Annotated in this window: 48 protein-coding genes (1 of these 48 only partly in view); 22 read left to right on the top strand and 26 right to left on the bottom strand. The window is 65.9% G+C overall.

Annotation, left to right across the window (positions count from 1 at the left end; all coding sequences use genetic code 11):
• Positions 1-10: 10 nt before the first annotated feature.
• Complete coding sequence (locus tag M1M07_RS10445) at positions 11-589, top strand: RES family NAD+ phosphorylase (RefSeq protein WP_248674088.1); 579 nt, start codon at positions 11-13, stop codon at positions 587-589.
• 401 nt (positions 590-990) lie between these two features.
• Here M1M07_RS10445 and M1M07_RS10440 read toward each other — a convergent pair whose 3' ends face one another.
• The 5 genes from M1M07_RS10440 to M1M07_RS10420 form a co-directional block, all read right to left on the bottom strand.
• Positions 991-1,305, bottom strand: coding sequence for a hypothetical protein (locus M1M07_RS10440; RefSeq protein ID WP_248674083.1), 315 nt, complete (start codon positions 1,303-1,305; stop codon positions 991-993).
• Between the two features lie 216 nt (positions 1,306-1,521).
• A complete protein-coding gene (locus M1M07_RS10435) occupies positions 1,522-2,391 on the bottom strand; it encodes a zeta toxin family protein (protein ID WP_248674082.1) in 870 nt (289 codons plus the stop codon).
• On the bottom strand, positions 2,391-2,843 hold the full coding sequence (locus tag M1M07_RS10430; protein ID WP_248674081.1) for a hypothetical protein: 453 nt from the start codon (positions 2,841-2,843) through the stop codon (positions 2,391-2,393). The genes M1M07_RS10435 and M1M07_RS10430 overlap by 1 nt, the downstream gene beginning before the upstream one ends.
• Positions 2,844-3,339: 496 nt before the next feature.
• Positions 3,340-3,609: a hypothetical protein gene (locus tag M1M07_RS10425; RefSeq protein WP_248674080.1), complete on the bottom strand. Its 270-nt coding sequence runs from the start codon at positions 3,607-3,609 to the stop codon at positions 3,340-3,342.
• A 638-nt stretch (positions 3,610-4,247) separates the two neighbouring features.
• Positions 4,248-5,438, bottom strand: a complete 1,191-nt coding sequence (locus M1M07_RS10420; protein ID WP_248674087.1) for an IS701 family transposase — start codon at positions 5,436-5,438, stop codon at positions 4,248-4,250.
• A gap of 401 nt (positions 5,439-5,839) precedes the next feature.
• Here M1M07_RS10420 and M1M07_RS10415 point away from each other — a divergent pair, with 401 nt between their 5' ends.
• From M1M07_RS10415 to M1M07_RS10390, 6 genes are all read left to right on the top strand, one after another.
• Entirely contained in the window at positions 5,840-7,228 is a 1,389-nt protein-coding gene (locus M1M07_RS10415; RefSeq protein WP_248674086.1) for an MFS transporter, read from the top strand.
• 48 nt (positions 7,229-7,276) lie between these two features.
• Positions 7,277-8,266 carry a hypothetical protein gene (locus M1M07_RS10410; RefSeq protein WP_229581023.1) on the top strand — a complete coding sequence of 330 codons (990 nt, stop codon included), beginning with the start codon at positions 7,277-7,279 and terminating at the stop codon, positions 8,264-8,266.
• 12 nt (positions 8,267-8,278) lie between these two features.
• Complete coding sequence (locus M1M07_RS10405) at positions 8,279-9,499, top strand: phosphotransferase family protein (protein ID WP_248674079.1); 1,221 nt, start codon at positions 8,279-8,281, stop codon at positions 9,497-9,499.
• On the top strand, positions 9,499-10,014 hold the full coding sequence (locus M1M07_RS10400) for a hypothetical protein (protein WP_248674078.1): 516 nt from the start codon (positions 9,499-9,501) through the stop codon (positions 10,012-10,014). The genes M1M07_RS10405 and M1M07_RS10400 overlap by 1 nt, the downstream gene beginning before the upstream one ends.
• A 322-nt stretch (positions 10,015-10,336) precedes the next feature.
• On the top strand, positions 10,337-11,251 hold the full coding sequence (locus tag M1M07_RS10395) for an LLM class flavin-dependent oxidoreductase (RefSeq protein WP_248674077.1): 915 nt from the start codon (positions 10,337-10,339) through the stop codon (positions 11,249-11,251).
• Positions 11,252-11,337: 86 nt separating this feature from the next.
• Positions 11,338-13,164, top strand: coding sequence for a CdaR family transcriptional regulator (locus M1M07_RS10390; RefSeq protein ID WP_248674076.1), 1,827 nt, complete (start codon positions 11,338-11,340; stop codon positions 13,162-13,164).
• 43 nt (positions 13,165-13,207) lie between these two features.
• Here M1M07_RS10390 and M1M07_RS10385 read toward each other — a convergent pair whose 3' ends face one another.
• Positions 13,208-13,759 carry a TetR/AcrR family transcriptional regulator gene (locus tag M1M07_RS10385; protein WP_248674075.1) on the bottom strand — a complete coding sequence of 184 codons (552 nt, stop codon included), beginning with the start codon at positions 13,757-13,759 and terminating at the stop codon, positions 13,208-13,210.
• 149 nt (positions 13,760-13,908) lie between these two features.
• Between M1M07_RS10385 and M1M07_RS10380 the strand changes: the two genes are divergently transcribed.
• Complete coding sequence (locus M1M07_RS10380) at positions 13,909-14,436, top strand: thioesterase family protein (RefSeq protein ID WP_248674074.1); 528 nt, start codon at positions 13,909-13,911, stop codon at positions 14,434-14,436.
• Between the two features lie 127 nt (positions 14,437-14,563).
• Here the strand turns inward: M1M07_RS10380 and M1M07_RS10375 are convergent, their stop codons facing one another.
• Positions 14,564-16,219 carry a class I adenylate-forming enzyme family protein gene (locus tag M1M07_RS10375; protein WP_248674073.1) on the bottom strand — a complete coding sequence of 552 codons (1,656 nt, stop codon included), beginning with the start codon at positions 16,217-16,219 and terminating at the stop codon, positions 14,564-14,566.
• Between the two features lie 362 nt (positions 16,220-16,581).
• Between M1M07_RS10375 and M1M07_RS10370 the strand changes: the two genes are divergently transcribed.
• From M1M07_RS10370 to M1M07_RS10325, 10 genes are all read left to right on the top strand, one after another.
• Positions 16,582-17,385: an enoyl-CoA hydratase-related protein gene (locus M1M07_RS10370; protein ID WP_248674072.1), complete on the top strand. Its 804-nt coding sequence runs from the start codon at positions 16,582-16,584 to the stop codon at positions 17,383-17,385.
• A gap of 105 nt (positions 17,386-17,490) precedes the next feature.
• The gene (locus M1M07_RS10365; RefSeq protein WP_248674071.1) at positions 17,491-18,627 is read left to right on the top strand and encodes an acyl-CoA dehydrogenase family protein; all 1,137 of its coding nucleotides are present in this window, start codon (positions 17,491-17,493) and stop codon (positions 18,625-18,627) included.
• A gap of 31 nt (positions 18,628-18,658) precedes the next feature.
• Positions 18,659-19,555 (top strand): SDR family oxidoreductase, encoded by an 897-nt coding sequence (locus tag M1M07_RS10360; protein WP_085470535.1) that lies wholly within the window; start codon positions 18,659-18,661, stop codon positions 19,553-19,555.
• Between the two features lie 67 nt (positions 19,556-19,622).
• Positions 19,623-20,435: a PaaI family thioesterase gene (locus M1M07_RS10355; protein ID WP_248674070.1), complete on the top strand. Its 813-nt coding sequence runs from the start codon at positions 19,623-19,625 to the stop codon at positions 20,433-20,435.
• Positions 20,436-20,512: 77 nt separating this feature from the next.
• Entirely contained in the window at positions 20,513-20,809 is a 297-nt protein-coding gene (locus M1M07_RS10350) for a WhiB family transcriptional regulator (protein WP_197250732.1), read from the top strand.
• A 149-nt stretch (positions 20,810-20,958) separates the two neighbouring features.
• The gene (locus M1M07_RS10345) at positions 20,959-21,939 is read left to right on the top strand and encodes a zinc-binding dehydrogenase (protein WP_248674069.1); all 981 of its coding nucleotides are present in this window, start codon (positions 20,959-20,961) and stop codon (positions 21,937-21,939) included.
• Positions 21,940-22,044: 105 nt separating this feature from the next.
• Positions 22,045-22,572 (top strand): MarR family transcriptional regulator, encoded by a 528-nt coding sequence (locus tag M1M07_RS10340; RefSeq protein ID WP_248674068.1) that lies wholly within the window; start codon positions 22,045-22,047, stop codon positions 22,570-22,572.
• Between the two features lie 204 nt (positions 22,573-22,776).
• Positions 22,777-23,931 carry an acyl-CoA dehydrogenase family protein gene (locus M1M07_RS10335; protein ID WP_248674067.1) on the top strand — a complete coding sequence of 385 codons (1,155 nt, stop codon included), beginning with the start codon at positions 22,777-22,779 and terminating at the stop codon, positions 23,929-23,931.
• Positions 23,932-23,956: 25 nt separating this feature from the next.
• The gene (locus M1M07_RS10330) at positions 23,957-24,754 is read left to right on the top strand and encodes an SDR family NAD(P)-dependent oxidoreductase (protein ID WP_197250729.1); all 798 of its coding nucleotides are present in this window, start codon (positions 23,957-23,959) and stop codon (positions 24,752-24,754) included.
• A gap of 184 nt (positions 24,755-24,938) precedes the next feature.
• Complete coding sequence (locus M1M07_RS10325) at positions 24,939-26,606, top strand: AMP-binding protein (protein WP_197250728.1); 1,668 nt, start codon at positions 24,939-24,941, stop codon at positions 26,604-26,606.
• Between the two features lie 51 nt (positions 26,607-26,657).
• On the opposite strand, the gene M1M07_RS32710 is transcribed toward M1M07_RS10325, so the two are convergent.
• Together M1M07_RS32710 and M1M07_RS10315 are read right to left on the bottom strand one after the other, a co-directional pair.
• On the bottom strand, positions 26,658-27,791 hold the full coding sequence (locus M1M07_RS32710; RefSeq protein ID WP_282581944.1) for a LuxR C-terminal-related transcriptional regulator: 1,134 nt from the start codon (positions 27,789-27,791) through the stop codon (positions 26,658-26,660).
• On the bottom strand, positions 27,788-28,948 hold the full coding sequence (locus M1M07_RS10315) for a LuxR C-terminal-related transcriptional regulator (protein ID WP_248674085.1): 1,161 nt from the start codon (positions 28,946-28,948) through the stop codon (positions 27,788-27,790). Before M1M07_RS10315 ends, M1M07_RS32710 begins: the two co-directional genes overlap by 4 nt.
• A gap of 456 nt (positions 28,949-29,404) precedes the next feature.
• On the opposite strand from M1M07_RS10315, the gene M1M07_RS10310 reads away from it, so the two are divergent.
• On the top strand, positions 29,405-30,706 hold the full coding sequence (locus M1M07_RS10310) for an MFS transporter (protein ID WP_248674066.1): 1,302 nt from the start codon (positions 29,405-29,407) through the stop codon (positions 30,704-30,706).
• Between the two features lie 27 nt (positions 30,707-30,733).
• Positions 30,734-31,747, top strand: coding sequence for a hypothetical protein (locus M1M07_RS10305; protein ID WP_248674065.1), 1,014 nt, complete (start codon positions 30,734-30,736; stop codon positions 31,745-31,747).
• A 151-nt stretch (positions 31,748-31,898) separates the two neighbouring features.
• Here M1M07_RS10305 and M1M07_RS10300 read toward each other — a convergent pair whose 3' ends face one another.
• The 6 genes from M1M07_RS10300 to M1M07_RS10275 form a co-directional block, all read right to left on the bottom strand.
• Positions 31,899-33,122: an acyl-CoA dehydrogenase family protein gene (locus M1M07_RS10300; RefSeq protein WP_248674064.1), complete on the bottom strand. Its 1,224-nt coding sequence runs from the start codon at positions 33,120-33,122 to the stop codon at positions 31,899-31,901.
• 55 nt (positions 33,123-33,177) lie between these two features.
• A complete protein-coding gene (locus tag M1M07_RS10295; RefSeq protein WP_248674063.1) occupies positions 33,178-34,836 on the bottom strand; it encodes an AMP-binding protein in 1,659 nt (552 codons plus the stop codon).
• Positions 34,837-35,070: 234 nt separating this feature from the next.
• Positions 35,071-35,868: an SDR family NAD(P)-dependent oxidoreductase gene (locus M1M07_RS10290; RefSeq protein WP_248674062.1), complete on the bottom strand. Its 798-nt coding sequence runs from the start codon at positions 35,866-35,868 to the stop codon at positions 35,071-35,073.
• Between the two features lie 2 nt (positions 35,869-35,870).
• Positions 35,871-36,824 (bottom strand): acyl-CoA dehydratase activase, encoded by a 954-nt coding sequence (locus M1M07_RS10285; protein WP_229581111.1) that lies wholly within the window; start codon positions 36,822-36,824, stop codon positions 35,871-35,873.
• 31 nt (positions 36,825-36,855) lie between these two features.
• A complete protein-coding gene (locus tag M1M07_RS10280) occupies positions 36,856-38,196 on the bottom strand; it encodes a 2-hydroxyacyl-CoA dehydratase subunit D (RefSeq protein WP_248674061.1) in 1,341 nt (446 codons plus the stop codon).
• A gap of 30 nt (positions 38,197-38,226) precedes the next feature.
• Positions 38,227-39,375 carry a 2-hydroxyacyl-CoA dehydratase subunit D gene (locus M1M07_RS10275; RefSeq protein WP_248674060.1) on the bottom strand — a complete coding sequence of 383 codons (1,149 nt, stop codon included), beginning with the start codon at positions 39,373-39,375 and terminating at the stop codon, positions 38,227-38,229.
• A 158-nt stretch (positions 39,376-39,533) separates the two neighbouring features.
• Between M1M07_RS10275 and M1M07_RS10270 the strand changes: the two genes are divergently transcribed.
• Both M1M07_RS10270 and M1M07_RS10265 read left to right on the top strand, forming a co-directional pair.
• Positions 39,534-40,643, top strand: a complete 1,110-nt coding sequence (locus tag M1M07_RS10270; RefSeq protein WP_248674059.1) for a CaiB/BaiF CoA-transferase family protein — start codon at positions 39,534-39,536, stop codon at positions 40,641-40,643.
• A gap of 82 nt (positions 40,644-40,725) precedes the next feature.
• Positions 40,726-41,571 carry a PaaX family transcriptional regulator C-terminal domain-containing protein gene (locus M1M07_RS10265; protein ID WP_248674058.1) on the top strand — a complete coding sequence of 282 codons (846 nt, stop codon included), beginning with the start codon at positions 40,726-40,728 and terminating at the stop codon, positions 41,569-41,571.
• 32 nt (positions 41,572-41,603) lie between these two features.
• Here the strand turns inward: M1M07_RS10265 and M1M07_RS10260 are convergent, their stop codons facing one another.
• The 11 genes from M1M07_RS10260 to M1M07_RS10210 form a co-directional block, all read right to left on the bottom strand.
• Positions 41,604-42,638: a phosphotransferase family protein gene (locus M1M07_RS10260; RefSeq protein ID WP_248674057.1), complete on the bottom strand. Its 1,035-nt coding sequence runs from the start codon at positions 42,636-42,638 to the stop codon at positions 41,604-41,606.
• Between the two features lie 82 nt (positions 42,639-42,720).
• On the bottom strand, positions 42,721-43,563 hold the full coding sequence (locus M1M07_RS10255; RefSeq protein WP_248674056.1) for an enoyl-CoA hydratase/isomerase family protein: 843 nt from the start codon (positions 43,561-43,563) through the stop codon (positions 42,721-42,723).
• A 14-nt stretch (positions 43,564-43,577) separates the two neighbouring features.
• Positions 43,578-44,387 carry an enoyl-CoA hydratase/isomerase family protein gene (locus M1M07_RS10250; protein WP_248674055.1) on the bottom strand — a complete coding sequence of 270 codons (810 nt, stop codon included), beginning with the start codon at positions 44,385-44,387 and terminating at the stop codon, positions 43,578-43,580.
• Positions 44,384-45,637, bottom strand: a complete 1,254-nt coding sequence (locus M1M07_RS10245; protein ID WP_308200792.1) for a CaiB/BaiF CoA-transferase family protein — start codon at positions 45,635-45,637, stop codon at positions 44,384-44,386. The genes M1M07_RS10250 and M1M07_RS10245 overlap by 4 nt, the downstream gene beginning before the upstream one ends.
• A gap of 86 nt (positions 45,638-45,723) precedes the next feature.
• On the bottom strand, positions 45,724-46,350 hold the full coding sequence (locus M1M07_RS10240; RefSeq protein WP_248674054.1) for an EamA family transporter: 627 nt from the start codon (positions 46,348-46,350) through the stop codon (positions 45,724-45,726).
• A gap of 79 nt (positions 46,351-46,429) precedes the next feature.
• Entirely contained in the window at positions 46,430-47,215 is a 786-nt protein-coding gene (locus M1M07_RS10235) for an enoyl-CoA hydratase/isomerase family protein (protein WP_248674053.1), read from the bottom strand.
• Between the two features lie 64 nt (positions 47,216-47,279).
• A complete protein-coding gene (gene menB, locus M1M07_RS10230; RefSeq protein ID WP_248674052.1) occupies positions 47,280-48,137 on the bottom strand; it encodes a 1,4-dihydroxy-2-naphthoyl-CoA synthase in 858 nt (285 codons plus the stop codon).
• Between the two features lie 111 nt (positions 48,138-48,248).
• Entirely contained in the window at positions 48,249-49,007 is a 759-nt protein-coding gene (locus tag M1M07_RS10225) for an SDR family NAD(P)-dependent oxidoreductase (RefSeq protein WP_197250712.1), read from the bottom strand.
• Positions 49,008-49,059: 52 nt separating this feature from the next.
• Positions 49,060-49,983 carry a hydroxymethylglutaryl-CoA lyase gene (locus tag M1M07_RS10220; protein ID WP_248674051.1) on the bottom strand — a complete coding sequence of 308 codons (924 nt, stop codon included), beginning with the start codon at positions 49,981-49,983 and terminating at the stop codon, positions 49,060-49,062.
• Between the two features lie 5 nt (positions 49,984-49,988).
• Positions 49,989-51,251 (bottom strand): acetyl-CoA hydrolase/transferase family protein, encoded by a 1,263-nt coding sequence (locus tag M1M07_RS10215; protein WP_248674050.1) that lies wholly within the window; start codon positions 51,249-51,251, stop codon positions 49,989-49,991.
• On the bottom strand, positions 51,251-52,348 hold the 3' portion of the coding sequence (locus M1M07_RS10210) for a thiolase family protein (RefSeq protein WP_248674049.1). Its footprint extends 96 nt past the window's final position; 1,098 of the gene's 1,194 nt are visible here — the last part of the coding sequence; the start codon falls outside the window, past its right edge — the gene reads right to left on this strand; the stop codon is at positions 51,251-51,253. The genes M1M07_RS10215 and M1M07_RS10210 overlap by 1 nt, the downstream gene beginning before the upstream one ends.

Here is a 52,348-nt window from a genome sequence, read left to right as displayed (position 1 = left end):
GGCCCGGCCCCTGCACCAGTTCCCCGGCTGCGACCTCACTCCGGCGCAGGCATTGCACCGCGGGCACCAGGTAGCGAACGGCCCGTGGTGGTTCGCCTCCTCCGGCGGCGGCCGCTTCGATCTGACACCACCCCGCGGCACCTGCTACCTCGCGTTCGACGAACCCACCGCGATCCGGGAAACCGTCGGAGAGACACTGGCAACGACAGGGGTGATCAGTGAGGAGTTCGCCGCCGACCGCCGCCTGTCGACCCTGGTCGTGCCACACGATCATCGCCTCGCCGACACCTGCGCGGAGGAGGCCGCGGACTTCGGCCTGACCCGAGAGCTCTCGTCCATGACCCCGTACGCGATACCACAGGAATGGGCCGCCGCGTTCGACGCCGTCAGCTTCACCGGAATTCGGTACCAGACCCGGTTCACCACCGGGCCGAACCCGAACGCGGTCGCCCTGTTCGGTGAGGCGGGCGAGGCCGACTGGCCGACCGACCCCAGCCCCGAACCGTTCGCAGTAGCTGCCCGTCGGGCCGGCTTCACCGTTGCAGGCCCGCCACGGTCGGTGCGGATCGTCTCACCGCCCGGGAACTGACAGGCCGGCCCACCACCATCGACAGCGCATCAACGCCCGCAAAGTTCCGTCGCTCTCGTGCCCAGACTCGGGACATGGTCTCCTTACCCGCCGCACTGCCCCGATGCTGACCAACCTCGGACCCCACCGAGCGGCAACCGGGCGTTCAAGATGACGGGATGACCAACGCGCCCCCACCATGGTCGACGGGCAACGCCGACGAGCCACACCGGCAACGACATCACCCGACCTATCCCTGAACTCCCCGAACCGCGTTCAGCGGTAAACGAGAGCACTTCCCCGACCGGCTGCCGCAGCACCTCGAGTACTTCCTCAGGCGTCGCGTAGAAGAACTCACGCCGAGGATTGACTCTGTTGACCCGCCGCTCGGCGAACGCTTTCGTGCAGTTCGGCTCCGACCGTCACCGCGTCCTCGGAGAAGAACAAGGCGTGCACATCGAACCGGAACGGCACCGGCGCGTCACCGAGTTCACGCACCCGGTCCATCGGACGAGCCGGCGTGTCATGCCGATCGTGACCATGGTGATCCCGAAGGCACCCATGTTGGAGATGACGTAGACGTACCCGGCTCGGATGTTCGCCGCCCGATAGTCGACATCATCGAGTGCGCCCTGGACCTCGGCGAGTGTGGTCCGCAGGCGTTCGGCGGCAGCGCTGTCGCCGTTGGCCTCCCCTGTTGCCAGTGCCGACCGGTAGTGCGCCAGTTCCTTGTCCAACTTTGCGTTCGGCAGCCAGTTCCTGCTCGGCCTTGCGCTGCTCGCGCAGTTCCTCGCGGCGGGCGCGTTCGGCTTCGTTCTCCTCCTGTACCTTCTGATGCACGACGAGATGTTCAGTGGCGGGTGGGCAGGGTCTTCCCCGCGGACCGTTGCGGCGCGACCAACTCGACGCCGATGCAAATGCCCGGCGTGCAGCCTCCGGAGCGCAGCACCGCGTCAGTCGTCGTGGCCGGAGGTGTAGTCGACGACGCCATTGTGCTTGGTGGTCGTCGACTCGACGTGCGTGCCGGTGGTGAAGTCGTCAACGAACAACGTCACCGACTCGATCACCGCTGACAACGGATGATCGAACGCCGCCCGCGCGTTGCGTGCGCAGATCGACCGTGCAGATCCATGCGGGTAGAGGTCGGTGATCGCCGTGGTCGGGGTAAACCGCCCACCGAGCTCGTTGTCCGGGTCGATACGGCCGCTCCACCACCGGTGCTGCGCGCGATGAAGGGCTGTCTCGCAGGTGACTTCCACATCGACGATCGTCAGCTCGGTGTAGCCCGCCCCGCCGAGTTCGGTGAGCAACTGCGCGCCGAGACCGTCCCAGCGGAAGGTGCCTTCGATGACGATGTTCTCCCCCGCCTCGATGCAGTGCTCCTGCACGGTGTCGAGGATCTGGGTGGATTCACGGTGCACGAGCGTGGCCAGCTCGCGCGGGCGCAGCCGGCGCCCGTCCGGCAGCACGACGTCGAGCAGGTCGTCGTAGACGCCGCGGTCGAGGCCGTCGCGGATCAGGTGGTCCTTGATGCGGTCGGAGTCGAGGACCCGCCAGCCTTTGCCGGCCAGACCGCGGGATTCGATCGCGGAGGACTTACCCGCGCCGGGGACACCGGCGGTGACGATCGCGCACCGACCGTCCCGGTCGATACCGTCCTGCTCGGCCAGGTAGGCGTCGACGATCGCGGCGCGGGTGTGGCGCCGAGACGGGTCGTCGGCATACAGACGAAACGACGCTCGGTCACCACCGGCGTCGAGGACACCACCGGGCGCGCACCACGAGTCGAGGCGGGCATGGGTCTTGGCACAGGGCTGTTCCACTAGCGGCGGCTCGCCGCCCGCCGCGCCGCGGTAACCTCCAGCAGGCGCTGATAGTCGTCATCGGAGAGCAGATCCCCGGCCCGTTCGATCTGATCCCAGCTGCCGCGCACATACACGTCGGCGGCAGGATCGTCCTCGGGTGGGCCCCCGAAGGTGTAGTCCCAGTGCTCGAGCTCGTCCATCATCTGCTCATGGGTGAGCTCGCCGACCGCGTACCGCAGCATCACCTCACGAGGGGTGCGCTGCCGGACCTCCGGCCGCAGGCGGGCCTTCTTCAGCAGCCGGCTGATCTCCGGCTGCTCCACCCCCACACGACGTGCGATCTCACGCTGTGACCATCCGGCCTCGGACGCGGCAAGCACGGCGCGGATCTTCCCGAGCTGCGCCAGTTCCGCGCGCGGGGAGATCGCACGCAGTTGCCGCTCGATGTCCTTCTCGAACGCCACCGACATCGTCTTCACCACCTCAACTGGGGATATACCAAATAGTATCACCTCGGGCTCTGCCTGCACCGCTGCTCAACCTGGCCTGTCGAGGTATCGGTCAGTGACCGGGCTGCTACGCAAGAGCTCGTAATCACACCGGGCCGGACTCGCACGGCCAGCTACCCCGGCAACGGAACACCCCGCCCACGGGACGCCCTCGAGCCGCGCGCAGCGCGAAGGTGTTTCAGCGGATCTAGCTGCGTCGATTCCCTGTCTCCTGCTGGGTTTCCCGCCCGCCGGGATAAGGGTTGGGCCGCTGGTAGGAGGGGTGGGGTGTCGGCAGCTGCGGGCGACCCGATCCCCGTACCTCTGTCCGGGCGGGAGAGGCAAACGTCTTAATGGGCAACCCAGCCGTGGATGTCTTTCATGACCGTGTGGGTCGTGGTGCCGTCGAGTGCACCGGGATCTCGAGGTACCCCGGGGTCGGTACGCGGCTGGAGCGACGGCGCATCATCGGTGGGTATCACCATGGTTCCGGCCGGGTTCGCGATACGGGAGTGTCGAGATCGACTGTCGGAGTACTGGTCTCCGCCACCGGAGGAACGGCGCGCATGGTCGAAGACCAGCGCAGCCAGCCGGCGCGCACCCCCTCGTACTTGCGGCCCTGCCCGCGGGTGATCTCCCGCAACCGGTCCGGTTCGACGAAGAACATCAACTGCCAACCGCCGGACGACCAGTTCAGCGATGACCGGCGCCGGCCCCCGCCCAGCACCGCGGTCACGGCGCGCGGCATCGGCGAGGACGTGCACGTCGACCGAGGTCGCGGCCGGATTCGATCCCGGCACCGAGAAATGCTCCCGGCTCCTCCACACTCCGTACATCCCACTCCTCGATCCACCGGCCCGGCCGCAGCCGAACCGTCCGCACCCCCGCGCTGTCCGGTGCACAGCGTGACCCAGACAGTCCCGCAGAGCAGGTAGCGGGTCGACACCCCGCCCACACCGCCGCCGACAGCACACCCTCTCGGGGGCTCATCCACTCCGTGAACCCCATCTCCTTCGCTACCGTGCCAAGCCATGGACTCGACCCTGCACACACCACACCCCTGGCCGCGCCCTCCGAGGTCCCGAACCCCGACACCAGGCCGAGCCTTGACGAGCTAGATCGGGAGTGCGACACCGAGTTCAAGGGGAAATCAATAATGGAGCCAGGATTGACGAGGCCCGCGGTTACGCACCACACGGTGATGCCCCGCATCCGCCTTACTCAGTCGTCGCCGGTTCAAACCTCAATCGCGTTGGCGTCGAACAAGGATTGGCCTCGCGAGGGAGCTATCCATATCAGATCTGACGTTGCGGGGCCGGCGTTGCCGCTCGGACCTTCCTCGCCGCTGGGGAGGGATCGAACCGACTCCACCTCATACCTGCCGTTTCACCACCACGGCGCCACCGCGCTCGGCCGGGAACGAACCGGCCGTACACGCGACAAGTCGTCATCGCGGCCCACGTCCTTCCCGCGCCGGATCAACAGGTACGTCGCCGCGACCATCGACAAGGTGACGTGTCGGTACCACGCCCGGTATCCGCGGACCTGATAGTCCTTGAGACCGGCTTCTTTTCGGGCGACTCGGAGACACTTCTCGATTGCCGACCGTCCCTCGGCGACTCGGGCGAGTTCGGACAGGATGCAGCCGGCCGGGCCGAAGCACAGGTAGTAGGCGATGTCGGACGGGTCGGTGATCGATCGTCCGGCGAGGAGCCAGTTCCCGAATTGTCGTCCCGACCTGTGGAGGTCCACTGCCGCCCAGTCTCGAACACGATGTCCCGTCAGCTCGTCGCCGTGGCTGAGCCTGTGCCATACCGTTTCCGACAACTCGTCGATCACCTCGCGGGCCGTGCAGACCTGCAGGTGTGCCGTGGTCACGCGGCAGTCGCCCGGAATCTCGAGGACATGCGGGACGCTCCGCTCCTCCAGTGATCGCCGCAGTTTCTCCGTTCGCCCATAGAGGACGCCGGCAGTGAACCAGGCGAACGGCACGTTTGCGTCGAGAGCTCGGCCGAGCATTGTCTCGGCTAGATCGGCCGGGCTCCGGTACCCCACCGAGTCGTCGATGCCGGCCGCACGGCATCGGTCCCGATGGTCCGTCCATTCTCTCGGCAGGTACAGCTCCCGGTCGATCAGGCCCCACCCTTTCTGGGATGCGTACGCCAGGAAGATCCCGGTCTGGGCGTTGCTTGTCCTTTCGGTTTTCGATACCCAGGGCGCCACCCCGGCAGACCGGTCGCCTCGCTTCGGGAAATACAGGTCGCCAACAATCAGCAGGCCCTGCCAGACATCACCGACCAACTGGACCACCAGGTCACGCACGTCGTCGCGTACGCCATCCTCATCCCACGATGCTGCGTTCAGCAACCGTTGCATCCCCTCCGGGCCGGCCTCGCCCGCCGCCTCCGCGAGGGTCCACCCGTTCTTGCGCTCGATATCGCCCAAGAGTCCGTGGACATAAGCCCACATCCGCCGGCGCGGTTCGACGCGCGGGAATCGATGTGCGAACCGGGCACAGAAGACCTCGAATGCGGGCCCGGGCGAGTGCCCATCACCACCGTCGGGGCCGGCAGCCAATTGCGTGCGATCCGAGTCTTTGGTCACGATCTGTCGTTGTAGAGCATCCCCGCCTGCCGAGGAACACTCGACCGCCACAGGTGATGTAGACCACTCCTGGGCATCGAGGGTGGGCTCGGTTCCCGAAGACAACGTCGCAGACCCTGCGAATCCCACGTTCTGCGCCCCGACCCCGGGCTGTGTCGCGGGACGCGCTCTACTGCATCCGTCGTTGAACAACAAGCACATCGCAGAACCACCCTGTCGACCCCGACAGTCGGCTCGTGTCCCGGCATACCGGATGGAGCCGAAGATGTCGTTGTTTCGTCGTTCCGGGCCTTCTTATGGTTCGCGGTGACGTCGTCACTTCCGCTGGGGTATCAGCCCCTCCGCGACCTACACCTCAGAAGGTTCAGGTGACCATGGACAACCACCGCCGGCAGAACACCGCCGCACAACCCTACGAATCCGGTCCCCCGAGTCCGGAATCCACCATTTCGCGGAAGATCTCGTTCCGGATCGTTCCGATGCTGTTTCTCGGCGCACTGCTCAGTTACGTGGACCGCACAAACATCGGCGTGGCCAAACTCGAAATGCAGGCGGACCTCGGCCTTTCCGAGGCTGCCTTCGGTCTGGGCGCCGGCATCTTCTTCATCGCGTATGTACTCTTCGAGGTCCCGAGCAACATCGCACTTCACCGGGTCGGCGCCCGAATCTGGATTGCCCGCATCATGGTGACGTGGGGCCTGGTGACTTCCTTGATGTCACTGGTCGACAACGTCTGGATGTTCTACGGCATGCGGTTCCTGCTCGGTGCCGCGGAAGCGGGCCTGCTACCCGGCGTGGTGTACTACCTCACCCGCTGGGTACCGTCCGCGAACCGTGGGCGAATCCTCGGACTCTTCTTCCTTGCCATCCCGGTCGCCTCGGCCATCGGCTCTCCTCTGACGAGCACTCTCATGTCGTTCCACCCGTGGGGTCTTCACGGATGGCAATTCATGTTCCTGGCCGAGGGACTACCCTGCCTGCTCCTCGCCGCGGTGATCATCAAGTTCCTCCCGAACGAGCCGGGCGATGCCCGGTGGCTCGACGCTTCGGAAGCGCAATGGATCACCGACACGATCCGCCGGGAGAATTCCGGCGTCACCGGGGACGGAAACGGCCACTCGTCGTGGACGGACGGCCTGAAAAACAGCCGGGTGCTTGCGCTTTCGGCCGTGTACTTCTCGATGGTCGTGCCCATCTACCTCATGGGCTTCTTCCTCCCCTCGATCATCAAGGAGATGACCGGCGGCACCGTCGGCACGACCGGCATCGGCTACATCGCTGCAGTACCGTACATCTTCACCGGAATTGCCATGGTGGTGATCTCCCGGAGTTCGGACCGAACCCAGGAACGTATGTGGCACTTCGCTGTTCCCAGTTTGATCGGTGCGGGCGGATGGGTGGTCGCAGCGGCCACCGTATCGTCGAGTCCGCTCGTCGCCGCCATCGCGATCTGCATCGGAACGGTCGGTGCGATGGCCACCATCCCGACGTTCTGGACCACCGCCCCGAAAGTCGTCTCCGGTGCGGCCGCCGCGTCCGGAATCGCGTTGATCAGTAGCATCGGCAACATCGGCGGATTCGTCTCCCCGTACATGTTCGGCGTCATCCGCGACGCGTTCCCCGGCGAGACCGGCAACAGCGTCTCCTTCCTCGTCGGCGCGATCGTCCTCGGGATCGGGGGTGTGCTCATGATCGCGCTCTCCAAGACTCTCCCGGCCACCACACCGAATAGTACGAAAACTGCTCAACTCCAGAATGACTGACGCAACCGACCGATCGGTTCTCCCGAATTCCCCTACACGAGGAAACCTGTGATCCACTACACCGATACCGAATTCCATCCCCGCGACCTCACCGACCGGACCTGGACCGAAACCACCGTCCTGATCATCTCCGTCCCCGAGGCAGGAATCCTGGGCAACGCCTACGTGCTGGCCCGCCCCAACCTCGGCGTCACCCTCTCCTCGGTCATCCTGGGACAGGGCTTCTGCCGCCAACCCTACGAGGTCGACTTCACCGATCCTCAGATGCACCTACCCTGCCCAGAATCGTTCAGCAATTACTCCCTGGAGAACGGCCTGACCGTCTCCTCGGACGGTCCACGCAACTACCGGATGCAATACAAGAATGCCCTCGGCGCAGCGAGTTTCGACCTCACCTTCGAGGGACTCCACGACCCGTTCGACCCACACGACCCGAACCAGAACCCACTGCTCGACATCGATCGAGCCACATCGAACGATCCACGCAAAGGCAACGAATGGGAGAACGGCCACTTCGAAGTCAAAGGCCGCATCCGCGGCGAGCTGGAACTGCGAGGCAAGACCTACCAGGTCGAATCCTACGAGGGAATGGACCACAGCTGGGGACCCCGCCCCGAAATCGGCACCCGCTCGGTTTCGTGGGTCTCGATCAACTTCGGTGAAGAATTCGCCATGCACATGGCCGTCCCGATGCGGATCGAACGCGGACAAGTGTTCTACGACAAGATCCGCTTCGGCTACGTCGTCGACCACGGCGAAGTCCACGGCCTGATCGACGGGACAATTCGAGCCGAGCGCGTCGACATGCTCGCGTTCAGCAACCACATCACCGCCACCGACGTCCGCGGCAAGAAGCACGAGTTCTTCGGCAGCGCGATCGCGGGCCACCCGTGGTACACGTTCAACCCGTCCCACGTCTGCTACCAGTCACTGTTCCGATACGAGCGTGGCACCGCCGTCGGCTACGGCGAGATGGGGGACATCTTCGGCTTGGACTACCTGGCCGAGCGGATGTCCCGCCACGGCCGCGAGAAGTAGGAGCAATCTCGAATGACCAGCGCAACCCTGCCCCTGCCCGACCGAGACTGGGCCGACGACCCGACCGACGCCCAAATCGAACATCTCCGCGCGCTGTATCCGACCGAGCCCGAAGTCGATCGGACACTGACCCGCAAGATGAAGCGCCGCGCGCTCGGCCCGTACCGACGGATGGACCTCGACGAGTTCGTCCGGTGCGTCGAGTTCTTCCTCTCCACCCACATCGACGACCCCTTCCGGGTGTCGGACACACGATGGTTCACCGGCGGTGTGTCCAAGATTCAGATGGGATTCACCCTGCACCGCAAGGACTCCGAGTCCTGGGCGAGCGAACGGATGGTGGTCCGGATGGACCCCGCCGAAGGGTCGAATGCCACCAGCCGGCTCCGTGAGTTCGAGCTCGTCGGCGCCGTGCAAGGCACGGTCCCCGTCCCCCGTCCTCACTTCATCGACGTCGAGGGGGAATTCTTTCCCGAACCCGCCTTGATCTACTCCTACGTCTCCGGAGTCACCAAACCGTCGACGACCACCACCGGGAAGATCAGCGGTCTGGGCACCAACTTCGGCCCGGGTGCCCGCGAGCCACTCGCCGACCAGTTCATGTCCTCTCTGGCGACCCTCCACACCTTCGATCTGTCCGCAACGACGTTCACCAGCCTCAGCCGACCCCGGATCGGAACCGACGACGCGGCGTGGTGGCTCCTCAACCAAGCTCGGCGCACGTGGGAAGAGGACCGAGCGGAGGACCTGCCGCTCATGGACGTGGCCGAGCAGTGGATGCGTCACCACCTGCCCGTGCTCGACCACGTCGGCATCGTCCACGGTGACTACCGCAGCGGCAACTTCCTCTACGACGAATCCACCCTCGAAATCACGGCCTGGCTCGACTGGGAACGCGGCCATCTCGGTGACCGGCACCGCGACCTCGCGTGGACCACGCAGTCCACCTTCGGCCACTACGACGAGGACGGCCGCTACCTGGTGTGTGGACTGGTCCCCGAAGATGACTTCTACCGACGCTACGAGGACGCCACCGGTCTGGCCGTGGATCCGAAGAAGATCACCTTCTACAAGATCCTCAACGCGTATCAGATCGTGGTCTCCACCCTGGCCTCGGCGCACCGGGTCGCCAAGCTGGGCAAGTCACATCAGGACGTCGTCCTGTGCCGGGTCAAGGGCATGGCTGCGGTCGCAGCCGACGAGCTGAACACTCTCCTGAACGAGGTGCTGTAATGGATCACTCGCGCAACACTCTCGGCGCTCTGCGCAAATCCCTGCTCGACGGCGTCGCGCCGGCGGTGGACCGGTCCGATCCCCTTGCCTCCGAGCAACTCCCCCTCGTCGTCGACTACCTGGAATTCCTGGGTACGCGGATCTACCGGATCCACGAACGGTCCCGGTTCGAACTCGGCGAGTATCTCCGAATGGCCGAGGGTCTGCTGGCGCGGCTGCCCCAGTCGGCGACCGCGGCGACCGCCACCCTCGCCGAGCACATCGATGCCGGCAGGACCGCACGCGAGTGCGCGTCCACAGGCACCACCGAGCTCATCGAGTTGGCCAGCGCTCTCGCCACCACGGTGAGCACGGTCGTGCAGGACGAGTCGCTTTCGGACGACGTCCGCCGAGCACTGGGCCGGTGGGTCGTCGAATCCTCCCGTCCGCTTCTGGCCTTCCAGCGATCCTGGTATGCGCCGTTCGGGTTCGAGGCCGACCACGGTCGGCTCCGGAGCATCGACGAGTTGCTCTAGGAAGGATGCTGCACATCATGTGTGCGATGACCTGGGCCCTCATCCGTCGAGATGTGGGCCCAGGTCCGACGCAAGTGCGCGATGGCGGACAGCCGCAAAGGTTCCGGCCAGGCGCATGCGGCGCGCCGACCGGCTGGAAGCCAGCACGCTACCAGCGCCTTCGTGATCTCGTCGGTACCGCCGTAGAGCGGCGACAACGGCAACCTCGGACATGGCGATGCCGCTGATATCGATGAGCTCGACCTGCTTCCGTCCGAAAGAGGCACTTGCCACGAGCACCTTTTGGCCTTACGGTCAGTCCATAGCTACTGAAAGGGTCGAAATGGTGCTCCGCGTCGGTCTGTCGGTCACAGACTCCCTGCTGGTCCCGGACCCGCTCGCGCGGCGGCGACTGCTCACTTCCGCCGCCGATGCCGGGCTGGACCACATCACGGTGGGTGACCACATCAGTTTCCACGGCGGTACCGGCTTCGACGGGATGGTCTCCGCCACGTCGGTGCTCGCGGCCCACGACACGCTCTCCGTCGTCATCGGTGTCTATCTGCTGGGGCTGCGGCATCCGATGCTCGCCGCACGCCAGATCTCGACCATCTCGCAACTCGCCCCGGGCCGGTTGGTCCTCGGCGCGGGAGTCGGCGGTGAGGACCGCTCCGAGATCTCCAACGCCGGGGTGGATCCCCGCACCCGGGGGCGCCGCTTGGACGAAACACTGGAGGTTCTCCGAGCGTTGCTGTCCGGCGAAGAGGTCACCCACACCGGAGAGTTCTTCACCCTCGAACGTGCCCGGATCCTGCCCGCGCCCCAGCCGGCCGTGCCGATCGTCATCGGCGGCCGAGGCGACGCCGCGATCCGTCGAACCGCGAAGTACGGCGACGGATGGCTCGCCATCTTCTCCACGCCCCGCCGATTCGCCGAAACCCGCACCGCGATCCTCGAGGCCGCCGACCGAGAGAACCGCACTCCGAGCACTTTCGGTGTCAACGTCTGGTGCGGTCTCGACGACGATGCCGCCACAGCCGACCGCCTAGTGGGCGAGCAGATGCACGCGCTCTACCGCCTGCCCCGGGACAAGTTCCGGCACCTGGCACCGGCCGGCACACCCGAACAGGTTGCCGAGTGGCTGCGCGCGTTCGTCGACGCAGGAGCGGACAACATCACGCTCGTCCCGGCCGCCACATCGATGGAGGCTTCCATCGAGCATGCCGCCGCCGTGCGGAAGCTGCTCGTCGAAAGCTGATCTCGCCGCGGCGACGGATCCCGCACACCGGGCTCACAGCGCAGGTCGTCGGCACGGCCGACCAGGACGACAAGGAGGCGAGCACCATGACACCGCCTGCGCCGGCCTCGGCGGCACTTCCCCGGTTGCTCGGCGGGTTGCTTTCCCGGGCAGCCACGCTCGCCGGTTTCGCATCCGCAGGCATGCTCGTCTCGGACGACTCCCGCGGCGTGCTCCTCCCCCTTCCCGGCATCGGATCCGCGTCGACACCGCGCCGCGTTCGATCGGACTGCCCTCTCGTGCGTCGTGCCCTGAACTCCCCCGATACCGTGCACGCATCGGGCCGATCGCTGTCCGGAACCGACCTCGACGGACCCGGTGTCGCCCGGGTATGCCTGCTGCGACTGTCGAACGACGGTGCAGAACCCACTCGCCTCCTCGTCCTCACCGATGCCGATCCCACAGCCGAGTTCACCGACCAGCACAGAACCGCCCTCACCGCGCTCCGCACACTGCTCGACGACGCCGCCACCACCGCCCTCGACACGGAGGAACACAAGCGGCGATGGCAAGACCTCGAGCAGAGCCGGCAGCTGGCCGCCGAGCGGACCTTGGTCGACGAACGTCTCGACGACGCCGTCACCGCGGTCGACTGCATGTCGGCGATCGTGCGCACCTGTTCCGCACTCGCCGGCAAGTCCGTGCTGCTGTTCGACCGACGCGGCCGCACCATCGCCGCCGCGACCCCCGACACGACCGGCCACGCCACCGCACCGGCGTTGACGGACATCCTCCGCGCGCACAACCCCGGAACAGTCACCGCCCCCGACCCGGTCGTACTCGCGGCCGGTCCCACCACCGGATTGACCCGCCGCAAGATCGTCACCCCGGTCGTCGAACGCGGCGAACACTTCGGATGGCTCGTCATCGACGAACATCCGTCACCGCTGAGCCCGACGGACGAGTACGCCGCCGCGCGCAGCGCGCGCCGAATCGGCGCCCAGTTCCTCGTCCAACGCCGCATCGCGCGGGTTGCATGGAACGCGAAGTCTTCCCTCGCCCGCCAACTCGTAAGAGGCACCGGGGCTTTGGATGATCTGGCGGCCGGCGGAGAGTATCTCGGAGTGAACATCCACGCTCGGCGTGTGCTGGTGTACGTTCTGGCTTCCCATCACGACCTCGCCGATTCCGAGCGCGTGCTCGCCGAGTGGATGGAACGAGATCTCGGCGTCGAAGTCCTGTCCACCCGTGGATCCGAAGGCATCCTGCTCCTGGTCGAAGCTCGCGAGAATGTCGGCGCCCTCGCGACCGTCGCGAACGTCAAGGATGCCCTGGCGCGCGCCGCGAATGCACTGTTCCGGTCGCAGGAGTTCATCGCGGGCGTGTCCTCCGTCTGCGAACCCACCGCGCTGGCCCGCGCATACCGTGAATCGCGTGAGGCCGTGCTCTGCATCGACCGTTTCACCGACCGTACGTTCCACCGCATCTTCGCCGTCGACGACCTGGGACCGGCACGCCTGTTCCTCGCCCATAGTGAAGTCTCGGCGGTGCGGCACTTCGTCGACGACGTGCTGGGGCCACTGCTGCGCGGCGCCCCCGGAACGGCCGACCTGCTCCACACACTGCAGTGCTGGTTCGACACCGCACGCAACGTACGGGGTTCGGCACAGCGACTCGGCGTTCACGAGAACACAGTGCGCCTGCGACTGGCACGCGTGCACGCCCTGACCGGACTCGACGTCACCGGCAACGCATCCGACCAATTGAGCGCCCAGACCGCGCTGCTCGTACTCCGCCTCCAGGGCCACCCCGCCCTCGAAACCCGTGACGGCAACCGGGTCGCCCCCGAAGCGGACACCGAACCCGCAGAAGCACTCCGGCACGACCGGCCTGCTCCCTCTGGTAGCCCGGCAAAGGACCGAAGATCGGCATGACCGACCCGCACCGGCTCGAAGCGCTTCGTCACCGGCGCCGGGGTCAGCCGCGGAAGGCGTCGAGTCCCTCGTTTGTGAGACGGACGATCAGGTCGGCCAGTCCTGGGGTGCGGCTGACCTTGGTCGGCCAATAGGCGATCGAGAAGATCGTGCCGAGGCAGGTTTGGGTTGCCACGGCGACCTCCGCCGACGTCGCTGTGGGGAGGCACCGGGCCACCGCGCTCTCCCAACAGTCGACGTAGAGCTTGCGCCGGCGATTGACTTTGCGACGCCAGGGATCCACCAATGAGCGGTCCTCCCGCTGGGTCACATTCACCAGGTGCCGGTGCCGGATCGCGAACTCGACATGATGGCGAACCAGACGCTCGAAGTCGATGTCGGCATCGTCGTCCACAGGCTCGACGGCACGGATCAGCTCGTCCATTGCCTCGTCGAACAGGGTGGCCAGGATCTCGTCCTTGCCGGAGAAGTGCCGGTAGATCGCCGGACCCGTGAGACCCGCGCGAGCACCCAGCTCGTCGACACTCGTACCGTGGAATCCCTTTTCGTAGAACAGTTCTGCGGCTGTATCGAGAATCTTCCGGCTCCTGTCCACTCGGCGAGTCTAGCACGACGTGTGAACGATCGTTATAGTGGAGGAACCGCTGTCGGCGATGCGGCACGACCCGCGGGACCGGCTCGCGTCGGAACACGTCCACGCGCCGGCCACCGACCGCCGTCGTGATGCACCCCACCAGGAGACCGATGACTGCCACCGTGCCCACATACGACCAAGTCGTGCGGCTTCCTCGCGAACTCGGACCACTGGTCGTCCCACCGGAGTTCGAGGACGCGAACGGTCACATGAACATCCGGCACTACCTGGACCTGGGGGCCCAAGCCATCGACACCGCCTTCCGCCGGATCGGCCTGACCGATGACTATCGTGCGACCCGCAGGCAGGGCTTCTTCACCGCCGAACATCACCTGAAGTACTACGCGGAAGTACACGTCGGACACCGGGTTTCGGCATACTTCCGGGTCGTCGAACGCTCCGACAAGGTCATCCACGGCATGGCCCTGCTCGTCGACGACACGACCGAGTCGCTGGCGAACACGCTCGAGGTCGTCGCACCCCATGTCGACCTCACCACCCGACGCGTCGTTCCGTTCGCCTCGGACATCGCGGGCGCAGTCGACCGAGAGCTCGCGGTCACCGAGCAGGCCGATTGGTCGGCGCCGGTGTGCGGAGCGATGGGGATCAGGTCGCGGCGCAACAGCTCCGCTCGATGACCAGCGCGTATTTGTCCACGATCACGCTCCGGCGCACCTTCATCGTTGCCGTGACCACATCACCGCCGGGACGCCACTGACCGCTCGACCGGATCGGTGATCTGCAGCCGGAACACCTTCGAACATCTCAGCATTCCCTCGTGAAGAGCTCGCGCAATTTGTATTTCATGATCTTGCCGCCGACGGTTTCGGGCATGCGATCGATCACGACGATATCCTTCGGGGCCTCGTATCCCGCCAGCCGCTCCCGCGCAAACGCGAGGATGCCCTCCACGTCGGCTTCTCGACCGGGCGCGACGGTGACGACGGCGGTGACCTTCTCACCCCAGACCGGGTCGGGCACGCCGATCACCGCGGCCCGCAACACGTCGGGATGGGTCACGAGGACACCCTCCACGCGCAGACTCGAGACGTTCTCACCGCCGGACTTCACGATGTCCTTGAACCGGTCCACCATGATCTGCAGGCCGTCCTCGTCGTACATGCAGCTGTCCCCGGAGTGGAACCAACCGTCGCGGAACGCCTCTCGTGTGGCTGCGACGTCCCCGTAGTAGCCGGCGGTGACCACCGGGCTGCGGTAGACGGCCTCACCGGCGATGCCCGGCCTACCGCGGAGACTGTTGCCGTCGGCATCGACGATGTCGGCAGCCAACAGCGGATTCGGCACACCGACGTAATTGGTTCCGCGGAGCGACTTTTCGAATTTGCCCGGATGCCGGTCGGGCCAGAAGCGATAGCACGACATCGCCTCGGTCTGCCCGAAGACTTCGAGCATCTTCACCTGCGGGCCGCACGCCTTCGCCAGGTCTTGCGCCATGCCCGGATTCATCGATCCCCAGGCGAACATCACCACGGTGAGGGAAGACAGATCGACGTCGTCGCAATCGAGGCCACGCGTGGCGAGCTGCTGGACCCAGGCCGGAGACCCGGCCCATACAGCCGTGACCTTCTCCGTCGTCACGGCGGCGGCCAGCGCCGCCGGATCGGGACGACGGCCGAGCACCATCGTGCCACCCGCCAGGATCGTCGGCAGGATCGTCGAATTGTGGCCGCAGTGATAGAGAATCGGCAAGAAGGTGCACGTCGTCAGGTCCTGCTCGTAGTCCAGGCCGCGGGTGAGCGACATCGCGTACGAGAAGCCGGCCATGTAGGAGTACGTGTGCGTTGCCATCGATGCCTTGGGCATCGAGGTGGTACCGGAGGTGAACAGGATGCTCCACACGTCGTCGGCGTGCCGGTTGCCGGACGGCTCGTCGGCCGGCTGCTCGGCGATCCACTCGGCGAAGTCGCGGCTGCCCGCGACGATCGGACCGCCGATCGGGATGGTGACATTCACACACAAATCGGCCCGTGCGAACACCTTTCGGGCCTGTTCACCGAACTCGCCGTCGACGACGGTGAACCGGACACCGACGTGCTCGACGACCCACTCGAGAACGTCGGGGGCGAGGTGGGGATTGACCGGCACCGCCACGAGACCGGCCTTGGCGATACCGAACATCGTCACCACCGCCTCGACGGAGTTCTCGCAGTAGAGCAGAACCCGTTCACCGTCGGTCAGACCCGCCGCGCGCAACGCCTGTGCGGTGCGATTTGCCGCGTCGTCCGCCTGTCGATAGGTCAGGCGCCGGAAGCCGTCGGTGGCGTACGCCCCGGCCCAGCCGACCAGTGCGTCCTTGTCCGGGCTGCTCCAGACGAGCCGCTCGAACAGGTCGCCCACGACCATCCGATTCCAGCGCTGATCCGCGCGGCGGCCGTGCAGTGTGGTGACGTCGAATTCCATGAGGTTCACTCTCCGTGGATGAGGGTATGGCGGAAGGCGCCGGTCAGGGGGCGGAGCGACGAGCGAACCCTACGGTCGGTCCGGCCGCCGCAGCCACACCTCACGCTGGTCGCGGATGTCGATTCCTCCAGAGGTTCCCGGCGAGGGTTCGGCCGGAATCGTCCCCTGCCGGGCTCCGCTGCGGGCATACTGTGCGGTTCCCGCCACCACGGTCAGGACACGGCAACCCACCCGCCCCTTGAAAACGATCGTTAACGCGGATACATTTGTCATACGGTCGGACCAAACCCGACGACTCCGTCCCGCGACCCCGTTCTCGCGGCGACGGCGAGCAACCAGTGCAGGAAGGGACCACCAGGTCGATGACTGATTTCACCGCATTCACGGACGTGACGTACGAGGTCGACAACGGACTCGCCTGGATCACGATCAACCGGCCGGACCGATACAACGCCTTCCGCGCCCGCACGGTCGACGAGCTCGTCAAGGCCTTCAAGGCAGCGTGGGGCAGCCCGGAGGTCGGCGCCGTCGCCCTCACCGGTGCCGGCGAGAAGGCCTTCTGCTCGGGCGGCGACCAGAAGCAGCGCATGGAGACCGGTGACTACGGACCCTCCGACAGCGGCCTGTTCGAGGTCGAGGCCCTCCACCGTGTCATCCGGGACACCCCCAAGCCCGTCATCGCCGCCGTCAACGGTGTCGCCGTGGGTGGCGGACACGTGCTGCACCTGCTGTGCGACATGTCCATTGCCGCCGAGCACGCCATCTTCGGACAGAACGGCCCCCGCGTCGGATCCTTCGACGCCGGCCTGGGAACCGGCTACCTCGCCCGCGCCATCGGTGAGAAGCGGGCACGGGAAATCTGGTTCATGTGCCGCCGCTACAGCGCCCAGCAGGCCCTGGAGTGGGGTCTCGTGAACAAGGTCGTACCCGCCGACCAGCTCCGCGCCGAGGTCCGGGCATGGGCCGACGAGATCCTGCAGCTCTCCCCCACCTCGCTCAAGGTGCTCAAGCAGTCGCTCAACGCCGACACCGAGCACTTCATCGCCCAGGGCAACATGGCCTACTCCACGCTCAAGCTGTTCGGTGAGTCCGCCGAGGCACTCGAGGGCATCAGCGCGTTCAACGAGAAGCGCCAGCCCGACTTCTCCAAGTTCCGCGGCGCCTGACCGCCCCAGCTCCCCGGGCGGCGGGACCCCACCGTCCCGCCGCCCGGTGACCTGCCCACCAGTTCACGCCGCCCTCCCCGTCGTCCACAGAGAGCAGTTGTCGACATGCGCTTCAGCCGAGAACAACACGAGTTCGCACTCGCGGTCCGCGAGTTCTGCGACGCCGAGTGCAAGACCCTGCAACAACGCGACGTGCTCACCGCTGGCGGCACCGTAGCCAACAGCCAGGTCATCCTCGACAAGTTCGCAGCACTCGGCTGGCTCGCGGTCTCGTTGCCCGAGCAATACGGCGGTGGCGGCGCCGGGATGGTCGAGGAGTGCATCTTCCTCGAGGAGACCTCGCGCGGCCTCGCCCCCATCACCGGCTACTCGACCGGCCTGACCGCCGCCCAGACGTATCTGCGCTACGGCACCGACGAACAGAAGCGCACGATCGTGTCGAACATGGCCGCAGGCAAGCTCGAGGCGATCGCCCTGAGCGAGCCCGGAGCAGGATCCGACCTCGGCAGCGTCCGCATCAAGGCCGAGCTCGTCGACGACCACTACGTGATCAACGGCCAGAAGACATGGATCTCCGCGGCCCACGTCGCCGAGCACGTCCTGTTGCTCGCCCGCACCGATTCCTCCGGTTCCAAGCACGAGGGTCTGACCCTGTTCATGGTGCCCACCGACACCCCCGGCCTCGAGATCCACGGCATCGCCACCATGGAGGCCCGAACCTGCAACGACCTCTACTTCACCGACGTGGCCGTCCCGGTCACGGCCGTGGTCGGCACTCCGAACCAGGCGTGGCGCCACCTCATGCGCGGCCTGAGCGTCGAGCGTCTCATCATCGCCACCATGTCGCTCGGTGCGGCCGAACGCGCACTCGACGACGTCATCGCGTTCGTCACCGAACGCGAGCAGTTCGGACGCAAGATCGGCAGCTTCCAAGCGATCCGCCACCGCATCGCCGACCTCGCCACCGAGATCGCCTTCGCGAAGTCCTTCGTCTACGAGGTCGCCGAACGCATCGACGCCGGCGAGGAGGACAATCTCAACCGCGAGGGCTCGATGGCCAAGCTCAAGTGCACCGAGATCGCAAAGAAGACAACCCTCGAGGCCATGCAGATGATGGGCGGCTACGGATACACCCGCGAATACGGCATGGAAGAACAGGTCCGCCGCGCCCTGGCCCCGACCATCTACGGCGGCACCAACGAGATCCAACGCGAAATCATCAGCAAGAGCCTGGGACTGTGATCCCCATTCTCCGACCGATAGGACCCACGGCATGACCACCTCCCCGTTCACGTCCGAGGCCCTCGCCGGCAAGCGAATCCTCATCACCGGCGGCGGAACCGGCCTCGGTCGCGGCGTCGCCCGCCACCTGGTCGACCACGGCGCCGACGTCCACCTCTGGGGCCGCCGACCCGCTGTCCTCGAAGAAGCCGCCACAGAGGCATCCGTCTCACGCCCCGGCTCGGTCCACTGGCAGACCGTCGACGTCCGCAACGCCGAGATGGTGTCCGCCGCGATGGACGAGATCTGGACCCTACACGGACCTCTCACGGGCGTGATCAACAACGCCGCCGCCAACTTCATCGCCCCCACCGAATCGCTCAGCCCCCGGGCCTTCGAGGCCGTCACCTCCACCGTGATGAACGGGTCGTTCAACACCACCCATGCCGCCGGCCGCCGCTGGATCGAAGGCGGCACCAAGGGCGTGGTGCTGTCCACGCTGACCACGTGGGTGTGGAGCGGTTCGGCGTTCGTCGTCCCCTCCGCGATGGCCAAGGCCGCCGTGCACTCGATGACCATGTCCCTCGCCGTCGAATGGGCCCGCTACGGAATCCGCCTCAACGCCCTGGCCCCGGGACCGATCCCCACCGACTATGCCTGGGAGATGCTCAATCCCACCGACAAGAGCGCGGTCGGCGCCACCCAGGCCGACCAGGTCCCGATGGGGCGGATGGGCACCATCGAGGAGCTCGCCAACCTGACGATCTTCCTGCTGTCGGACGCATGCGACTACCTCACCGGGCAGACCATCGCCATGGATGGCGGCCAGATGCTCGCCGGGCCCGGCACTTTCGCCGGCCTGACCTCCATGACCGACGCGGACTGGGCCGCCGCCCGGGAGAAGAGCAAGGCCGCCAGCGAAGCCGCGAAGGCCCAGCGCGGCGTCTGAGCCCCATCCCGACAGCCCTGGCGCGCGTTCGCGCACCGGGCTTCACCGCACGTCCGTCAGGAGAGCCATGACCAGCGACACCCCGACCGCGCTTCGATTCTTCTCCACCGGCGCCGAAAAGCTGTTCCGAGTCTCCGATGTGACCGGCAACGACTCTCACGGGTTTTCCGAAATGGTCACGGGGCCATGGCTTGCCGACGATCACGGACGACCGTGCCGAGGAACTCTCGGTGTCGTGATGGACGACGTGATGGGACATCTCGTCAGTGGGATGACGCCCGAGGGATTCTGGGCGGTGAGCACGGAAATCCACCTCGACTTCGTAGCGGATCCACCGGTCGACGGATCGGTTCTGCGCGCCGAGAGTTGGATGCTGGGTCGAGGCGCGCGGACCGGGCTGGCTGGTGGTCGGATCGTCGATGCGCAGGGCCGTCTCATCGCCTGCGGGTCCACCCGCCTCCAGACCGTGCCACTCACCGACCCGCCGGGCGCACCAGCGGTTTCCTCCGAGGATCTGAACTCACGACTCCGAGCAGACTCGATCATCGAACTGCTGGGAGCCGAGCACACGCGCGGGGCCGGTGGCCTCGAATTCGGTCCGTCCCCGGTGCTGGCCAATCCGATGGGTAACATTCACGGTGGTGTGCTTCTGTGCGCCTCGGAGATCACCGGTTCTGCGGCGCTCTCCGCCGATGCGGGCTTCCGCGCCACCTCGATCCACATCTCGTATCTGCGACCGTGCCCGTCGGACCAACCCGTCACGTTCGCGCCGAAGATCGTGCACCGGGGTCGCAGCCTCGGAATCGTCGAGGTCACCTGTCGCAACACCGCAGGAAAGACATGCACCACCGCCACCGTCACCTGCAGCGCCGTCCACTGACCCTGGGTTCCGACACAAGATCGTGGTCGATCGCTTCCGTCGGCCGTTCGCACATACCCCACATCCAGGCGAAGATCATGACGCTTCCTGCAACAAGACAACACACCATCGCGTTGTCGGCCGCCGACACCGACTGGCAGAGACACAGCCGCTGCCGCGATGCGGACCCCTCGCTGTTCTTCGGACCCGAGAACGAAGCCGGTCACGAACGCGCGCTGCGTGAAACCGAGGCGAAGCGCGTCTGTGAGGAATGCCCCGTGCTTCTCCGATGCCGCAAGCATGCACTGGCGCACTTCGAGCAGCACGGCATCTGGGGCGGCCTGACCGAGAACGAGCGCACACGACACCGGCGACCGCTGTGGAGAGTCCTATAGCCCTCGGACAGGGCCGGCCGGATCGAGCCGATCCCGGTGGAATCCACCGGTTCGCCCTCGAATCGGCACCGGTGACGGTAGCGGACCCGATCGTCACCGCACCGCGGGATGTGCAGTATCGTGCGAATGGTACGACCGAAAGGATCATTGTGGACGCCATCGTGATGCAGGAGTTCGGAGGACCCGATGTCTTGAGGTGGCAATCGGTCCCCGATCCGACAACCGAACCCGGTTGGGTCACCGTCGAATTGAAGGCAGCGGCACTCAATTGGCACGACGTCCTGGTACGACAGGGCAAGTATTCGTCACCACTGCCCCACATTCTCGGCGCGGACGGCGCAGGAATCCGCACCGACACCGGCGAGGAAGTTCTCGTGCTCCCGTCGCTGTGGTGGGGTGATCGCGAAGCCGCCCCGGGCGCGCAGTGGGAGATCCTCGGCGATCACCAGCGTGGTACCTACGCCGAACTGGTCCGAGTCCCGAAGGACTGCGTCGCACCCAAGCCCCGCGGCCTCACCTGGGAGCAGGCCGCGGCACTTCCCCTCGTCGGCCTCACCACCTACCGCGCCCTGTTCACACGCGGCCGCCTCCGCGCCGGCGAAAACCTCCTGGTCCTCGGCGCAGGCGGCGGCGTCGCGACCATGGCCGTGATGCTTGCGGCCGCCGTCGGCGCGCGTGTCACAGTAACCTCGTCGTCGACGTCCAAGATCGAGCAGGCTCGAGAGCTCGGCGCGGCGAACGGCGTGTTGTACACCGATCCTCATTGGCCGGACGCCGCTCGCCGACTCTCACCCCACGGCCAGGGCTTCGATCTCGTCCTGGATTCCGTCGGGACATGGGAACAGTCCGTCACGGCATTGCGGCCGGGCGGTCGACTGGTCGTGCTGGGCGCGTCACGCAGCGAACGCACCACCCTCGATATCCGCCCGTTCTACTTCGGACAGTACGAACTGATCGGGACCACGATGGGCAGCCCCCACGACTTCGAGGGTCTTCTACGGCTGCTGGACACCGAAACCGTTCCCCCCCTACCGATCAGTGCTGTGTTTCCTCTCGCCGAAGCGGCCGCCGCACACAAGTACCTCGAACAGGGAAGCGGGTTCGGGAAGATCGTGCTCTCACACAGCTGAGAGCCGTTCGGCCACCGGCAGCCGACACGCGTCCGGCTATCATCGATCCGGCACGTCGGCTATCGATGCGAGAGACGCGGTTCGGCGGCGACGAGAGGATGCACAGTGGCGAGTGAGCACTCGACGCCCGCCGACGACAGTCGCGACGTGATCGACTGGATGCGCGCCGAGTGGACGGAACGACGGGATTCGGCCGAACTGGAATTCGCCACCACCATGGCCCTGCTTCGCACGCATCAGTGGATCGTCCGCGCCATGGACGGGGAGCTACGCTCACTTCGATTGTCGCGCAATGCCTATCTCATCCTGACGTCACTGCAGCTGTCCGAGGAGCGAACCCGCACACTCGGAAAACTGAGCAAGTACCTGATGGTCCATCCCACCACGGTGTCGATGGCGGTCGACCAACTCGTGAAGGCCGGCTTCGTCGAACGCCATGCCCATCCGACGGATCGCCGGACCGTCCTCGCCACTCTCACCCCAGCGGGCCTGGACGTGGTCGAGGAAGCGAACAATCGTCTCGCCGGAGCCCGGTTCGGTCTCGCGTCGGTCGACACACAGACTCTCGAAACCTTGATCGCACATCTGCAACTCGTCCGCCGCGCCGTCGGCGACATCGAGACCGGCCACTGACCGGCTGAGCTTTTCGCGGTCGCAGCAGTCGAATACCGCACTCCCGCGCATCCCACACCTCTTGCCAGAAATGCTTTGTCGACCTACTATTCAAATCTAGAATTCTTTCCGGCGGGGCACGGGTCGACCCCGGGTTCCATTGCGCGTCAGCGCTTCCCTCGCCGCGATCACCCCAGTCGAGTCCCCGCACAGGAGCACACTCCCATGGTTTCCTTCGCATTCACCGACGAGCACGAAGAGTTCCGAAAAACGTTGACAGCGTTCAGCGACCGCGTTCTCCTGCCCGGCTACCGCGACCGCGCAGCGTCGACGGAGTTCCCCTTCGACATCCTGCAGAAACTCGGCGACATCGGCCTGCTGGGCATCGGACTACCCGAGCAATACGGCGGAACCGGCACCGAAGATCCCATTCTGCTCGGAATCGCCACCGAGACTCTCGCGTACGGCGACGTGAACATGGCGTCGGCTCCCGTACAGATCGGTCTGGTCGCCTCCCAACTGGCGCTGTGCCGGGACGAGGTCCAGGACCACTACCTTCCGCCGCTGATTCGCGGTGAACAAACCATCGCCATCGCCTTGACCGAGCCGGGCTCGGGATCCGACGCGAGCGCCCTTCGCACCACCGCCACCGCCGTGGAGGGTGGATGGCGCCTGAACGGGGAGAAGACCGCGATCTCATGGGCGATGAACGCCACCGCCGCACTCGTCTACGCCCGCGAACCCGGATCGGAGCGGGCACGAGGCGTCAGCTGCTTCGTCGTCCCGCTCGACGCGGACGGAGTCACCGTCAGCCACATGCCCGGCATGGGTTGCCTCCCGCTGGGCTGGGGAAGCATCCACCTCTCCGATGTCTTCGTTCCCGAATCACATCTCGTCGGGGAACTCGGCAAAGGCTTCCACTCGGTGATGGAACACTTCGACTTCAGCCGTGCCGCCCTGGGGCTGATGTGCCTCGGAGCCGCGAAGCAGAGCCTCGAGGAGGCCGCCGAATACGCCCAGCAGCGGGAAACCTTCGGACAACCACTGTCCGAGCACCAAGGCCTCGCATTCCAATTCGCCGAGCACGCCACTTATCTCGAGGGTGCCCGCTGGATCTGCTATCGGGCGCTGTGGCTCAGGGAAACCGCTCAACCACACACCGCCCTCGCGTCGATGAGCAAGTGGTGGCCACCTGTCGTGGCCAAGAACGCGATCGAGTTCGCGATGCGGGTACACGGAAATCTCGGCTACTCGACCGAATCACCTCTGCAGCAGAGATACCGCGACGTCACCGCCTATCTCGTCGCCGATGGCACCGCCGAGATCCAGAAGCGCATCATCGCCAAGGACATCTTCGCCCGCGGCACGGTATCCCTCTGACCCGACCCTCGAACGGAATACACGAATGAACACACATGGCACTGCAGCACCGAAGGAACTGAAGGACAGCAGCGCACTGGTGGTGGGAGGAACGGCCGGAATCGGCCTGGCGACCGCGGTAGGCCTCGCTCAGGCCGGCGTACCGCGCATCATGATCGTCGGCCGCGGATCGGAACGCGGATCTGCTGCCCGAGAGCGCATTTCGTCTGCCAACTCGTCGTGCGAGGTCACATTCCTGTCCGCCGACGCGACCACCGTCGAGGGCGCCACACACATCGCGGCCGAAGCCGAACGGATCCTCGACGGTGTCGACATCCTGGTCTCGACGACGGCCGCAGACACCCGGCCGGAACTCTTCGCGAACATCCCCACCGACGACATCGCACGCATCTTCAACCAACTCGCACTGCCGTGCATGTACCTCGCGAGCGAGATCGTCCCGCACATGACAGCACGGAAGACCGGGGTGATCATCAACGTCGCCTCGGATGCCGCGAAGACCGCCACCCCCGGCGAAGCGGTCATCGGAGCGGCCAAGGCGGCGATCGTCATGTTCAGCCGGACCCTGGCCATCGAAGCCAAGCGCAACGGGATCCGAGTCAATGTTCTGACCCCGTCGCTCGTCGCCGGCACCGGTTCGACCGAGCGAATCACATCCGACGGATTCAGCGCCAAACTGTTTGCCAAGGCCGCCCAGCAAGCCCACCTCGGCGTCCCCGAATCCGAAGACCTGGCCGCACTCGCAGTCTTCCTCGCCTCCCCCGCCGCACGACGGCTCACCGGACAGGCGATCAGCGTCAACGGAGGAATTTCCGCAGCCTGAGAACTACCCCCGGGGGACACACCCATCCAGACGCCTCATCCCATCGAGGCAATTCCTTCACCCTCGAGGCTGAGATCGCTTCCGAACAGTTCATTTCCCCCATTCCGCTCGAGAACATGGTTCGACCAACAACTTCCGTCCACTTCCGCCCACGAACAGGGCACCCTAAAGCAAGGATCCGCACATGGACGTCGTGGAGCACACACGGGCAATCCTTCCCGAGGACCGCTACAGCGCGAACACGCTGCACGCGTTCCGATCGAACGGTTACTGGCGTGACGAGAGCCTGACCGAACACGTCGACCGATGGACGGAGACAGACCCGGATTTCGTCGCCGTCACCGACGGCTACAGCACGCTCACCCGCGGCGAACTTCGCGCACAGGCATATCGGCTGGCGGCGTCACTGAGGAAACTCGGCGTCGCCCCCGGCGACCGGGTTCAGGTGCAGCTGCCGAACTGGAACGAATTCGTCGTCATCTATGTGGCCGCAGCCCGGATCGGCGCTGTTGTGGTGCCCACGATGCCGGTCTACCGGCACGACGAGGTGCGCTACGTCCTCCAGCACTCCGGAGCCAAGGTCTCCTTCGTCACGGAAGAGTTTCGCAAGTTCCGCTATGCCGACATGCTGGCGGAGATCCGTGGCGAGCTGCCCGGGCTCGAGCACGTCGTCGTCGTACGTGGATCTGCACGTGCCGATGAGCTCGCATTCGAATCACTGATCGCCGGAAACCATGTGCCTGGCCCCGACGAACTCGGATCGCCGCCGCCGGCGGATGCCGCTCACGCGATCATCTACACCTCGGGCACGGAATCACGCCCGAAGGGCTGCCAGCACACGTTCAACACCCTGTCCTTCACCGTCTACGGTCTCGGTCGCGAGGTGATGGGCCTGGGCCCCGACGATATCGTCTTCATGCCCTCCCCGGTCACGCATGCAACCGGACTCGCCGTGGGCGTGGCGACACCGTTGATCCTCGGGAGCGGAATTCACCTACTCGACGTGTGGGAACCCCACGAGGGACTTCGACGCATCGCCGAGTACAGGACAACGGTCAGCATGGCCGCGACACCGTTCCTCCAGATGGCACTCGGGGCGATCGAAGCAGGCGCGGCTCACGACCTGAGCTCGATGCGACTCTGGGTGAGCGCAGGCGCCCCGATCCCGGAAACCCTACTGCGGGATTGGAAGACAGCGCTCCCTGACTGCACCCTCCTTCCGGTATACGGCAGTAGCGAGGGACTGTTGGTGACCGCCGTGCGTGTCGACGACCCCGTCGAGAAAGTGCTCTCCTCCGACGGGCGGGCCTTCGAGGGTGTCGATCTCGAAATCCGCGACGACGCGGGTACCGTGCTGCCGGCCGGCGAGGAAGGCCAGATCTTCTACGGTGGACCGGGTATCTTCCTCGGATACTGGCGCGATCCCGAGCGCACCGCCGCGTCGATCGACCACCGAGGGTTCCTCGCGTCCGGTGATCTCGGCCGCGTCGACGCGGAGGGCTTTCTGCGGGTCACGGGGCGCATCAAGGACCTCATCATCCGGGGAGGCATGAACATTTCCGCGCGGGAGGTGGAGGAGCACCTCTTGGCACATCCGCGGATCGTCGCAGCAGCGGCGGTGGCGATGCCGGACGCCCGACTCGGCGAGAAGGTGTGCGCCTTCGTTGTCGTCGACGGCGATGCACCGACCCTGGAGGAGGTGGCCGACTTCCTCCGAAACGAACGTAAGGCCATGATGCAGAAGATCCCGGAGAAGCTGGTGGTCGTGGATCAACTCCCCACCACCGCGACCGGAAAGATCCAGAAATTCCTCCTCCGCAAGCAGGCAGCCGAATTGGCTGCCGACGCCTGATCGGCTGCCGCCGCCCGCGGAGGCACATGCCGACAGAGACCGGTCGGCTGCCTACCGCGGGTACCGGTAGATGGCTTCGGACCGATTCGCCGCGCCCAGTTTTCGAAGAATCTTCTTGACGTGTGTCTTCACCGTGAAGATGCTGATCACCAGTTCCTCGGCGATTTCGGCGTTGGACGCACCCCGAACAACCAATGCGAAGACCTCGCGTTCACGAGCAGTCAGGCAGTCGATCGCCGGCGCATCCGGGACCTCGTGGGTGTTTCCGGTCGGCAGGGCGGCCCACCGGGTGGAGTTCTCGTCGACGAAATGCACATCGGCATACCCGAGACGCTCGACTTCCCTCGCCTCCTGCTGCAATCGTTGGATTATCAGAGCCTTCTGTTCGCTGAGACGATCAGCGAGCATCACCCGTTCGAACAGCGTTCCGGAAGTCCGCGCGAATGCGTCGATCACCTCTCTGTCCACTGCGTCCAATGGCTCACCGGCGACACGACTTCCGTGCACGAGCCCGATCACCCCGGCCGACACGGTGATCGGAGCCACCACATACGCGCTCGATGCGAGCATCTGCACAGCCTCGTCGGTCGGCCCGATGTCGGTGTCCGATCCGACGAGCACCGCTGCCCCTGTCTCGCATGCCCGGTCCTCGGCGGAGCCGGAAGTGAGGGGCAGGGCGTGCGGCGAGAAAACTGTCTGCTCTGCCCTTTCCTCGCTGTACAGGTCCAGCACCGTCCACGTTCCGTTGTGCACTTCGGACAACAGTATTCGGTCGAGGTGGGCAATGTGTGCCAGCTCCCGGCAGATGAGCTTGCGGAGACCGGCGACCGACTCGGCTCCGCGAAGACGACGCATCGCTCCGGCAAACTCGTCGGGCGAGAATTCATGCGCCGGTTCGGAATACTGCGTGCGGATTCGCCGCCGCAATTCCTGGAGATCAGCAATGAGACGACCGAGTGACCGCCGCCGCTCGGGGCCGAGTGCTGTGAGCGCAGCGAACGCAGATTCGGTGGCTGCATCGAGCAACGCTACGCAGGTGCCGGGAAAATCCGGCCGAGCCTTGTAGGGCCGCAGATCGATACCGTAGTCGTTCCCCAGCCGGTCGAGGAGGTCGATCACAGCCTGTGGCAATCCGCGTTCGGCCACCGCCCGGGAGGTTCTCTGCCCCTGCGATTTCTGTCTCATCGCTGTCGTCGAGCCTGGCTCGAGTAGAGGGCAGCCGCGGCAGCGCGCGTCGGTACGTGCAATTTCTTGAGTACTGCCTTCACGTGCGACTTCACGGTTCCCTCGGAAATGACCAGCGCTTGGGCGATCTGGCTGTTCGTAGCTCCCGTCGCGAGATACGAGAGGATCTCGCGTTCCCGAAAGGTCAGCACCGAGTTCGGTTCGACCATCTGGCGGTCGTCGGGCTTGCCAACGGCGCCGTCCGCCGTTACCTCGGCACGACGGGAGAGAATCGCGTCGGCCTTCGAGATCCGATCGAGCATGTCCTGAGTTTCGTCGAACGACTTCTCGATCCGTGCACGTTGCAGTTGGAGCCGTTGCTTCAGAACGGCCTGCTCGTAGATGATCGCCAGAACGGTTGCGAAGGTGTCCAATCGATCTCGATCACTCGGGTCGAGCGCATCGCTCGACCCGGGACGATCGGCATGGAGCAGCCCGATGACTTTTCCCCCGGACATCACCGGTGCAGCGACGTATGCCGACGTCCGGGATGCACTGACCAACTCCCTGTGGGTGCGCCGATCGTCGGCTGGGGCGGCAACCAGCGCCGGAACCCGGCGGCGTACCAGCTCGGTTTCCAGGGGCGCCTCCGCCAGCGACAGTTCGGTGGAGGCGATGTAATCGGAGAAGTCGAGTGGGGAGCCGTCGAGTTCAGGCCGTAGATAGAGGCGACGCGGCTGCCAGCGGGAGCCCGACACGGCGGAGATCAACGAGCGCGTGAACGCCAACTTGGTGCAGACGATGCTCGGTGCCGACTCGATGATCTCGCGCGGCGGAAGCTCCCGGAGTTGGACGGCGACGTCGTGGACCGCGCCCAGCTCGGCAACCCGACGGACGGCCTCTTCCTTGGCGAACTGCTCTTCCAGGTGTTCGATGTCGACGAGGATTCGACATGCGTCCTCGATGTCCGCTCCGGCTATCCGTCCCTCGGTCAGCGCATCGGCGAGCCTGCGCCGCGCCGTGGCCAACGACACCGCCAGGGCAGAAGGGCGCGGGTCGCAGGGTTGGTCGCCCAGCAGTTTGCCTGCCGTGCCGAGGCATTCGGTGGCTCGCTGGAGGAGATGCGTCGAAGTCGTCCGGCTCACCGTCACCCTGCACCCTCGACCTTTCTCGTCCATGCCGCCCACTCCTTGTGACTGAAGTCACTCGGAAGTATAGCCAGCTCGGAGCGCACCGTCCAATGGTATGACCGATACAAGGGTGGGCGCCGCGGCAGTGTCCCACGAGTGGAGGAATCGACAGCCCGGAGACCGGATGCTCTGGCCGTGCCCGCACGGTGTTCTCTACCGTCCGGGCAGCAAGCAGATATGCCTCACAGAGATGATGTGAACCGTCGCCGGAGTCCGATGCCGCGCCGGTCGGCGACCCCGGGCCGGAGGTCCTTTCCGCGCCGACAGCCGGACCTCGCCACCTCGCTCACGCCACACGAAGCCCTATCCCAATCGGACAGAGCATTTTGGACTGTCCTTTACATTGGCCAGTCCATATGGTGGCATGTGTGACGGGGACCACTTCCCGCGGGGCCCGCTGGTGGCATCGCCGCCAACCATCGAAAGCAATCGACAGGAGCTTCCATGAGCACAGTCGGCACGACTGGGTTGCAGGCGCCCACACGGCACCTGAACCGCTGGTGGTATGTCGCCACCGGCTTTCTCACACTGCTGTTCGGCACCAGCACGGTCAACGTCCTGTTCAACATCCTCGGCAAGCCCATGACCGAGGAGTTCGGCTGGGACCGCAGCATCATCGCCAACGGTCTCTCCATCGAGACGATGATGGTCGGTGTCAGCATCGTCATCCTGGGCTTCCTCATCGACCGCTACGGCCCCAAAGTGCCTTCGGTGCCGATGGCCCTGACTTTCGGAATCGGCCTCATGTTGATGGCCGCGCTGCCGAACAACGAAATGTTCTTCTTCGCGCTCTGCATCGTGATCGGCGCCGGCGCCGGCGCGGTAAACCCGGTAGCGCACTCCACCGTGGTGAGCGCTTGGTTCCAGGACCGTCGCGGCATGGCGCTGGGCATCCTCATGGCCGGTCTCGGTGCCTGCGGGGTATTGATGCCGTACCTCGCCAACTGGGTACTGAGCATGGGCAGCTGGCGCGTGGCCTTCCTCGTCATCGGCGCGGTGTGCACGATCATTCCGACTTCGGTCTATGCATTCGTCACCCGGATGCCGGCCGAACACGACGCCGAACGCGAGGCTGCACGTCTGCAAGGCCGGGTTGCCGGAGAATCTCTCCTCACCGTGGCCCGGAAATACCGACAGTTCTGGTTGCTCTCCGTCGCCATCTTCCTGGTGTCCTCGGCCACCTTCGGCCTGATGTCGCAGGTGGTACCGATGACCACCGACAAGGGCATCAGCCAGACCACCGCCGTGTCCGTCCTGTCCGTTCTCAGCCTGTCCTCGATGTTCGCTCGCCTGCTCGTCGGCTACCTGCTCGACCGCTTCTACGCGCCCCTGCTCGGCTCGATCATCTTCGCACTGTGCGCGATCGGCGTCTTCCTCATGATCACCTCGTCGGAGGTAGGACTGCTTGTCATGGGCTCTGCACTGATCGGCCTGGGGCTGGGATCCGAGGGCGACCTCGCCGCCTACATGGTGAGCCGGTACTTCCCCAAGCATTCGTACGGTCGGGTGCTGGGATTCATCTACTTCCTCTACGCCCAAGGCGCAGCCTTCGGAATCTTCCTGCTCGGACAGATATACAGCGCCACGGGGTCCTACCGCGCCGGGGCACTCCCGATCATCGTGCTGGTCGGCATCGGCATCGCCTGCCTGCTGATGATGGGCTCCTACCGCTTTACCCTGAACCACAAAGAGGTCGATGCTGCCGAAGCGGCCCGGGAGACCACAACGTCGCCAGTTTCGCACTGATACCCCATCGACCAAAAAGGAGCAGAGATGACCGACGGATTCCACGACGCCCTGATAACGCAGTCCACCTCGGAGATGCCGGAGAAGTTCTTCGACCGGTTCATGTTCAACCTCCATCCGGACGACGGCACCGCGCCCTCGGTAATCCTCGGCGCCGGGGTCTATCCGCCGCGGAACGTCGTGGACGGCTTCGTCGTGCTGACCACTGCAACCGAGCAGCGCAACCTCCGCGTCTCCACCGAACACGACGCAACCGACAAAGCTTCCGTCGGGCCTCTGCGATGGGAAACCGTCGAGGACAACACCACGTGGCGAATCCGACTCGACGAGAACAAAACCGGACTCGAACTCGACCTTCTCTGGCACGCCCGGGCGCCCTACTGGCTCGGATCCGTGGACGTGACGAACACCGACGGAAACCTCACCTCGTTCGACCATCTCTTCCAGCCCGGTCGCTACCAGGGCACGCTCACGCTGGACGGCACCACAACCGATGTCACCGGTTGGTACGGGCTGCGGGACCGTTCCCGCGGAGTACGTACCATGTCCGGAGGCCAGGGCCTGCACATCTGGTATCAGGCCCAGTTCCCTGACCGCACATTCGGATTCCTCCTCGTCGAGGACCGGCACGGCGGACGGATCCTGCTGGAAGGCGCCGTCATGCACGACGACGGGCGACTCGACGACATCACGGACGTCCGGCACAGCCTGGCATTCACGACAGGTAACGACCTTCTCCACGGCACAGTGGAGATCGTGACCGCCACCGGCGCGACCTACCGTGTCGATGCCGATGCCTCGGCAGGCGGTGGATACATGGCAGGTGGCGGTTACGGCGGACACCACGGACAGGTTCGTGGTCGCGACTTCGAAGAGTTCGATGTCTATCCCCTCGACGGGACGGTGGGTCCGACGACTCTCGACTCCGCCCTGACGGACCGATGCTGCACGTTCGAGTGGAACGGACAGACCGGATACGGCATTTTTGAGTTCGCCCTGTCGCGTTCGGCGTCCTACGCCTACCGCCCTTCCTCGGTGTGACGGACCGGGCCCTGTGCTGTCCCTGCGCCGATCGGTCGGTGCAGGGACAGCACAGGGCCGCAACGTGTTCCGGAACGACGTCACATCAGCACCGTGAGATCGGCAAGACCGGCCGTATCCCTGTCGGCAGGTGAGCGAAACCCGACGAATTTCACGGTACAGCGGACACGGGATGAGCCGGTCCCCTCTGCCCCGGGGAGACCGCGTCGGCGCCGCGTCTCTCGTAGGGAACGAAGTCGGTCCCATACTTTTCTCGCATGATGATGATCTTCTGGATCTGTGCCGTACCGTCGGCGATCTCGACGGACATCACGTCACGCAGGCGTTGCTCGAACGGAAGTTCCGTCGAGTAGCCGTAGTTGCCGTGCAGGAGGAGGCATTCCTTGACCGCTGCGCTCGCCACGAGCGGGCCGTACCACTTCGCCATCGCCGCATCGCTGGTGTGCGGCAGGCCGAGGGTGCGCTTCTCGAGCGCCGCGTAGCAGATCAACCGGGCCGCCTCGACCTTGGTGAGGTGTTCGGCAATGGGAAACGACACCCCCTCGAACTTCGCCAATGGCTCACCGAACGCCGTGCGCCGGCGCACGTACTCGGCTGTCTCGTCGAGGGACGCCCGGGCCGCGCCGAGTCCGGTCAGCGCGAGCAGCGGCCGCGTGAAGTCGAACCCGTTCAGCACGCGGGAGAAGGCACGCCCTTCGAGACCGATCAGGTTCTCCGGCGGCACCTCCACACCATCCAGATGCAGCACCCCGCGACCGAGGATGCCCCATCCTGTATCCGGAACCGCCGATGTGGCAATGCCGCGTGCGTCGAGCGGCACCAGGAACGTCGACACGCCGACGTCCTTGCCGTCCCGGATCGTCCGTGCGGCAAGGATGATCGCTTCCGCCTCGGCAAGCATGGTCACCGATGTCTTCTCGCCGGAAATGATGTATCCGTTTGCGGTAGCTCGCGCGACGGTCTTGATATTGGCGGCGTCGGATCCGGTCTCGGGTTCCGTCAAGCCGAATGCGACGTAGGTTTCGCCCGCAACGAGGCGCGGCAGCCACCTCTCGACGACGACATCGGATGCGTGGTGCCGGATCAGCGTGCTCATCAGCATGACAGGAATCGTCATGTTGGCGACGTTGAAGTCCGCGTAGGCGAGTTCCTCGACGGCGACGCCGGCCGCAGCGAAGTCCTCCCGCTCGAGGGGGTTGTACTCCTCTCCTGCGAGAAGGCCGTAGATCCCCAGATCGGCGATCTCACGATGCAGATCCCACGGGAACGTGGAGGACTTCGCGCGCTGGAGATACCCGGGCGCCAGGCGTTTCGTTGCGTAGGCCCGCACCGCATCACGGATTCCGTGTGAATCGGCGTTCAGCAGCTGTGTCAACGGGTCACCCCTTTGTCGGTTACCGGTTCGGTCATCCGCTGCGATGGAGGCGTCGTCACGAGACCAGATCCGCCGAGGACTGCTCGGCCGGGGCGCTGTCGTTCATCGGTGCCGCGGTCAGCGTTCCGTCGGCGATCTGTTCTTGCACGCGGAACTTCTGGATCTTGCCGGACGGGGTCATGGGAAGGGACCGGGTGAAGTACCACAGAGCGGGTGTCTTGTGGGCGGCGAGTCGCTCGCGGAGCCAGGATTTCAGCTCCGCCGCGGTGGGGAACGAGTCCGGGTCCTTCATCCGCACCACGGCGCCGATCTGTTCGCCCCATTTCTCGTCCGGCACACCGATGACCGCGACCTCCGCGACGGCGGGGTGCCGGTAGAGGAGTTCCTCGATCTCCCGGGGATAGATGTTGAGACCGCCCCGGATGATCATCTCCTTGAGGCGACCGGTGATCTTGAGGAAGCCCCGGCTGTCCATCACACCCAGATCGCCCATGCGCAGCCATCCGTCCGCATCGACGGTCGCGGCGGTTTCGTCGGGCATGTCCGAGTATCCGAGCATCACCTGGTAGCCGCGGCAGCACACCTCGCCCTGCTCACCGACAGGAACGATTTCGCCGGAGACCGGGTCGACGATCTTGACCTCGAGTTCCGGCAGCGGCTGCCCCACCGTCGTTGCCTGGTCCACGACGGTGTCCGTGATCCGCGTCTGGCTGATCACCCCGTGCATCTCGCTCTGGCCGAACAAGATGGTGAAGTGACAGTCCAGGTCGCGGGTGACTCGGTCGACAAGCGCCTCGGGTACTGCCGCGGCGCCGGACATGACGGTGTGGATGCTCGACAGGTCGCGGGTGTGCCGGTCCGGATGGTCGAGCAGGGCGATGAGCATCGTGGGCACCATCAACGAGTGCGTGCCGCGATAGGTCTCGATCATCTCGAGCATCAAGGCCGGCTCGAAGGCCGGCAGGATCACGTAGGTTCCGTGGGCGGCGAACGTGCCGAGTTCTGTGACGCCACCACCTCCGATGTGGTACATCGGCATGGCGTTGACGCAGATCAGCGGGTCTGTCCGGCCGGCCCGTTCGAACACGAACGCGGCTTCGTTGGCAAGGCCTTTGTGGTGCAGCAGTGCGCCTTTCGGGAATCCGGTGGTGCCCGAGGTGTACTGCAGTTGCACCGCGTCCGTGGGCAAGACAGCCGGGAACTGCGTGGTCGGATCGCCGGTGCGCACGAATTCGGCCCATTCGCTGCCCGATACCACTGTGTGCAGTCCGGGCAGGGTCGGCCGGACCTCGTCCAGAATCGCGGACAGGTCCGCGCCGCGGTAGGACTCGCGGTAGAAGAGACCGGCAGCCTTGGATTGCCGCAGGATGTACTCGAGCTCGTGGGCCCGGTATGCCGGGTTGATGCCGACCAGCACCATGCCCGCCATCGCGATCGCCTGGTGCAGGATCACCCAGTCGGCACTGTTGGGCGCCCACACCGCGATCCGATCGCCGGGGCGGAAGTGTGTGAGCAATGCGCGGGCGGTCGCTTCGGTGTCGGCGAGCAACTGGCGGTAGGTCCATTCCCGCCGGTCCGCCGGGTCGGCAACGCCGTCGACGAGCGCGACGCGGTCGGGGACGGTCGCGACCCCTTCCCGAAGAAGTTCACTGAACGTGATGTCTCGAATGCCCGTGCTTGTGGAGGCCGGCCAATAGGACATCTCTAGCGACATGATGTGCTCCTGCTTTCGGCTGGGGGGATGGAAGAAGGGAAGACTGCAGGGACCGCCCGGGGTCCTCGACCGGACACCTTGGAGTGTAATCGCGGTCACACCAAATATAGTACCAATCAGGGGACTTCCGCTACAATTGTGTCAAACATTTTGATCGGCGAAATCTCCGTTTTCATCCCGAAACACTTGAAGCCGGCCGAGGTTCACACCTCGACCGGCTTCTCGCTGCAACCACTATCCCGCGGAAATCCCCCCGTTCGGACTGACCACCTGCCCCGTGATCCGCCGCGCCTGCGCACTACAGAGAAACAGCACGAGGTCGGCAACATCACCCGGCTCCGCCACCCCCAACGACGCGAGTCGGCTCGCCTTCTCGAACAGTTTCGCGCTGAACGGCTCGGACATGACGCGATCGAAACCGCCGGTGTCGCGAATGAGAGACGGTGTCACGGCATTGACCCGGATTCCGTCCCGTTTGGCTTCCATCGCAAGTGTTTTGGTGAACATGACGATTGCTGCCATGGCCGCACCGATCACGCTCTCACCGGGCGTCGGGTGCTTTGCCGCGTCGGAGGCGATGTTCACGATCACCCCGCCGCGCTGCTGTCGCATCGCCGGCAGGACAGCCCGGCACATGTTGAGGGGGCCGAGAGCCTGGTTGACCAGGACTCCCGGGATATCCTCGGGATCCATTTCGTGGAACAGACGCGGGTTGAACGAACCCGTCGTGCTGTTGACGACGATGTCGGCAGCACCGAGTGAATCCGTGAGTTCCGCCGCCACCCGCACCGCCTCCCCGGGAACGTTCACGTCGGCCGCGGCGAACAGACACCACACACCGGGCGCGAGCGTTCGAATGTGCTGTGCTGCTTTCTCTCCGCGTTCGACATTGCGTCCGATCAGACCGATCCGCTGAGCACCCGCGCGCACGAATCGGCGGGCCACCTCGAGCCCGACGCCACTTGTTCCCCCGACGATGTAGATCGTCGACTCGGCCGGAACCGGTACCCGGAAATCACTCGGTTCGTTCATCGTCAATCGTTCCTCTGCAGATCGAGCATCACCGGTCCCCCGGCGTGCACATGATTACCGTCCAGGACACCGTCGCAACTCGCACAGTGCCGCCGACCGCCCGGACTGCTCGATGCCATCTTCGTCTCCGTCGCAGCATCGCGCGCGGTCGGAGCCGTTCGGGCGCCGCGATATTCGTCGCGTGCGAGCAACCCCGCGCCGTAGGCACCGGCGATCTGCGGCTGGTCGAGCACCTCGATCGGGTGTCTCAATGCCTCTGATACACAACGGATCGCTGCCGGGTTCTTGGCGACACCGCCGGTCATCACCGCCGGTGTCGCCCTACCGACCTGAGCGACCAACGCGAGGGTGCGCGCCGCGACCGCGCGGTGCACAGAAGCGGCGATGTCGGCCTTGTCCTGCCCTTGCGCGAGCAGAGAAATCACTTCGGTTTCGGCGAACGTGGCACACATACTGCTGACCTCGAGGCCGTCGGCACCGGTGAGCGCAAGGTCGCCCACCGCGTCGATGTCGACCTCGAGCGCGCGGGCCAGCACATCGAAGAATCGGCCCGTTCCGCTCGCACAGCGGTCGTTCATGGCGAAACGTTCCACCAGTCCGTCGTCGTCGACGATGATCGCCTTGCTGTCCTGGCCGCCGATGTCGATGACGAGCCGAACCCCCGGACGCAGTGCCGCTGCGCCGCGCGCATGACAGGTGATCTCGGTGAAGGTGCGGTCGGCGCCCGGCACCAATCGGCGGCCGTACCCGGTGCTCACCGTCCGCCGAATGGCCTCGCGTGGCACTCCCGCCGCGATCGAGGCACCCTCGATCGCGCGGGCGACAGCTTCGCGGCTCACAGCGCCCATCTGCACGACATCCGTCCCGCACAACGCCCCGTCCTGATCGACGACGGCAGCCTTCGCGGTCGTCGATCCCAGATCGACGCCCATGACGAACCATTTGTCGGTACTCATCACACTCGCCTCTTCCCGGTAGGGCGTCGCGCTAGACCGCGGACCTCATCCGCTGCACGTCGATCGCTTCGAGCATCGCTTCGAGGCGACTGTCGAACAACTCGTCGTTGTAGAACGATGCGTCGGCAACGTCCCCCTCGAAGAAGAACGACTTGACTCCGCGCTCGGTCTCGGCAGCCCGGGCGAGCATGGACTGGGGGTTGGTCATCGCCCGGCAGGTTCGGGTGGAGTGGAAGGCGATGCCGTCGATCGCGTATTCGTCGAGACGACGTAGCAACAGCTCCCGCAGGTTCTTCAGCCCGTGGTTCAGAGGGCAGAGCAGGTAGTGCTGTGCCATACCGAGCAGCGGGTTGTCGACGTCGATGAGCTGCGGTTCCTGCCAGAAGGATTCGTGGGTGTACCGGCCGGCCACCACGGCCACGTCGTACTCGGCGAACTTCCTGGTCAGGAATCCGAGTTTGTTCCAGTTCATGATCCCGTCGAAGTAGACCCGATAGCGCTCGTTCTCCACGGCGCTGACACCGTCGGTGATCCGCTGTTCGATCTCGGCTTTCACCCCGGCGAAGTAGTCCACGAGATCCTGATTTCCGGGGAGGAAGTTGATCGGCGCGATGCTCGCCACCCAGTCCCAGTAGGTCGCGGGGGTCGGTGCCTGCCGGCACAGTTCCATACCTTCAAGGCGCAACTCCGAAGCCCGCTTGATGTACGACATGCTTTCGCTGAGCGCATCCCAGTCGAACGGCCGGCCGGTCTGGTATTCCAGGAAGTCGATCAGTTCCCGGAGCTGGCCCTCGACGTACTTGCCGACCTCGATCCACTCCTCGCCCCGCATGTATCCCGCGTCGGGCTTGTTGCCCCACAACATCGGAATTGAGACGTTGAACAGGGGCAAAGCGCGATCGAACACGCGGTACGTCATGGCGTCCCACTGCTGTCCGGTGCTGCAGCCGGCATACCCGTTGACGAAGAAGTCCGGGGCCGGCAACTTACCGGCGAGCTCCTGCTGGTCGGTCAGGCCCACGACGCCGGTCTCGCTCCGATCGCTGTTCTGGTGCGTCAGGACGGCGCATCCGAGGTGCGTGCGGGCGTACGAGCACAGCTCGTTGATGTAGCCGTACTCGGCCCCGGCGGCCTGGGCCGGACCCTCGAGATGCTGAGCGGCCAGTCGTGCGGCAAATGCCTCACCATGACACCATTCGAGGCCGGCCGCCTGGAAGAGCGGGTTCAACGCGGCGCCGTTGTACCAGACGACGTGCTTTCCGCGCTCCTTCGCGGTGAAAATGTTCTCCCAGTAGTCCGCGACCAACTTGCCGCCGGCCCGGGTACTGGACAGGCGATTCGCCTTGTCCTTGCGCGGTTGTGCAACAGTCATCGTGATCTCCCTCAGGTAGTCGAGCGGGCTTCAGGACAGCGCCGGCACGTGCTGCCGACGGATTCGCTCGACAAAGGTCTCGACCCTGGTCCGGAGCGTTTCCACAGGATTGCCCTCATGCTCGGTCTCGATGAGGAGCACGGGGATTCTATTGGCCTCCAGAGCTTTCCGAAGTTCCGGGTAGTAGAGCATGTGCGGTTCGCAGAACTTCGCCATCATCACGATCACACCGTTCGCATTGCTGCGGGCGAGTTCGTCGATCAGATATCGGTCCCAGTCGACCTGAGTGGTCACTCGGGTCGGGCACGGGGCGTTGAGGTTTCGCTCCAGGTACCAACTCGACAGCGCCTCGAACGGATCGCCGTTCTCGGGCACATCGGTGGAGATGTAGCGATATCCGGTGTACAGGTCGTCGTCGACCACGATCACCCCGGTCTCCTCGATCACGTCCAGCAGTTCGGGCCGCGGGGCGTGGCAGAAGTGGCCGGACAGGTAGAGCCTGACCGCGTCGGGCTGCCCGTCGTCGGCCGGGTCGATCCCGTCGAGAAGGCGCTCGAGGACGGCGGTGTGTTCGGCGATGTCCATCACCATGCTCGACTTCACCAGCACCTGCATTTCGCTCGCGGTGATGCGGAGGCGACCGGAGCGACGCAGCGCGTAGAACTCGCGCAGCAGCCGCCGGTTGGCGTTGAACGCCCGAATGCTGGCGCTCAAGGCGTCGGCCGTGATCGAAACTCCAAGGGTAGCTTCGATCCCGGCCGCGAGTTCGCCGATCCGTCCCGCCACTCGCGGCCTGGTCCAGGCATCGTCCATGGCGCTGGTGAGCTGGGCGAAGTGCACCGGCTTCTCGGGTCGCAGCCATCGGATCACGTCGACCGCGCCGAGCAGCTGCACGCAGTGGTCCGCCGCCACGATGGCGTCGAAGACGTCGAGCCGACCGAGCGCCGCCTGATCGGCGACACTGCGGGTGTATCCGCAGTAGAACTCGGCGAGCAGGTTGCGTCCCTCGGTGATCGGGGTGCGGCTTTCCTGGATGAGCACCGGAAGGGCGCCGGCGGCGTGCACGAGTTCGGATGGAAAGTTCATCGGGAAGGAGCCGATCACGCCGCCTTCGTGGGTCGCCTTCCATGTCTGCGCGTAGTCGACGGGATCGTCGGCCGCGGCACGCAGAGTCGCCATCGGTTCTGGACTGAGTCTGTTCACGTTTCGCCCTCGGATTCGTCGATGGATGCCGGAAGCGACAAGTCGGTGTACTGCTGCGGCATCGAGCTAGATAATACTTAATTTGATAGTTAGTATCCAGAGTTGTCAAACATTGGGTCGTTCGGAGGTAGAAGATGACGCGTGTACTCGACGGACTGCGGGTGGTCGAACTGGCCGGGATCGGCCCGTCGCCCCATACCGCAATGATGCTGGCCGATCTCGGGGCAGACGTCGTTCGGATCGAACGCCCCGGCGGGGTCAACCAACTCGTACCCGTGGAACAGGACGCCGGCTTGCGCAACCGCCGATCGGTGCACGCCGATCTGAAAGATCCCGACGATCTGCAGCGCGTGCTCAGGCTCGTCGACAATGCCGATGTGCTCATCGAGGGCTATCGCCCCGGCGCGGCGGAGCGCCTCGGCGTCGGCCCCGAAGTGTGCCGAGCACGCAATCCCCGACTCGTCTACGCCCGGATCACCGGATGGGGACAGGACGGCCCACTGGCCGCCTACGCCGGGCACGACATCAACTACCTCGCCCTCACCGGGGCGTTGAACGCGATCGGACGCAAAGGCGAACGCCCACTGGCACCACTCAACCTGGTCGCCGACCTGGGAGGCGGATCGATGCTGGCGATCACCGGCATCCTCGGCGCCCTCTATGCCCGGGAGCGGTCCAGGCAGGGTGACGTCGTCGATGTCGCGATGGTCGACGGCGTCAGCACACTGATGACGATGTACTGGACGCTGACCGAGAACGGACTGTGGTCCGCCGACCGAGGCACCAACGTCGTCGACAGCGGCGCCCCGTTCTACGACACCTACGAATGCGCCGACGGGCGGTACGTCGCAGTCGGCGCGGTCGAACCGGCCTTCTACGCACAACTACTCACAGGCCTCGGACTCGATCAGGCCGACCTTCCGGACCAATACGATCGCAGCGCCTGGCCCATGCTGCGCGCCCGGTTCGCCGAGATCTTCCGGGCACACGATCGCGACCGATGGGTGGACCATTTCGCCCCCCTCGACGCATGCCTCACGCCGGTGCTCGCCCTGGAGGAGGTCGCCACGCACCCGCACATCGCCGCGCGCGGAACAATCGTCGAATCGTTCGGACAACGTCAGCCCGCGGCATCGCCGCGCTTCTCGAACGCGGCGCCGGCAACGTACGCGGCACCCCGCGCACCCGGCGCCGACACCGCCGCGGTACTACGCGACTGGGGCGTCGTCGAGGGCGCGCACTGATGCGCGGCAGCCCGCTGGCCCTGCACCGTCGGCAGTGCGGGGCGTGTGGCGTGGCTCCGACCGCCTGCGCGACGATGTACCTATGACTGATCCCGACATCGGGTCCGTATCCGACAAGGACTCACCCCCCGCCCGCAGCGCCCGATCCGTGCTTGTGACGGTGCTCGGCGAGTTGGTCGAACCGTGCGGTCGGCCGGTCCGTACCGCGGCGCTGCTCTACGTCCTGAGGGGTCTCGGATTCGGTGAGCCCGCGGCACGGCAGGCGCTGGCCCGCACAGGCTCGTCCGGGTTGATTGCCGCGCAGCGGGTCGGTCGGGAAACCTTGTGGCACCTGACCGAGAAAGCGCACCGCCTGTTCGCCGAAGGCGACATGCGCGTGTTCCCCCCCGAAGTCGACGTCACCCAATGGGACGGACGCTGGCTGGTCATCAACGTCCCGGTTCCCGAATCACACCGCTCGAGCCGGAAGAAACTGTATGCGGCATTGCGGTGGGCCGGCTTCGGAAACCCGACCCCCGGCGTCTGGGTGACCCCCCACATCGATCGTGCCGCCGAGGCCGCCAGGACGATCGAGTCTCTCGGATTGACCGACAACACGGTCACGTTCGTCGGCCCCATCGGCCAGCCGGGTATCACCGAAGCCGAACTCGTCCGGCGGTCCTGGGATCTCGGCGAGGCCGAGAAGGTCTACGACGAGTTGCTCACCCGCTTCGACGTGCGCGAATTCAGCTCCGCCGACGAGTTGCTGATCACCCACCTGCAGCTGGCCGATTCCCTGCGCCGGATGCCCTACCTCGATCCCCGGCTGCCCGAGGTGCTGCTGCCGGACTGGGCCGGATTGCAAGCGGCGAAGCGACTACGCGATCTGCGTACCGAGTGGACCCCGGCAGCACACGCTCGTTGGCGCGAAATCGCGGGCATCGAGTAGCGACCACCGGGCCGGTGCCCGTCCCGACCCGATCAGACGCCGGCCGCGGTCAGGCCCGCCGCCCGGTGAGCGGCGTCGAGGAAGGCCCGCACCAGGGCGCCGTCGCGGTAGTACTGATCCCCCACGCCGGCGACGGCCCGGCGCCGCCCGTACTCGTACAGCACCGCCAGCTTCCACAGAGCCAAGGCGGTATACCAGTCGAGGTTCGACAGATCGGCGCCGGTGGCAGCCGCATACCGCTGGGCGAGTTCGTCGCGGGTCGGGTAGCCCTCTTCGAGGACGGCGACACCGAGGTCCTCGGTCGGCGTGCGGTCCTGTCCTTCGACGGGATACGACGCGAGGAAGTACCCGAGATCGAACAGTGGGTCACCGATCGTCGCGAGCTCCCAATCCAGCACCGCCGCAATACGTCCCGGCGGCGCGGCAGCGAGGATGACGTTGCCGATGCGGTAGTCGTTGTGGATGATCGCCGCACCGGACTCGGCCGGAACGTGGGCGGCGAGCCACGCGTCGATCTCCGCGAACTCCGGCGGCGGCGTCCCGTCCTCGGCCGCCACCAGTCGGCCCATGCGACGCAGGTGACGCTCGTTGAATCCGTCGGGCCGGCCGAGGTCACCGAGACCGGCAGCCTGCCAGTCGACCGCGTGCAGAGCGGCGAGGGTGTCGATCAGCGCCTCACCGATCCGGCGACGATCGGCCGGTGCGCTCAGTGCTGCCGGGGTCTCTGTGGTGACCACCGGACCGGCCACGTAGTCCATCACGTAGAACGGGACGTCGAGCACGTCGCCGGTCTGACCGACAGCCAGCACGGCCGCCACCGGTACGCCGCTGTCGGCGAGTGCACCGACGAGCCGTGCCTCGCGCAGCATGTCGTGGGCCCCCGGCGGGACGGGGGGCGGCGGCGGCCGGCGAACGATCACCCGGCGTACCCCATCGGATACCAAGTACGTCAGATTGGAATGCCCGTCACCGATACGGTCCGCTGTCAGCGGCCCGTCCGCGATACCGCGCTCACGCAGGAATCGTTCCAACGCGCCGAGGGTTTCGGGAGTCCATTCCCAGGTCATATGCTCGCCTCCATCAGATCGTGCCACCCGGCGCATGCCGACCGGTCCCGGGCACTGAATGCAGTCGGTCGTTCGCCGACGTCTATGCCCCGGTGAAGCGCGGAGCTCGCTTCTCCTTGAATGCGGCCAACGCTTCGGGCATGTCCTCACCACGGGTGAGCAGCGCCTGCCCCCGGTTCTCCAACTCGAGCGCCGCCGCGTACGAGGTCACTTCCTGGTTCCGCTGCAGCGCGCGCTTCGATATCCGAATCCCGCCGGGGGAATTCGTCGCGATCGTCTCGGCCAATGCAATGGCCTCCTCGAAGAGGTTCTCGCTCGGCACCACCCGGTTGGCAAGCCCGATCCGGACCGCCTCCTCCGCGCCGACGAAGCGTGCCGTGTACGCGATCTCCGCTGCCCGGCCCGGCCCGACGAGACGGGTCAGTTGCCAGGAGGTGCCGAGTTCCCCAACGGACAACCCGACCTTCACGAAGGCCGCGTTGAACTTCGCAGTCGGGGCGACCAGCCGGATGTCGGCAGCCAGGGCGAGCGACATACCGCCGCCGGAGGCAGCACCGTGGATCGCGGCGATCACCGGGAACGGCAGATGCCGCAGCGCGGCCAGGCCCCCGGTCGCGGTCTCCTGGAACTTCAGGAATTCCCGCACCCCCATTTCGGTGATCACACCGATCTCGTCCAGGTCGAACCCGGCGCAGAAAGCCCGATCCCCCGCACCGCGCAGGATCAGCGCCCGCGCGTCGGTGTCGCGCAATGCGTATGCAGCGGTGTTGAACTCTTCGAACATCTTCACGACCATCGAGTTCATCCGGTCGGGCCGGTTGATCGTGAGAACGGCGATCTTGCCCTCGAGGACCTCGAGGGTGAGAGTCTCGAGCCGGGGCGGCTCGTAGTTGCTCAGCACTGACGTATTCTCCCGCGTCTCCATCTGCGTCACCTCGATCACCGACCCGTGAACTTCGGGCTGCGCTTGTCCTTGAACGCGGCCAGCGCTTCGGGCATGTCCTCACCACGGGTGAGCAGCGCCTGACCCCGGTTCTCCAGTTCGAGCGCCGCGGCGTAGGACGACACCTCCATGTTCGCGTGCAGTGCGCGCTTCGACAGCTGCACGCCGGCAGGCGAATTCGCACAGATCAAGCGTGCCATCGACAGCGCCTCGTCGAGCAGCGACTCGGCGGGCACCACCGCATTCAGCAGCCCGAGCGACTCCGCCTCCACAGCTTCGATGAAGCGGCCCGTGTACGCGAACTCCGCGGCCCGCGCCGGACCGATCAACCGAGTCAGGTGCCAGGAAGCACCCAGGTCCCCGGCAGAAAGACCGATTCGCACGAACGCCGCGTTGAATCGCGCGGCCGGCGAACCGATCCGGATGTCGGCAGCCAGGGACAGCGACAGTCCTCCCCCGGCCGCCGCACCGTTGACCGCCGCGATCACCGGCACACGGATGCCGCGAATCGCCGAGAGCGCTCGCGCCGCCATTTCCTGCTGATCGAGCATCCCCATCGGCGTCAACGACGACAGCCCTTCGGCGTCGTCGAGATCGAACCCGCCACAGAACGCCTTACCGGCCCCGGTAAGAATGACCACACGCAGGCCATATTCGCGATCGAGTTGCAGCGCAACCTTTTCGAGTTCGACGAACATCGTGTTCGTCATCGAGTTCATTCGTTCGGGACGGTTCAACGTCACAACGGCGATCCCGGGTTCGGGTCGTTCGAGCGTGAACGTTTCCCATGTCGTCGGTTCGGTCACGTGTTCGCTCCTTCTTCGGTCCGGCGGTCCAGGTGGTCGCCGTGAGTAAGTGTGATCGGGTTGTCCTCGGCGGGGGCTTGTCGTACCGCACCGGAACGCAGCCAACGGTCGGTGCGGCCGGGGTCGATTCCCCAGTCGCTCAGGATCTCGAGGGTGTGCTCCCCCGGCGTCGGCGGACGGCGGTCCACCGCCGCCACCGAGCGGCTGAACCGGGGTGCAGGGGCTGGCTGCACGAGTCCGTCGACCTCGACGAAGGTTCCGCGTGCGACGTGGTGGGGATGCGACGACGCCTCGCCGATGTCGAGCACAGGCGCGATGCACGGTGTGCGTCCTTCGGCCGCCTCCAGCCACTCCGCGAGGGTGCGGCCCCGCACGGCGTCGGCGAACATCTTCTTCATCTGCGGCCATTGCGCGCGGTCGTTCTGATCCGGCAGGTCGCTGGGCAGGCCCAGCAGGGCTACGAGGTCGGCGTAGAAGTGCGGTTCGAGCGCGCCGACCGCGAGCCATTTGCCGTCGGCGGTCTCGTAGGCGTCGTAGAACGGTGCGCCGCTGTCGACGAGGTTTGTCCCGCGTTCACCGTTCCACGACCCGCTCTGCGAAAAGCCGAAGAACGGCGTCGCGAGCAGGGCGGCGCCCTCCACCATCGACGCATCGATCACCTGCCCGCTGCCAGAGCGCTGTCTCTCGAAGAGCGCGGACAACACGCCCAAGGCGAGAAGCATTCCGCCGCCGCCGAAGTCACCGATCAGGCTGAGCGGCGGGGTCGGTGGCTGGCCGCGGCGTCCGATCAGCGACAGGGCGCCGCTGAGTGCCACGTAATTGATGTCGTGACCCACGTGCTGCGCCAGCGGGCCGTCCTGCCCGAAGCCCGTCATGCGACCGTAGATCAGCCGCGGATTGCGCTCGGCGCACTCGTCCGGTCCGATCCCGAGCCGCTCGGTGACGCCGGGGCGGAAACCTTCGATCAGCACGTCGGCATCCGTCACGAGCGACAGCACCGCCTCCACCCCATCCGGGTGCTTGAGATCGACGGCAAGCGACCGGCGTCCCCGGTGCAGCAGTTCCGTGCGGAAATCCGCGTTCGGCCCGACCAGCCCCGCTCCGGTCGCACGGTCGACCCGCACCACATCGGCACCGAGATCGGCCAGCAGCATGGCGCAGAACGGACCCGGGCCGATCGAGCCGATCTCGACCACCTTCAAACCCGCCAACGGGCCTGTGAACGAGCGTTTCGTGCCGTCCTGCGCCACTGCTGCACCTTCCCCACTTTGGTCCGATGATAATACCTTCGATTGGTCCACGCGAGACTGTCCGAACCGCTCGGACACGCTCCCGATCAGTCACGGACCATCGTCGTCGCCTCCCCCGACCGGTCGGCAGCGCGCAGACCCCGAGGACGAGCCTGCGCACTCACCACCAGCACGACGGACAACAGGACCACCACGCCTCCGACGACCAGCGCAGGAGTGACCGGCTCGGACAGCACGACCGCCCCGAGAGCGACAGCCACCACCGGATTCACATAGGTGTGGGTGGCCACCAGCGGAAGCGGTGCATGAACCAGCAGCCACGCATACGCGGTGAATCCGACGATCGACCCGAAGACCACGAGATAGCCGAACGCTCCCCAGGCCCGCAGACCCACGTCACCCGAGAACCGCTCGCCGGTGACGACCGAAGCCAGCAGCATCGCCACCCCGGCCGCCACGAGCTGGTACATCGCACTGACATACACGTCCCGCGGGAGCGGGATCCTCGGCTGGACCCAGGACCCGAACGACCACGAAAGACTCGACAGCACGATGACCCCCATACCGACCAGCGGGAGGTTCGAACCCGTGCTGCCGGCCGACAGGAGCAATACGGCCAGGCCGACCAGCCCCACCCCGACTCCGGCCAGCTCGAGCGGGCGCGGGCGTTCTCCGGACAGGGCACGGTAGATGCAGATCCACACGGGCACCATCGCCGAGGGTGCCGATCGACGACCAGAGACAGGGCGAGCGCGATCGAACCGCGCCCGGCGGGCCCGGACGACACGGCGCTCAGGCGAAGCGCGGGGTGCGCTTCTCGAGGAACGCGGTGATGCCCTCCTTCGCCTCCCCGCTCTCGAAGAGTTCCTGCTCCTGAGCAACCTCGAAGCGGAAACCCTCCTCGAGTGGAGTGTCGAAGGCGGCGTCGACGGTGCGGATGACGGCACGCTGCGCGGGCAACGACATCGTGCAGAGCTCGGCCGCGAGGGCGAGCGCCGCATCCGTCGCGCCGCCGGCCTCGACGAGCCGATCGATCAAACCGATCGCATGGGCCTCGTCCGCGGGAACCTGCCGAGCGGTCAGCATGATGTCGAGTGCCCGGCCACGTCCCACGAGCCGCGGAAGACGTTGGGTGCCACCGGCTCCCGGGATGAGGCCCAGCTTGACCTCGGGAAGCCCGAACTTCGCATCCGCACCCCCGACCCGCAGGGTGCAGGCCATCGCGAGTTCGAGACCGCCCCCGAGCGCGAGACCGTCCACCGCGGCGATCGTGATCCGGTCGGCGGACGCGAGCCGGTCGAGCGCCCCGCGGAGTCGATCACCGTAGGCGGTGAACGATTCCGCGTCCACGGCCGACATGTGCTTGATGTCCGCCCCTGCGGCGAAGAAACCGGGGATATCCGACCGGACGACAATAACTTTCACCGAACCGTCGGCATCGGCGGCGTCCAGTGCCGCGTTCAGGCCATCGATGATCGGCAGGCCGAGGGCGTTCGCGGGCCTGCGCTGGAGCGTGATCGTCATGACGCCGGCGTCGACGTCACTCCATGTCACTGCGGGCGTAGCGGTTTCCGACATGCACACCATCCTGTCCGGTCCAACAATGATGCAACAATACTAATTATTGGACCGAAATGGAAGGTCATGGTCGGCGTGGGAACTTTTCGAACTCCGGCCGGCGCTTCGCCTTGTACGCCTCCCGCCCCTCCTTGGCCTCGTCCGTCGAGTAGAACAGCAGATTCGCATCGTGCGCGAGCTGCTGAATCCCGGCCATCCCGTCCTCCGCCGCATTGAAACTCGCCTTCATCAGGCGCAGCGCGAAGGGGGAAAGCTCGAGCATCTCGCGGCACCACTGGACGGTTTCGCGCTCGAGGTCGGCCAACGGCACCACCGTGTTGACCAACCCCATCTCCAGAGCCTGCCGAGCGTCGTACTGCCGGCACAGGAACCAGATCTCCTTGGCCTTCTTCACCCCGACCAACTCCGCGAGCAGACCCGCACCGTACCCGCCGTCGAACGACCCGACCTTGGGACCGACCTGACCGAAGCGGGCATTGTCCGCGGCAATCGTCAGATCGCACACCAGATGCAGGATGTGCCCGCCACCGATGGCATAGCCGGCGACCATGGCCACCACCGGCTTCGGCAGTCGGCGGATCTGGATCTGCAGGTCGGTGACATGGAACCGACCGACACTGCCCGCCTTGCCGGGCTCGGTGAGGTAGCCGGTGTCGCCGCGCACCCGCTGGTCACCTCCCGAGCAGAACGCATCGGGCCCCTCTCCGGTCAGCACGATGGCACCGATCGAGGAATCCTCACGAGCATCGACCAACGCGTCGGAGATCTCCATCAACGTCTGGGGGCGGAACGCGTTGCGCACCTCGGGACGGCAGATCGTGATCTTGGCGATCCCGTCGCCGCTGTGTTCGTACCGAATATCCTCGTACTCTCCGATCGGCGTCCACTTCACGAAATCCGTTGTATCGCAATTGTTCGTCATGTCTCGATCATAGGCTCTTCCGAGAACGATCGTTAACAGACCGCAACGCACGACAGCGCGGCCGGAGAGGTTTCCGGACCGCGCTGTCGAGTGGGAACCGACCGATGACGATCAGGCCATCGTCAGGCCACCACTGACGGACAAGGTCTGGCCGGTGACGAATTCCGCCTCGTCGGAGGCGAAGAACGCCACGGCAGCGCCGATGTCGGTGGCCTTGCCGAGCCGCTTCATCGGCACCGCGCGGGTCATGCCGGCGATCACCTTGTCGGCTTCCTGGCCGGAATTGTCGGCGAACTTGCGCAGCGCCGGGGTATCCGTCGGGCCGGGGCACACCGTATTGGCGGTGACGCCCTTCGTGGCGACCTCACGAGCGAGGGTCTTGGTGAACGCGATGATGCCACCCTTGGCACCCGAGTACACCGCTTCGAGCGAGGATCCGACGCGTCCGGCGTCCGAACCGATATTGATGACGCGCCCCCAGCCCCGCTCGACCATGCCCGGCAGGGTCGCCTGGATGACCCGCAGCTGACCCTTGAAGTTGATCTCGAGGATCCGGTCCCAGAACGCCTCGTCCGTCTTCAGGAACGGCATGAAATCGTCCCACCCGGCATTGTTGACGACGATCTCGACCGGACCGAACTGCTCGGCGACCTGCTTGACCGCCGCCTGCACGGACTCGGTGTCCGTCACGTCGACCGGGACGGCGATCGCCTGGCCACCGGCGTCGCGAATGGCGGCCGCGGTCTCCTCGGCGGCCTCGAGGTTGAGGTCGGCGACCGCGACGCGGAAGCCGGCTGCGCCCAGCGCATCGGAGATTCCCTTGCCGATACCCTGTGCACCGCCGGTCACGAATGCCACTCGATTGCTCATGTTCTTCTCCGTCTTTGTTGTGTACGTGATGGTTTCGGATATGACCGAAGCTTCAGTTCGTGGTCGCGGCCCATTCGATGGGGCCGGCGACGATCGAATGGCTCGTGAGCTTGCGGCCCAGAACGAGTTGGGCTTCGCGAGCTGCCTCGATGATGCGTCGCAGATCGAGCCCTGTCTCGACATCCATCTCGTGGAACATACTCACCAGGTCCTCGGTGGCGATGTTGCCGGTCGAACCCACCGGAACGGGGCAACCGCCCAGTTCCCCGAAGCTCGACTCGAAACTCGCGCATCCCGCCTCGAGCGCGGCGAATGCGTTCGCGAGACCCTGGCCGCGGGTGTTGTGGAAGTGCGCGGTGACCTCGACCCCGGGCAGGCGTTCGCTGGCCGCGGCGAAGAACTCCGAAGCATAGGCCGGATTGCACATGCCGGTGGTGTCGCCGAAACCGACCTCCGTGGCACCGGCTTCGGCGAATCGCTCCGCCAGGTCCAGCACCCGCTTCAGCTCCACCTTGCCCTCGAAGGGGCATCCGAACGACGTCGCAATGACCGCGGCGCAGTGCAGCCCCTCGGCGACGATCCGGCGAGCCATGATGTCGTTGTCCGCCATGGTTTCGTCGACGGTACGGTTGACGTTCTTCTTGTTGTGGGTTTCGGACGCGCTGACGAAGATCGCGACCTCGTGGAAGGTGTCGCGCACCTTCAGCGCGTTGTCCAGTCCCTTAGTGTTCGGCACGAGGACCATCAGCTTCACATCGTCGGGCACGTCGATGCGGCGGAGCACCTCCACCCCGTCCGACAGCTGCGGGATGACGTCGGGCCGCACGAAACTGGCGACCTCGATCCGCTTCAGGCCGGCGCGACCGAGGGCGTTGATCAGCCGCACCTTGTCGTCGGTCGGGATGGTCTCCGGCTCGTTCTGGAAGCCGTCGCGCGGACCGACTTCTCGGATCTGTACCCGTTGGGGACGCGTCATGGCGTTCACTCCTCGTTTCCGCTCGCTCCACTGCGAAGCAAGTCGTGCTCGGTCAATGCGATGTCCAGTTGCTCGCGATGCTCCGGGGCTGCGACCGCGATCATTCGCCGGGCCCGTTCCGCAAGGGAACATCCCCGCAGTTCGGCCACGCCGTGCTCGGTGACGACGTAGTCCACGTCGGCACGCGCCGTGGTGACGGACCCGAACTCGAGGGCCGGCTTGATCGACGAACGGCCGCGCGCGGTGGACCGAAGTGCGATGACCGAGCGCCCCCCGGTCATAGACGCAGCCCGGGAGAAGTCCACCTGTCCGCCGACCGCGCCGACGTAAGCGGCTCCGGCCCGCTCCGCTCCCACCTGCCCGGTGAGGTCGACCTCGATCGCGGAGTTTATCGACACGAGCGAGGTCAACTGCGAGAGCACTTGCGGCGCATGGGTATAGCTGACGGGACGGAAATCCACCGGCAGGTATGGCAGGCGTTCGTACAAGGTGGCCGTGCCGAGCGCCGCCCCGGTGATATGGCGGCCGATGTCGATCTGTTTGCGCGCCCCGGTGAGCACGCCCTTGTCGATCAACCGCAGCACCGCATCGGAGATCATGCCGGAGTGCAGGCCGAGGTCCCGATGTCCTTCCAGGGCCGCCAGCACCGCCGAAGGCAATGTGCCCACACCGATCTGGATGGTGTCGCCGTCCTCGACGAGGCCTGCGACGTGCCGGGCGATCGCCGTCTCGACGGCCTCGGGCTCACGGTCGGGCGCTTCGAGCAGCGGCCGGTCGGTTTCGACGACCGCCGCGAACCGCGACAGGGGGATCGCGGGTGCACCCTGGGTCCTGGGCATGCGCTGATTGATCTCGGCGATCAGGATGGGGGTGTGCTCGAGTGCGTCGGCGATGTAGTCGACGCCGACGCCGAGCGAGCAGTTGCCGTCGGCGTCGGGAGGGGCGACCTGCACGAACCCGACGTCGCATGGCAGGCGGTGCTCGGCGAACAGTCGGGGCAGTGCCCCGAAGTGACAGGGCACGACCTCGAGCCGGTCCCGTCGGCTGAGCCGGCGGAGTTCCCCGAGCCCGCCGTAGGAGACGACGGACAACTCGTCCGGGGTCCGATCGGCGAGTCGGCGGTCCCAGGTCAGGCCCACGAACGCCCGGACCGCGCCGATCGACGGGAGCTGGTCGAGCAGAGCGTGGACGAGCGGGGTGGGTTCCGCACTCGTTTGGCTCCACCAGATTCCGTCGCCGGCCCGGACATGGGGCGTGAGGTCGATCATCAGTCGATCCGCTGGATCAGTGTGGCGGTCCCGAGTCCGCCACCACAGCACATGGTGACCAGCCCGATTTCGGCGTCGCGGCGTTCGAGTTCGGCGACGACCGTCGCGATGAGCCGGGCGCCGGTGGCACCGACCGGGTGTCCGAGCGCGATCGCACCACCGTTGACGTTGACCCGGTCCATGTCGGGCTTGAGTTCGCGTTCCCAGGCCAGGACAACGGAACTGAACGCTTCGTTGATCTCGAACAGATCGATGTCGTCGATCGTCATCCCGTTGCGGTCGAGCAACTTCCGGGTCGCCGGTATCGGGCCGGTGAGCATGATGATCGGGTCGACTCCGACCGTGGTCTGGTCGAGGATCCGGGCGCGGGCGCGCAGACCGTGGGTCTCGACCGCGTCCCGGGAGGCGAGCAGGACACCGGCTGCGCCGTCCGAGATCGGCGAGGAACTGCCGGCGGTGATCCGGCCGTTCTCCCGAAACGCGGTCTTCAGGCCGGCCAGGGTGTCCAGGCTCGTGCCGGGCCGGACGGTCTGGTCGGTTCTGCGGACTTCGCCGTCGAGTTCGAGGGGGATCATCTCTTCGTCGAACCGCCCGGCCTCGATGGCCTCGGTAGCCAGGCGGTGGGATCGGACGGCGAATTCGTCCATCTCCTGCCGGGTGATGCTCCACCGGTCGGCAATGAGCTCGGCGCTCTCGCCCTGGTGCACGAAGTCGTACTTCTCGCGCAGCTCGGCCGGCCACGGGTCGCCGTAGAGTTCGGAGATTTTGGCTGGGGAGTTGATCGGCACGTGGCCCATGTGCTCGACACCGCCAGCGATGACCAGGTCGTGCGTGCCGGAGCCGACGAGGGCGGCACCCATCTCGACCGCGGTCTGTGCGGAGCCGCAGCGGCGGTCGAGGACGACGGCCGGTACCTCGGGTGGGTACCCGGCCTGCAGCCATGCGTTGCGCCCGATGTTGCGGGACTGTTCACCGAAGGGTGCGGTGCAACCGACGACGAGGTCCTCCACCGCTGCCGGCGCCAGGCCGCTGCGGCGGATCAGATCCGTGTAGACCGCGCCGAGCATCTCGTTCGGATGTGTATCCCGGAACCACCC

This window comes from Rhodococcus sp. HM1 (assembly GCF_023218075.1).
GTDB lineage: Bacteria > Actinomycetota > Actinomycetes > Mycobacteriales > Mycobacteriaceae > Rhodococcus.
The sequence above is the reverse complement of the archived record's forward strand: the minus strand, read 5'-3'. Positions and strand labels throughout refer to the sequence as shown.

What these genes read in the sequence shown, in the direction of transcription:
- M1M07_RS10235 (WP_248674053.1), bottom strand. Translation starts at nt 47,215, where the DNA reads ATGTCGGAAACCGCTACGCCCGCAGTGACATGGAGTGACGTCGACGCC.
- M1M07_RS10430 (WP_248674081.1), bottom strand. Translation starts at nt 2,843, where the DNA reads ATGTCGGTGGCGTTCGAGAAGGACATCGAGCGGCAACTGCGTGCGATC.
- M1M07_RS10220 (WP_248674051.1), bottom strand. Translation starts at nt 49,983, where the DNA reads ATGACGCGTCCCCAACGGGTACAGATCCGAGAAGTCGGTCCGCGCGAC.
- M1M07_RS10325 (WP_197250728.1), top strand. Translation starts at nt 24,939, where the DNA reads ATGGACGTCGTGGAGCACACACGGGCAATCCTTCCCGAGGACCGCTAC.
- M1M07_RS10285 (WP_229581111.1), bottom strand. Translation starts at nt 36,824, where the DNA reads ATGAGTACCGACAAATGGTTCGTCATGGGCGTCGATCTGGGATCGACG.
- M1M07_RS32710 (WP_282581944.1), bottom strand. Translation starts at nt 27,791, where the DNA reads ATGAGACAGAAATCGCAGGGGCAGAGAACCTCCCGGGCGGTGGCCGAA.
- M1M07_RS10360 (WP_085470535.1), top strand. Translation starts at nt 18,659, where the DNA reads ATGACCACCTCCCCGTTCACGTCCGAGGCCCTCGCCGGCAAGCGAATC.
- M1M07_RS10315 (WP_248674085.1), bottom strand. Translation starts at nt 28,948, where the DNA reads ATGGACGAGAAAGGTCGAGGGTGCAGGGTGACGGTGAGCCGGACGACT.
- M1M07_RS10405 (WP_248674079.1), top strand. Translation starts at nt 8,279, where the DNA reads ATGACCAGCGCAACCCTGCCCCTGCCCGACCGAGACTGGGCCGACGAC.
- M1M07_RS10265 (WP_248674058.1), top strand. Translation starts at nt 40,726, where the DNA reads ATGACTGATCCCGACATCGGGTCCGTATCCGACAAGGACTCACCCCCC.
- M1M07_RS10335 (WP_248674067.1), top strand. Translation starts at nt 22,777, where the DNA reads ATGGTTTCCTTCGCATTCACCGACGAGCACGAAGAGTTCCGAAAAACG.
- M1M07_RS10425 (WP_248674080.1), bottom strand. Translation starts at nt 3,609, where the DNA reads ATGCCGCGCGCCGTGACCGCGGTGCTGGGCGGGGGCCGGCGCCGGTCA.
- M1M07_RS10390 (WP_248674076.1), top strand. Translation starts at nt 11,338, where the DNA reads ATGACACCGCCTGCGCCGGCCTCGGCGGCACTTCCCCGGTTGCTCGGC.
- M1M07_RS10355 (WP_248674070.1), top strand. Translation starts at nt 19,623, where the DNA reads ATGACCAGCGACACCCCGACCGCGCTTCGATTCTTCTCCACCGGCGCC.
- M1M07_RS10370 (WP_248674072.1), top strand. Translation starts at nt 16,582, where the DNA reads ATGACTGATTTCACCGCATTCACGGACGTGACGTACGAGGTCGACAAC.
- M1M07_RS10330 (WP_197250729.1), top strand. Translation starts at nt 23,957, where the DNA reads ATGAACACACATGGCACTGCAGCACCGAAGGAACTGAAGGACAGCAGC.
- M1M07_RS10275 (WP_248674060.1), bottom strand. Translation starts at nt 39,375, where the DNA reads ATGGCGACTCTGCGTGCCGCGGCCGACGATCCCGTCGACTACGCGCAG.
- M1M07_RS10225 (WP_197250712.1), bottom strand. Translation starts at nt 49,007, where the DNA reads ATGAGCAATCGAGTGGCATTCGTGACCGGCGGTGCACAGGGTATCGGC.
- M1M07_RS10365 (WP_248674071.1), top strand. Translation starts at nt 17,491, where the DNA reads ATGCGCTTCAGCCGAGAACAACACGAGTTCGCACTCGCGGTCCGCGAG.
- M1M07_RS10240 (WP_248674054.1), bottom strand. Translation starts at nt 46,350, where the DNA reads ATGGTGCCCGTGTGGATCTGCATCTACCGTGCCCTGTCCGGAGAACGC.
- M1M07_RS10400 (WP_248674078.1), top strand. Translation starts at nt 9,499, where the DNA reads ATGGATCACTCGCGCAACACTCTCGGCGCTCTGCGCAAATCCCTGCTC.
- M1M07_RS10305 (WP_248674065.1), top strand. Translation starts at nt 30,734, where the DNA reads ATGACCGACGGATTCCACGACGCCCTGATAACGCAGTCCACCTCGGAG.
- M1M07_RS10375 (WP_248674073.1), bottom strand. Translation starts at nt 16,219, where the DNA reads ATGGAATTCGACGTCACCACACTGCACGGCCGCCGCGCGGATCAGCGC.
- M1M07_RS10270 (WP_248674059.1), top strand. Translation starts at nt 39,534, where the DNA reads ATGACGCGTGTACTCGACGGACTGCGGGTGGTCGAACTGGCCGGGATC.
- M1M07_RS10415 (WP_248674086.1), top strand. Translation starts at nt 5,840, where the DNA reads ATGGACAACCACCGCCGGCAGAACACCGCCGCACAACCCTACGAATCC.
- M1M07_RS10290 (WP_248674062.1), bottom strand. Translation starts at nt 35,868, where the DNA reads ATGAACGAACCGAGTGATTTCCGGGTACCGGTTCCGGCCGAGTCGACG.
- M1M07_RS10395 (WP_248674077.1), top strand. Translation starts at nt 10,337, where the DNA reads ATGGTGCTCCGCGTCGGTCTGTCGGTCACAGACTCCCTGCTGGTCCCG.
- M1M07_RS10295 (WP_248674063.1), bottom strand. Translation starts at nt 34,836, where the DNA reads ATGTCGCTAGAGATGTCCTATTGGCCGGCCTCCACAAGCACGGGCATT.
- M1M07_RS10260 (WP_248674057.1), bottom strand. Translation starts at nt 42,638, where the DNA reads ATGACCTGGGAATGGACTCCCGAAACCCTCGGCGCGTTGGAACGATTC.
- M1M07_RS10255 (WP_248674056.1), bottom strand. Translation starts at nt 43,563, where the DNA reads ATGGAGACGCGGGAGAATACGTCAGTGCTGAGCAACTACGAGCCGCCC.
- M1M07_RS10215 (WP_248674050.1), bottom strand. Translation starts at nt 51,251, where the DNA reads ATGATCGACCTCACGCCCCATGTCCGGGCCGGCGACGGAATCTGGTGG.
- M1M07_RS10310 (WP_248674066.1), top strand. Translation starts at nt 29,405, where the DNA reads ATGAGCACAGTCGGCACGACTGGGTTGCAGGCGCCCACACGGCACCTG.
- M1M07_RS10350 (WP_197250732.1), top strand. Translation starts at nt 20,513, where the DNA reads ATGACGCTTCCTGCAACAAGACAACACACCATCGCGTTGTCGGCCGCC.
- menB (WP_248674052.1), bottom strand. Translation starts at nt 48,137, where the DNA reads ATGACGAACAATTGCGATACAACGGATTTCGTGAAGTGGACGCCGATC.
- M1M07_RS10280 (WP_248674061.1), bottom strand. Translation starts at nt 38,196, where the DNA reads ATGACTGTTGCACAACCGCGCAAGGACAAGGCGAATCGCCTGTCCAGT.
- M1M07_RS10380 (WP_248674074.1), top strand. Translation starts at nt 13,909, where the DNA reads ATGACTGCCACCGTGCCCACATACGACCAAGTCGTGCGGCTTCCTCGC.